The sequence below is a fragment of the Pseudomonas sp. 210_17 TE3656 genome (assembly GCF_054821965.1).
Genome location: NZ_JBTRBC010000001.1, coordinates 1,744,745 through 1,800,389 on the forward strand (window position 1 = coordinate 1,744,745; position 55,645 = coordinate 1,800,389).

Genomic DNA, 55,645 nt, shown 5'->3' on the forward strand with positions numbered 1-55,645 from the left:
ACTGACCCTGGAACTGGCGCGTGGTCTGTCGATTCCGCTGGAGGGGGTAAATTTTCCCGGACATTTTCTCTTGCGCGTCCCCGGCGCCGACCACCTGCTCGACCCCTGCGGCGGCCGCAGACTCTACCCTGCAGACTGTCGCGAACTGCTCGGCCGTCAGTTCGGCCCGCAACTGCAGCTCAACGCCGATCACCTGCTCACCGCCACTCCCAAGCAGATGCTCCAGCGCCTGTCACGCAACCTGCGCCAGCTTCATTCAACCCACGACGATGACCTGGCAGCGCTCAAGGACGCCGAACGGGTGCTGCTGCTGGGCCCGGCCACCGCCAGCGACTACCTGGCCCGTGCCACCCTTTACCAGCACCTGGACTGCCCCCAGGCCGAACGCTACGACCTGGAGTACGCGCTGCTGCTCAGTGACGATCCGATCCAGCGCCTGCGCCTGACCGAGCGTCTGGGGCAGTTGCATCAACCGCCCCCCTCGGTGCACTGACCCTGCGGGCAGGCTCAGGGTGTGTCGGGTTGTCTACCCGGGTCAGCCTGGATAAACGCCGGGTGCTCCTCGGCCAGTGCTGCGACGCGGCGGATGCGCGGGTAGTTGGCGAGGTTGATGTTGAAGCGCTGTGCGGCATACAGCTGCGGAATCAGATAGACATCTGCCAGCCCGGGTTCTTCACCAAAGCAAAAACCGTCATCACCGATCAGTTTCTCCACCGCCGCCAGCCCTTGGCTGATCCAGTGCGCGATCCACGCATTGACCTGCTCCTCGTCATGGCCCAACCCGCGCAACTGATTGAGCACGCTGACGTTGTGCAGCGGATGCACATCGCAACCGATCAGCGCCGCCACACCGCGTACCTGCGCGCGTAGCACAGGTTCCTCAGGCAGCAGCGCCGGCTGTGGATAAACCTCCTCCAGGTACTCGATGATCGCCGGTGACTGCACCAGCAGTTCACCCGAGTCGATCCTCAAGGCCGGCACCCGGCCCTGGGGATTGAGCGCGAGGAAATCTTCCTCACGCTGCTCGCCCTTGAGCAGATTGACCGGCACGTACTGGTACTCAAGCTGCTTGAGCGCCAGGGCAATCCTTACCCGATAGGACGAGGTTGAACGGAAGTAGTTGAACAGATCCATGGCCCTGCCCTCTTACCTGGCTGGAAGAACCTTACCGCGGCACTCACCGAAACCGATCGATGCCACACCCTCACGCACGCAACGGGCACGCAGAATGATCTCGTCACCGTCCTCAAGGAACTTGCGCACTTCACCCGACGCCAGTTGCACCGGTTCTTTGCCGCCCTGGGTAATTTCCAGCAGGCTGCCGAACTGGCCAGGCTGGGCGCCCGACAAGGTACCGGAACCAAACAGGTCACCCGGCTGCAGCTGACAACCGTTGACACTGTGGTGAGCGACCATCTGCGCGACGGTCCAGTACATGCTTAAAGTATTGCTCAAGGTCAGACGATGGGCCGGCAGGTTTTGCTCGCGCATGCGCTCGGTCAGCAGCAACACTTCCAGTTCGATATCAAAAGCACCGGCAGCCTGATCGCGTTTGTCCAGCAGGTACGACAGCGGCTGCGGATCACCTTCAGGACGCGCCGGCTGAGCGCAGCGGAAAGGCTCCAGCGCTTCGGCGGTCACCACCCAGGGGGAAACCGTCGAGATGAAGCTTTTCGACAGGAACGGGCCGAGCGGCTGGTATTCCCAGGCCTGGATGTCACGCGCAGACCAGTCGTTGAGCAGGCAGAAACCGGCAATGTGCTCGGCCGCTTCGGCGACCGGAATCGAATCGCCCATCTCGTTGCCCTGGCCAATCCAGATGCCCAGCTCCAGCTCGTAGTCCAGACGCGCGCAGGGGCCGAAGCTTGGCTCGCTCTGCCCGGCTGGCAGGGTCTGGCCTTTCGGTCGGCGCACGTCGGTGCCGGACGGGCGAATGGTCGAAGCACGGCCGTGATAACCGATCGGCACATATTTGTAGTTGGGCAGCAGCGGGTTGTCCGGGCGGAACAGCTTGCCAACGTTCTTGGCGTGCTCAATGCCTACATAGAAATCGGTGTAGTCGCCGATCTGGGCCGGCAGGTGCAGTTGGCACTCGGCGCTGGCCAGCAGCAGTGGCTTGAGTGCCGCCTGATGCTCGCTGTGCTCGCCGAGCAATTCCAGCAGACGCTCGCGCAGTGCCACGCGGGCCACACGGCCCAGCGCAAAGTAAGCATTCAGGGCACCACCACGGGTGGCCTCGACGGCGGCACGCGCCTGGCCCTCGAACAGACCGGCAGCCAGCGCGCCTTCAAGGTCGAGAATCGCATCGCCAATGGCCACGCCACAGCGCTTGGCCTGATCCTTGTGCGTGAAGATCCCCAGCGGCAGGTTCTGCAGCGCAAAATCGCGATGCCCGTTGGCGTGTTCGACCCAACTGCGGGCAATAGCGGACTGATTCATGGGTTATCTCCGATTCGGGGTGAAGGTGCTCGGCAACGAGGCCCAGCAACTATCGTAGTCGGCCTGCAGCTGCGGGCACTCAAGAGCATGGCGGCTCGGACGCAGCACCTGGCTGGTCTCGAACATGAACGCCATGGTGTTGTCGATCTTGTTTGGCGCAAGTTCGACGGCGATGGCCTTGGCGCAGGTTTCCGCATCCGGGCCATGGGCGCTCATGCAGCTGTGCAGGGACGCGCCGCCGGGCAGGAAGCCTTCGGCCTTGGCATCGTATTCGCCCTTGATAAGGCCCATGAACTCGTTCATCAGGTTGCGGTGGAACCAAGGCGGGCGGAAAGTGTTCTCGGCCACCATCCAGCGTGGCGGGAAGATCACGAAGTCGAGGTTGGCCATGCCCGGCACACTGGTCGGCGAGGTGAGCACGGTGAAAATCGACGGGTCCGGGTGGTCGAAGCTGACCGTGCCGATGGTGTTGAAACGGCGCAGGTCGTATTTGTACGGCACGTTGTTGCCATGCCAGGCAACCACGTCCAGCGGCGAATGATTGAGCTCGCAGCCCCACAGTTCACCGAGGAACTTCTGCACCAGCTGCACCGGGCCCTGATGATCCTCATAGTGCGCTACCGGCGTGAGGAAATCCCGAGGATTGGCCAAGCCGTTGCTGCCAATCGGTCCCAGGTCCGGAATACGCATGGGTGCGCCATGGTTCTCGGCGATGTAGCCGCGGGCCTGGCTGTCGAGCAACTCGACCCGGAACTTCAAACCGCGCGGCACCACGGCGATTTCCAGCGGTTCGACTTCCAGCATGCCCAGCTCGGTGACCAGGCGCAGGCGGCCCAGCTCCGGCACCAGCAGCAGTTCACCGTCGGCGTTGAAGAACACCCGCTGCATGGAGCGGTTCGCGCAGTAGTTGTAGATGCTGATTCCGGCAGGTTTCTCGCTGCCGGAATTGGCCGCCATGGCGACCCAGCCGTCAATGAAGTCGGTCGGCTCGCTCGGGATGGCCTGCGGGCTCCAGCGCAAGCGATTGGGCGTCACCGCGCCCAGCGGACCACCGGCCAGCTGCCGCTCCAGGCGCTCGAAGCGCGGATGCAGGGCAGACGGACGGATGCGATACAGCCAGGTGCGGCGCATCTCGCTGCGAGTCATGGTGAAGGCGGTGCCGGAGAACAATTCGGCGTACAGGCCGTAAGGTGCCTTTTGCGGCGAGTTCTGCCCAACCGGCAGGGCGCCGGGCAAGGCTTCGCTGGCGAATTCGTTGCCGAAGCCGCTCAGATAATCGAGGACGGGGGTGCTGTCGAGGTTCATCGAGCCTCCGGGCCCAGTGCAGGCCGGTTGATGGCAGTTGGCTGCGCGCCGTTCACGCTAGCAACACTTCTGCGTTATTTTTATCGTAATTGCATTACGCATAACGTAATTTGATTGGCGAAGACCGTCAAGCTATAAAGACGCCCACCTGGACTACCCGGATCGAATGCACCATGGCCAAAGCCAGCTCCCCCGCCGATAACACTGGCAAACAGAAGGTCCGCTCGGCCGAAGTCGGTACCGACATCCTCAAGGCCCTGGCCCAGCTGTCACCCTCGACTTCACTGTCGCGCCTGGCCGAACATGTCGACATGCCGGCAAGCAAGGTGCATCGCTATTTGCAGGCGCTGATTGCCAGCGGATTCGCAGAGCAGAACCCGGCCACCAACCACTATGGCCTGGGCCGTGAAGCCTTGCGCGTGGGCCTTGCTGCCCTGGGCGGGATGGACGTATTGAAAGTCGCGGCCTTGCCGTTGTCGCAATTGCGCGACGCGCTCAACGAAAGCTGCTTTGTTGCCGTGTGGGGTAACCAGGGGGCAACGGTGGTCAACATCGAGCCGGCAGTCCGCGCAGTGACCGTCGTTACCCAGATCGGCTCGGTACTGCCACTGCTCAGCTCCTCGACCGGACTGGTGTTCGGTGCCTACCTGCCGGAGCGCGAGACGGTCGAGCTGCGTGACCAGGAGCTGGCTGCCCTGGGACACAGCGCCAGCGAATACGAGGCGCTGTTTGCCACAATCCGTCAGCGTGGCCTGCACCATGTCCATGGCTTGCTGATGCCTGGCGTCGATGCACTCTCGGCTCCCGTGTTCAATGCCTTTGGCCAGATCGTTGCGGTATTGACCGTGGTCGGCCCGACGTCGATTTTCCATGCCGACGAACAGGGCCCGGCAGCGCAGCAATTGCTGGCAGCGGCGCAGATGATCAGCTGGCGCATGGGCTACGAACAAGCCCCTTGATTTGCTTACAAAGGCTCACACTCATTCACGAGATGCTGCGCTAGAGTGCGCAGGCTGCACTGTTGCCAGAGGCGCAACAGTGAATGTCACAATTGGCTATTTTTCCTTCCGGGTCAGCCGCTTATTCTATTTGCAGCTGGACCGCGCCATCACTGGCAGCCTCTCTGGCCCGGGCATTTCAGGCGTGTACACCCCGCCTCCCGGCAACGGGTTCACCGACGTTGATTTTGAAGCTCCTTGATCTACGTCTTACTTGGCCGCTGCACTGCAGCGGCCTTTTTTATGGCTGGAATATCTTGATTGGCTACACGGTGGGAGCGGGCTTGCCCCGCGATGCGATGTGCCTGACAAACCGCAATCGCGGGGCAAGCCCGCTCCTACCGGGTCACTCGTCCGCATCGTCAAAGTGAAACCGATGCAACAGCCGATGCGCGATGGGCGCCAGGATCAAGCCGATACTGGCGACGAACACCAACCCGACATATAAGCCATATGCGGCAAAGAACAGCTTGCCGCCAATGCTCTCGGGCAAGATCACCGGTCCTACGCCACCCAGCAACAAGGTGGCATTGAAGATCGCGTCGTGCAGGGGAATGTGCGGTTCGAAATACAGGTGCCCCAGCACACCGAAGAGGATCGAAGCGATCAGCAACAGGCAGGCCGCCAGGCCATGACGCATCAAGCGAAAGCGGAACTGGCGGGACGAAATGACCGCTTCGGTTCTGGACTCGTACATCCGGTGTGCTCCTGCATCGATCATGGCCGCCCAGCATAGGCATGAGCATCCGGCGACCACAACCTCAGGCAGTCCTCAGCGCGGCGGGAACTGCTGCAGATTGGCCATCATCTGTTGCAACGCCTCCAGGCTGTCACGCGGGTGTACGGCATCGGTAAAGTCGCCAATCGTCTGCCAGTTAGCTGCGACATCCTCAGGGCTGAAGCCCTGATGCGGGTCGAAACCCACGCCCAGGCTACGCTCCCAACGCACTTTACCGACCCAGCCGCCACCCACTTCGTACAGACCGCCGCTGTCCTGGCATTGCTCACTGCCCAGGTACACCACCAACGGGCTGACCAGTTCCGGCTTGAGCTGTTCGAATACCTGCGGTGGAATCAATCCTTCGGTCATACGGGTGCCACCGGTGGGGGCAATGGCGTTGACCAGAATGTTGTGTTTGCGTCCTTCAATGGCCAGGGTCCGGGTCAGGCCATAGAGCCCCAGTTTGGCCATGCCATAGTTGGCCTGGCCGAAATTGCCATAGATGCCTGAGGTCGAGGCGGTGAATATCACCCGCCCCCAGTTCTGCTCGCGCAGATGCGGCCAGGCCGCACGGGTCACTTTGTAGGCGCCTTCGACATGCACCTGGTAGACCTGCTCCCAGTCGCTGTCTTCCATTTTGTGGAAGGTCTTGTCGCGCAGGATCCCGGCATTGTTGATCAGCACATCGACCCGGCCAAAGCTATCCAGTGCCTGCTCGACAATACGCGCCCCGTCGGCCACCGAATCATGGTTGGCCAGCGCCGTGCCACCCGCTTCACGAATCTGCGCCACCACCCGGTCGGCCGCAGAGGCGCTGGCGCCTTCGCCATGGGTCGAGCCGCCCAGATCATTGACCACCACCCGCGCACCGTGGCGGGCAAACAGCAAGGCATGTGCCCGGCCCAGGCCGCCGCCAGCTCCGGTGACAATCACCACTTTATCGTCCAGGCGCACAGAATCGCTCATGCTCAACACTCCAGGGAAATCAGCAGGAATGCCCGAGTGTCGGCCAGCACCGGCCAGCGCACAATCAAGCGGGCACAGGGTGAATGGCAGGCGATAAGGCCGGAAGATGATGCAGCGGGCCTGGCCCCTCAGGACCAGGCCACCTTCTGCGCAACAGGCTCCAGAGCTTGCTGGCGAAAAGCCAGATAGTGGCGCAGCACCTGTACCGGCGCTTCGGTATGGGGGTAATGGCCGATGCCTGGCAGCAGCACGGTATCGGGATTCGGCACCAGCTCCCGATAGCGTTCGTGCATGTGGGCGCCGGAAACCGGATCGACCGCACCATTGATGAAACGCAGGCGCACACCCTCTTTTTGCAGGGCAGGGACCCAGCGTTCGCGATGGAGCGCACGCTCGGGCACATAGCAAGCCAACTTGTGCAGGATCCGCGTGCCGCGGTTCGACGCAACCAGGCTCCAGTAGTCATCCAGCGCGCTTTCGCTGGGATGCGTGCACGGTCCGTAGATCTGGGTGACATGCCGCACCAGGTCGTCGCGCCCGAACGAACGCGCCACCAGCCAGCCCAGACGACTGAGCAACAGCTTCTGGATCAGCAACGCTCGATGGCACTCAGGAAACAGCCCGCCATTGAGAAACACACAGCTGGCGATGTTCGCCTGCCCTTCATGGTGGCGCGCCAGCAGCTCCTGGGAGACGCTGTCACCATAATCATGAGCGAGCAGGTGCACCGGCTGATCGACCTTCAGGTGCTCAAGCAAGGCCTGTTGCAGATCGGCCTGTTCGATCAGGCTGTAAAGGTGATGCACAGGCTTGGCCGAATCGCCAAAACCGAGCATGTCACAGGCTATCACCCGGTATCGCTGGGCCAGTGGCGCCCACAGGTAATGCCAATCCCAGCTTGCCGTGGGAAATCCGTGGATAAGCAGCAGCGGCTCGCCTTGCCCTGCCGTCCAGTAGCGAATGGTCTGACCGCGGAAGGTAAAACTCAAGCCCCGGGTACGCCAGACACATAATGGAATCTCGGCCAGAGACATCAGCGTGGCCTCGCTGAATAGCAGACGGTCGTGTTGAGCAAGGCATCAGTTGCGATCATTGCAATCACCTCGGCACATTCGTGTGCTCTACTGTGGTGCAGTCTAGTCAGCACACAGGCAAAGGTAAGTTGCATTGGCAGCCAGCTTATTGACTCTGTGAGTCAGGCAGCAAAATAGCGAGCCGTGTCACACCATCAAGGTCAGCAGCGGCGCCGCACACAGGTTGAGCAGACCGGTGAGGACCATGACCAGGCCGGCCACAGAACCCTCCTCGCCGCCCACTTCATGGGCCCGGCTGACCCCGGCACCATGCGCCCCGACGCCGAACAGCGCGCCACGGGCCAAGGGTGTGCGCAACGGCAGGAATTTGAGCAGTACGCCGCCGAACATGGCGCCCAGCACTCCGGTAAACATCACGAAAACCGCGGTCAGTTCCGGTACCCCACCCAGGTCCCGGGCCAGTGGCATGGCAAAGGGCGTGGTGATCGAGCGCGGCAACAGCGACAGGCTCACCGCGTTATCCAGCGACAACAGATGCGCCAGGCCCCAGGAGCTGGCAATCGATACCGTGCTGCCCACCAGCATGCCCAGGCTCAATGCTGGCCAGTGACGCGCCAGCAACGCCCGCTGCTGCCAGATCGGCACGGCGAAGGCCACCGTCACCGGCCCCAGCACCGACATCAACCAGTGCGTGTCGCGCGCATACTCGGCATAGGCGGTGTTCAGCGGGACGGCAACCGCCAGCAGCACCAGCGGCACCAGGATCAGTGGCGACAACAGGTAACGACCGGTTCGCCGGTACAACCAGCGGCTGCCCAGATAGGCCAGCAGGGTCAGGGCCAGCCAGAACAGCGGCATGGGCTCAAGTGTCATGGCGCATGCTCCAGCGGCACACCCACTCCACGGTCAGCGCCGTCAGCACCATGACCAGCAAAGTGCTGACGCCAATCACCAGCAGAATCCGCCAACCCTCATCGCGCAGCAGGCTACCGTAGTCGAGCAGGCTCATCAGCGCAGGAATGAAGAACAGCAGCATTTCAGCCATCAGCAAGCCGGCGCCCAGCTGCAAGGCCGCCGGTTTCAGCCAGCCCAGGGCAAACGCCAGCAACAACAGCGCCAGGCCCATGACCCCTGCCGGAATGGGCCAATCCAGCCAGGCTGCCAACTGGCCACCGAGCATATAAAGCACGAGAAATACCGCCAGCTCGACGAGCAGGCGCAGGAGACGTTTGACGGGTGTGGGTTTCATCGCGGGGGACCTCTTCAGAACTGTATTCTAGAAGCCCCTTCTCCACGCTAAAAACGAATTGTTAGACTGACTTCCATTCCACAATGGAATTTCGATCATGGAACTCAAACAACTGCGCAGCTTCATTGAAGTGATCCACCGCGGTGGCTTCACCCAGGCCTCCCATACCTTGCACATCAGCCAGTCGGCGGTAAGCAAGCAGGTGGCCCAGCTGGAACAGGACCTGGGCGTGCCGCTGCTGGAACGTCAAGGCTCACAGCTGCACCTGACCGCCGCCGGCAAGATCGTCCTGGAACGCGGCGAAACCATGCTGCGCCTGCGCCAGGAGCTGCAGAACGAACTCGATGACCTGAGCCAGCTGGAGCGCGGTGAACTGCGCCTGGGCCTGCCGTTGCTGGGCAGCGACGCGCTGTTTGCCCGGCTGTTCGCCGAGTACCGTCGACGTTATCCGAACATCACCATTCACCTGCTTGAAGGTGGCAGCCGCAGCGTCGAGCAAGCGGTACTGAGTGGCGAACTGGAGCTGGGCGGCAGCCTGACCCCGAACGATCCGGCGTTCGCGTTCCAGCCGTTCTGCAATGAAGCGCTCGATGCCCTGCTGCCCATCGATCACCCCCTGGCCGGGGCCGCTCAGGTCAGCCTGGCGCAATTGGCCGATACGCCGTTTCTGCTCTATCAGCGCAGCTTCGTGCTCAATGACCGACTGCTCAGCGCATGTCAGCAATTGGGGTTTACCCCGAGGGAAGGCGGACGTAGCGGCCAGGCCGACTTTCTCGCCGCCCTGGTCGCCGCAGGCCAGGGCGTTGTCCTGTTGCCCAGCGTGGTGGCGCGGGGCCTGGAACGGCCCGGTGTGGTGCGCCTGACCCTGAGCGAACCGACCGACCTGCGTTGGGATATCGCCTTCATCTGGCGCCAGGGCGCCTACTTGTCACGGGCCGCCCAGGCCTGGCTGCAATTGCTGCGCGAGCAACCGCAGGCAGTGTGATCAGCCGCGCAGTTTGCCGATCAGCTCAGCCAGCCAGGGCTCGGCGTCGGTTTCCGGGGTGACGGTTTCGCTGGCATCCAGACGCAGCATCGGCTGCACTTCATTGATGCCCAGTTCGGCGAACAATTCACGCATCTGCTCACCGCCGCCACAGAAAGTGTCGCCGTAGCTGGAGTCGCCCAGACCGATCACGGCCCCGGGAAGACCACGCCAGGCGGCGGGCAGCACGTCACGAATTTCACTGAACAGCGGGATCAGGTTATCGGGCAGCTCGCCCATGCCGGTAGTCGAGGTCACTGCCAGGAAGGCTTCGGGGGCAAAGCCCTGGAGGTCTTGCAAAGTGGCACGGGCAGCGTGCCAGGCCTCGAACCCTGCGGCTTTGAGCAACGATTCGGCATGCCGTGCGACTTCTTCGGCGGTGCCGTAGACCGAACCGGAAAGGATGGCGACTTTCATAGTGGGTTCCGTAACTGAGTAAAAACGTAGGATACTAACATTGGACACTGGCAAAAGGCCTCATTCTCCCTGTGTGAGGTCCGAACCAATCATCTAGAATCAGCCTCCGTGCCCACTCAACTACCTTGCGGACCTCGCCGATGATCAACGCCACCCTGCTGCAACGCATGATTGATGCCTCCAACGACGGCATCGTGGTCGCCGAACAGGAAGGTGATGACGACACCATCCTGCTCTATGTGAACCCGGCATTCGAGCGCCTGACCGGCTATGACGCCAACGACATCCTCTACCGCGACTGCCGTTTCCTGCAGAACGACGACCGTAATCAAGAGGCGCGCGCACTGATCCGCCAAGCCCTCAAGGATGGCCTGCCGAGCCGGGAAATCCTGCGCAACTACCGCAAGGACGGCAGTGCGTTCTGGAACGAGCTGTCGATCACTCCGGTGCTCAACGAAGCCGACAAACGCAAGTATTTCATCGGTATCCAGAAAGATGTCAGCCGTCAGGTCGAGGCCGAACAGCGGGTACTCGAGCTGGAACGCGAACTAGCACAGGCGCGGGCACGCATTGCCGAACTGGAAGGCGACGAACGGTAAAAACAAAACCGCCGTTTGGCTGTCCATGACGGTGAAGAATTGCATTCACAACTGACTTTTCGAGTTCGACCATGCAAGCAAATGCCCTCCTGACCCAGGACGAGCTGGACTTCATCAGGTCCATGCAACATACGTCACAGCCCTCCGCGGCTGAGTCGGTGTCGCGCCTGATGGTCAATGGCGGCAGCGAAATCAAAGACCTGCTGACCCGGCTGATTGCCCAGGAGCAGGTCACCTTGCAGGCGCAATTCGACAACCATCAGATGACCTTTCCCCTGCACCTGGTCGAGGACGAGTTCCATTCCCTGCAGCTGCAGCTGGGCGCACCGCACATCTATGAAGAAGGCCCGATGGTACGTCCATGGCGCCTGACCCTCGAATCGCCGGTAGCGCTGGAAGACGAGCTGGGCCTGAGTACCGGCCTGTGGGTAAAGGAAATTTCGTTCAAGGGTGTGCTGCTGGAAGTTCGCGACCAGCCCAAACCACCGAGCTCTTTCGACCTCTGGTTCGCCCCCGACAATTGTGAGCCCATCGCCTTGCACGGTGTCTTGCAGCGGCGTACTGGCAAGAGCCTGGCCGCCTATAACCTGAGTGAGAGCAAGCACCCGGAGATCGAACGGCTACGCGAGTACATCCTCCAGGCCCACCGTCAGGCCCATCCGGAGTTGCATCCTCAGCTGTCCAGGTGACCGGCCAGGTACTGCTGCAAGCGCCGACGCATCAAACGCCCTTCACTGCCCAGACACGCGACCTGCGAGCCGATCAGGCTGCCCTGGGCCAGGTCCGCAGCCTCTCCAGCCAGCAGTAACGGACACTCCAGTGCCAGGGCCAGACGGGCCAGGCGCTTGGGCAGGTCTTGCGCCGGTGGATGATTGGAAAACAGCACCAGGGCATGCGGGTTCATGCGCTCACAGACCAGGCTGAGTTCCTCCACAGGCTGGCCCAGCCCCAATACCGTCACGCCGATTTCACTGGTGCCCAGCAACAGGGCCGTCACCAGCAGTTCCAGCTCGTGGCAATGCCCGGGAATCGCCGTGAGCACCACCCTGACCTCCTGCTGGTCAGCAGACAGTTGCAAACGCTGCAACACCCGTCCACGCAGGAACCCATCGAGAAACAGCCATTCGCTGAGGTGGCCGAAGGCGTCCTGGGTGCAGCGCAATTCCTGCCAGACCGGCAACAGGATGTCCTGGAATGCCACCACCAGTGGATAACTGCTGAACACCTGGCCGTAGACCTGCTCCAGGCGCCGCTCATCGAACGCTCTTACCACTTGGCGCAACTGCAGCTGCCATTGTTTGAAGTCGTCCTGGGACGCCTGGCTGTGCGCTGCTTCAGTCTGCGGTTTTACGCTCTGGCTGCGGGCAAGAATCTTGCCGACCTTGCTGACCGCCACCCCCCGTTCGATCCAGCCGAGGATGTTGCGGACTTCGTCGATATCGGCCTGGGAATACAGCCGGTGCCCACTTTCGGTGCGCGTGGGCTGAATGAGCCCATAACGACGCTCCCAAGCGCGCAAGGTGACCGGGTTGATACCTGTCAGACGGGACACTTCGCGAATGGGGAACAGCTCCTCATGAGCGAGATCACCGGGGTTCAACGAAGGCTGGGCAGGTTCAAGCATTGCCGGAAAACCACGATTCTTGGGGGATGACGGCCATTCTACTCCGGGCAGTAGGTAGCGACCATTGGCATTTGTCCGGGCTGGCAAGCGCTCAGCACTGACGAGTCAGGTTATTTCAGGAATAATCCGTGCCCGCTTTTTGCATGCAAGCAGATGCCGTCCACCACCCCGGACGCATTTCATGGGCCGGCCACCCGCCACGCCCAGTTGCCAGGAGATACACAATGTCTACCCCTCCCGTTACCTTGATGGTGACGCGCCGTGTCGCCGAAGGCCGCTATCAGGATCTGATGAGCTGGCTGCACGAAGGCGAACAACTGGCCACCGACTTTACCGGCTACCTGGGCTCCGGCGTCCTTGCGCCACCGCCGCAGGGTGACGAGTTTCAGATCATCTTCCGCTTCACCAGCGAGCAGACCATGCAGGCCTGGGAGCACTCGGCCTCGCGCAAGGCCTGGCTGGATCGCGGCAACGGCCTGTTCGAGCAACCGCAAGAGCTGCGCGCCAGCGGCCTGGACGGATGGTTTGGCAGCAATCCGGTGCAACGCCCACCGCGCTGGAAACAAGCCGTGGCAATCTGGCTGGCGTTCTTTCCGGTCTCGCTGTTGTTCAACCTGTTGTTCGGCCACTGGCTCAGTGCCCTCGACCTGCTGCCACGGATCCTCCTCAGTACGCTGGGGCTGACACCGTTGATGGTGTACTTCTTCATTCCGCTGTCGACCCGTTTGCTGGCCAACTGGCTCAATGCCCCGACGCGCGGCTGTGGGCCGCAGGGTGCGCGCAACCCGGCCTAGTTCGGGTATGCTGGGGGTTATCCAAGCGAACCTGTAAAAGTTGACCGCCCCCACCATGAACAGCCCAATTCTTGTCACCGGAGCCAGCCAGCGAGTCGGACTGGCGTTGGCCCTGAACCTGGCGCAGGCCGGCCATACTGTGGTCAGCGCCAGCCGTAGCAAAAGCCCTGAGGCTGCGCACCCGAATATCATCCAGTTCCAGGCCGACCTGTGCCGGGAAGAGGACCGCCAGGCCCTGATCGACCACCTGAAGAGCAACTATGACGGCCTGCGGGCAATCATTCACAACGCCTCGTTGTGGCTCGATGACGATCTGGCCAACCTCAACACCATGTTCAAGCTGCATGTCGAAGCGCCCTACCACCTGAACCTGGCGCTGGGCGAGCAACTGCTGAAGATGGCCAAGGCCGATATCATCCACATCTGCGACGAGACCTCCTCGCGCGGCAGCAAGAGCCATATCGGCTATGCCGCGACCAAGGCTGCGCTGCAGAATATGGTCCTGTCTTTTGCCGAAAAATACGCGCCGGTGGTCAGGGTCAACGCGATCCTGCCGGGGCTGCTGATCCTCAAGGAAGGCGGCGACGAAGCTTATCGGCAGCAAACCCTGAAAAAGGCCCTGCTGGAATTCGAGCCGGGCGCTCAACCGCTGATCGAGGCGGTGCAGTTTCTCCTCGACAGCCAGTACAGCACCGGCAGCAACGTGGTCATCAACGGTGGCCGCCACCTGAAAAACCGCATCGCGGTAGACTGAATTGTCCTTGTCACGAGAATGACCATGAACGACCAACAGAAACTTGAGCTCGAAGCCGCGGCCTTCCGCCGCCTGGTGGCTCACCTGGACAGCCGCAAGGATGTACAGAACATCGACCTGATGAACCTTTCCGGGTTCTGCCGCAACTGCCTGTCGAAGTGGTACAAGGCCGCGGCCGACGAGCGTCAGATCGAGCTAAGCATGGATGAGGCCCGCGAAGTGGTCTACGGCATGCCTTACGCCGAGTGGAAAGCCCAATACCAGAAAGAAGCCAGCGCCGAACAGCAAGCGGCGTTCGCCAAAGGAAAGCCCAATGACTGATCTGAACACCCTGCGCACCAGCCTGAAGTCCGGCGAACATCAGTTTGCCGACACCCTGGCCTTCATCGCCGCGAACTACGACTACCAGCCGCAGGCGTTCACCAACGGAGGCGTGGAAAACGCCGCCGGACAGAACGAAGGTTCGTGCAAGACCCTGGGCCTGGCCCTGCTCGAAGGCCTCAGCGATGAAGAAGCGCTGCTGGCATTCGGCGAACACTACCGCTCGGTACTGGCCACCCCGGAAGGCAGCGACCATGGCAACATTCGCGCGCTGATCGAGCACGGCCTGGCCGGGGTGAAGTTCTCCGCCCAGCCGCTCAAGGCTCGCTAAGCGTCAGCACGCGCCCTGGCACGTCGTCGGCCAGTTGTCCCTGTTGCAACCACTGCAGGGCAATTGGCCAGAGCCGGGCCTGAAAGCGGCTGTGGAAAAAGGCGAAATGGCCGATCTGCACTTCGTCGATATCACCAGGTGCAATGCGCAAATGGCTGCGCGGGCTAGACCTGAAGTAGCCCAGTAGCCGCTCGATCGCCGCGACCGTACCAAAGGGATCGTCGGTCAGACTGATCGCCAGCGTCTGTGCCGTCACCTGAGCAAACGGCAAATCAACCAGCGCCTTGCCGCTGGGGCGCAGCTCGTAAGCCGCCGTCAGCGTGCTCCAGTCCTTCACCACCCCTGCCGGGGTGTCTTCCAGCCAACCCAGGCGCTTGCCGGGGAAATAGCCGAACAGCCGGGTCAGCAACGGCATGAGCACATGCCACTTGCCAAACAGTTGCCAGCGACTGTCACTGGCATAGTCCCGCCAGTAGGCGAACTGCGCGCCGACCGTAACCAGCCTGCGCAACTGCGCGGACGATGGCGCCAGCCCTGCGGCACAACCGCCAAAACTGTGGCCGACGACATCAACGGGTTGCCCGGGAAACTCGCGAGCAGCGCGTTGCAGCATGGCCTCGAAATCCAGCGCCCCCCAGTCCGTCCAGGAAGCCTCGAAGTGGCGCATGACAGCCGGGCGCGACTCGCCGATGCCGCGATAGTCATAGGTCATGACATCGAAGCCGTGGCTGAACAGGTACTGGGCAAAACGCGCGTAATAGCTGCAGCGCACCGAAGTGGCCGCGTTGATGATCACCACCGCACGCGTGCTGTCCGGCAGTTGGTGGCGCCAACAAAAGCCGCCAAGGGGATAACCATCGCCTGCTCGCTCACAAAACGCGTGTGCCGTGTTGCTGGCGGCTGGCAGAGGTGGAAATGTTTCGAGGCTGCTCATAGGGGAACCTCAAACAGTCGCCACCCCTGAGCGAACACAGGGGCGGCGACGATGGTTTGGTTACAGCTCGATGCAGTCAAACTTCACGTCGGTGGCGACGTCGGCGTCATAGTCGACATCCGCACGCTCGAAGCCGAACAGGTTGAGGAACTGCTTCTTGTAACCGGCGTAGTCGGTCATTTCAAACAGGTTCTCGGTGGTGACCTGAGGCCACAGGGCCTTGCAGGCATCCTGCACGTCATCACGCAGTTCCCAGTCGTCCAGACGCAGACGGCCTTCTTCGTCCAGTGCTGCTGGCGCGCCATCTTCACGATACAGACGGTCACGGAACAGACGGTCGAGCTGGTCCTGAGTGCCTTCGTGAACGTTCTTTTCCTTCATGATCTTGAAGACCATCGACAGGTACAGCGGCATCACCGGAATGGCCGAGCTGGCCTGGGTGACAACCGACTTCAGCACGGCGACGTTGGCGCCACCTCCGACCTTGGCTTCCAGACGCTTGGCGGTTGCGTCCAGGTCCATCTTGGCCTTGCCCAGAGCACCGTGCCAGTAGATCGGCCAGGTGATTTCGGTGCCGATGTAGCTGAAGGCCACGGTGCGTGCTTGCGGCGCCAGTACACCCGCGGCATCCAGGGCATCAATCCACAGCTGCCAGTCCTGACCACCCATGACGGTCACGGTGTCGGCAATTTCTTGCTCGGTTGCCGGCTCGATGGACGCCTCGATGATGGTGTCTTTGTTGGTGTCGATAGCGGTCGACTTGTACGGCTGGCCAATTGGCTTGAGCGCCGAACGCACCAACTCGCCAGTCTGTGGCAGCTTGCGCACCGGCGAAGCCAGCGAGTAGACCACCAGATCGACCTGGCCGCCCATTTCGTTCTTGATCAGCTCGATGACCTTGGCCCGTGCTTCGTCGGAGAAGGCGTCACCGTTGATCGACTTGCTGTACAGGCCTTCGGCCTTGGCGAACTTGTCGAAGGCCGCGGCGTTGTACCAGCCGGCGGTGCCTGGCTTGGTCTCGGTGCCCGGCTTTTCGAAGAACACACCCAGGGTGTCGGCACCGAAGCCGAACGCTGCGGTGATGCGCGCCGCCAGGCCGTAGCCGCTGGAGGCACCGATCACCAGGACCTTCTTCGGACCATCCTTGCGCACGCCCTGCTTGCGGGTGGCTTCGATCTGATCACGTACGTTCAGCTCGCAACCGGTCGGATGCGTAGTGGTGCAGATAAAACCGCGAACTTTAGGGTGGATGATGGCCAATGTCTGTACCTCGTCAGTGAATGTGCTGAGGGAGCCGAATCGCGGGGACTCGAGGTTCCGTTGCTGTGAGGGTGAGACTACACCCGCGGCGTTGCCGACACATCCGGCTCCCTGGAATCCTTCAGGGCGCTACTTTGTCACAGCGTGGAAAAGTTCAGCAACCGCAGATCTCAGACCCTGAACGCGCCGATCAGGCGCTTGAGCTCCATTACCTGGGCTGACAGCTGGCGGCTGGCATCTTCAGTCTGGTGGGCACCCTGGGTGGTGTGTTCAGCGGCGCGGTTGATCTCGACAATATTCTGGTCGATGTCATGCGCGACAGCCGTCTGCTGCTCCACGGCAGCGGCAATCTGCTGGTTCTGGTCAACGATACCGCCGACCGCACCCAGAATGTTCTCCAGCGCCTGCTGCACCTGCTGCGACTGCCCGACCGTGCCGGCAGCCACCTGGTGACTGGCATCCATGGCCTTGACCGCCGCACCGACACCGCCCTGCAGGCGCGAAATCATCTGTTCGATTTCTTCGGTCGAATGCTGGGTGCGCTTGGCCAGGGTACGGACCTCGTCGGCCACCACGGCAAAGCCGCGTCCCTGCTCGCCGGCCCGTGCCGCCTCGATGGCCGCATTCAGGGCGAGCAGATTGGTCTGTTCAGCGATGCTTTTGATCACTTCCAGCACCCGGCTGATGGCCTGACTGTCGCTGGCCAACTGGTTGATCACCACCACCGACTGATCGATTTCGCCGGCCAGGCGCACGATGTTGCCTTGCTGGGATTCGACCAGGCCGCGGCCGCTGACGGTTTCCTGGTTGACGCTGTGGGCACTGTTTACAGCTGCTGCGGCACTGCGCGCCACTTCCTGGGCGGTGGCCGACATCTGGTTCATGGCGGTGGCGACCTGTTCGATCTGCCCGCGCTGGCCGCTGACCGCCTGATTGCTGCGTGCCGACACGGCATGCACCTGTTCGGCCTGGCGTTCGACTTCGACCACGGTGTGGCCCACCTGCTCGATCAGGTCATGAATGCGCCGCACGGTGCCGTTGAACACCTGGCCCAATTCACCCAGCTCATCACGGCTGCTGGCGCGGAAATTCACGGTCATGTCGCCAGCGGCAACCTTGTCCATGACCGCACCAAGGGTTTTCAGGGTATGCCGGGTCGAGGCGTAGAACCCGCTGTAGAGATAGACAATCAGCAAGAACACGCCCGCCAGGGCAGACACCAGCAGGATCATGTGCAAGCGGTGCTCGCCCAAGCGCTGTTGCAATTGCTGGTCGAGAAACTCGCCGGTAGCGGTGTTGAGCGCGTAAGTCTGCGCTATCAGGCTGCTGACCTGCTGATAAAACGCCGGCCACGGTGCATCGAGGCTTTCGGCCACCACCACCTGTTCTTCGAACAGCTCGCTGGCCTGTTTCAAGGAAGCCTGGCTACTGGCGGCCAGGCTGCCCAGACGCGCTTGCGCCCCAGGCTCAGTGGCCAAGGCATCCTGAACCCTGAGGGCATAATTGGCAGCAAGCTTGTCCAGGCGTTGCAGCAAATCCTCGAAGCGGGTGCTGACCGCGGAGTTGAGGAAGCCCTGGCCCAGGGAATAGGCGCCCATTGTCCGGCCTTCGCCAAGGGTCTGGGTGACTTCCGGGGTCACCGTGGTCATCAGTTCGGTGAGTTGGCGAATCGCCAGATCGCTGTCCTGGTTGAGTCCGGCCTGGCTGGCAATCATTTTGCTCAGCACCTGGGCCTGGCCCAGCAACTTGTCCAGGTAAGCCACCTTGCTCAGCAGCGACGACTCTGCCTGGGCAGCCTTGAGCTGGCTGAGCATTTCGTCGCGCTTGGCATGAAAATCCCTGGCCTGCTCTTCATCGGCAATGACTGCAGTCAGCCCCGCCAATCGCTTGAACACCTGCTGCTCAAGGTTGGCGATCTGCGCCTCGACATCCTGCGCTTTACCCGACTGGCCAAGCACGGCGTTGATCTGCACCAGGTTGCCCAGGGTTTCCAGGTCGCCACGCAAAGCCAGGCTGTCGGCCAGCAGCTCAAGGCTCTGCAGCTCGACCCGGGTAGCATGAAACTGTGCATAGGAATCGCGGACCAGATAAAAGTTGGTCACCAGCATGGGCAGGAAAAACAGGATACTAATCAGGCTGAATTTCATGCCGAAGCTCAACCGATTCATCAGCGCGATGGCCGGATACAACAGGCTCTTCACGGGTAGTCCCCTCCGATTCTTATTGTTCTGCGCGCACAATGGCACTAGGCCACTGATGATTATCACCAGTACCTGTATAACGCATATCGGAATGGGGTTTTGTAACTTAAGGTTAATCGATGGCAGGACAGACCAACGGCTGTCCTGCCCTCACCGTCAGCCCAGTACGGTCCACAAGGCAAAACAGGCATACCAGAGCACTGCCGAGCGCAGCAGCAGCTCCCACAGCGAGTCCAGCCCGACCAGCCCCTCAGGGCCCGCTGGCGCCCCCTTGGGCATCTCTCCGGCAACATGGCCGACGGCGGCGATCAGCCTCGGCGCACTGATGTTCCAGTGCAGCAGCTCATGCAGCATCACCCGGCTGACCGCAACAAAATTGCCGACCAGCGCAAAGCTCACCCCCAGCATCCGCACCGGTGCCCAGTCAAAGGCATGGCGCAATTGCCCGGCACGCTCACGCAGCGCTGGAGCATGGGCATGCTCGGCAGTCAGAGCGAGCAAGCGGTAGGCCAGCGCCGCGGCCGGTCCCAGCAGGACATACCAGAAAATCACCGCAAAGAAGCTTTGGTAGGCTTGCCACAGCAAGTGGCCCTGAACCCGTTCGAGCAGCGATGAGGCATCGTCTCCGCTAACGCCCAGGTCGCGCTCGGCGACATGCACTGCGGCCTGCTCGTCCCCCCGTCGCCAGGCATCGCGAAACGGTCCGAGGGAAGCTTTTACATCGCCTCGCCCCAGGCTGTAGATCAGCACCAACAGGTGCAGCGGCAGTGCCAACAAGCCATAGGCAACCGGTTCCAGCACCTGAAGCAGCAAAGCCAGCACGATCACCGGCAACAACACCAGGATCGACAACACCCACCACGGGTGGCCCTTGCCGTTGCGCTCCAGACGCGCAAGTTCGGTGCGAAAGAAACCATCGCGTTGCAGTCGCTGGCGCAGTGCCGAGAACTTCTCGACCCACAGCACCAGTAACAACACCAGAAAACTCATGATCTGTCCTCGTTGTCCTTGAGGGCCGCACGGTAGCGCGGCCAGTCGAAAGCCGGGCCCGGGTCGGTTTTGCGCCCCGGGGCGATATCGCTGTGGCCTTGAATCCGCTGTGCATCGATAGCCGGCCAGGCCGCCTGGATCTGCCGGGTCAGGCCCTGCAGCGCCTGATACTGAGCATCGGTGAAAGGCAGCTCGTCGGTGCCTTCCAGTTCGATACCGATGGAGAAGTCGTTGCACGCCTCGCGCCCGGCAAAGCAGGACACTCCGGCATGCCAGGCACGGTCCAGACAGGAGACAAACTGGGTGACCTTGCCGTCACGCTCGATCAGAAAATGCGCGGAGACGCGCAGATGCTTGATCCCTTCGAAGTAGGGGTGTTCGTTGGGGTCCAGGCGGTTCTGGAAAAATGCCTGGACCTTGCCGGTGGCAAACTGCGCCGGTGGCAGGCTGATGTTGTGAATCACCAGCAGGGAGATAACCTCACCTTCGGCACGGGCATTGAAATTCGGCGAAGGGCAATGGGTGATACCGGCGAACCAGCCTGTAGCGCGGTCCAGTTGCATAGAAGATCCTGAGGCACAAGAGCACGACCCCAGTATGCCCCGAGGCGTGACGGGATGCATCGTTAAAACGTGTGGTAATCCAGCGGGCCGGGCCCGACTGCAGATAAAGTACATATCGTATTATTTGCCAAATTCAAGACACTCGCCAACACCGGCTGCCCTATAATCGCGGGCACTTAGCTTGTGGAGCCTGCCATGCCGAATTTACGCCTCGCCGACCTGACCGCCGAAATCGAAGCCAACGTGCGCCGTGCGCTGCTTGAAGACATCGGCAGCGGCGACATCACCGCTCAACTGATCCCGGCCGAGCGCCTGGCCCAGGCCACCATCATTACCCGCGATGATTGCGTGATCGCCGGAACCGCCTGGGTCGACGCCGTGTTTCGCCAGCTCGATCCACGGGTGGCCGTGCACTGGCAGGTCAAGGATGGCGAGCGCGCGCAGGCCAACCAGGTGTTGTTTCACCTTGAAGGCCCGGCCCGCTCGCTGCTTACCGGCGAGCGTAGTGCGCTGAACTTCCTGCAGATGCTTTCGGGCGTGGCGACTCGCGCACAGTTCCTTGCCGACATGGTCGCCGACACCCAGGTCAAACTGCTCGACACCCGCAAGACCCTGCCGGGTCTGCGTCTGGCGCAGAAGTATGCGGTCACCTGCGGCGGTTGCCACAATCATCGCATCGGCCTGTTCGACGCCTTCCTGATCAAGGAAAACCACATTGCCGCCAGCGGCGGCATTGCCCAGGCCATCAACGCCGCGCACAAGATCGCCCCCGGCAAGCCGGTGGAGGTTGAAGTGGAAAGCCTCGACGAGCTCAAGCAAGCGCTGGATGCCGGCGCCGACATCGTCATGCTCGACGAGCTGAGCCTGGACGACATGCGCGAAGCCGTGCGCCTGAACGCCGGCAAGGCCAAGCTCGAAGCCAGTGGCGGGGTCAACGAAAGCACCCTGCGGGTGATTGCCGAGACCGGTGTGGACTACATCTCGATTGGTGCCATGACCAAGGATGTGAAGGCGGTGGATCTGTCCATGCGCCTCAGCCTCTGAGAGGAGCCATAAAAAAACCGGCCATCAGGCCGGTTTTTTTTACCCCGCGAGCGGGTCTATCAGAATCAGGCGTTCTGCAGACCATCCAGGTAACGCTCGACGTCCAGCGCCGCCATGCAGCCAGCACCGGCCGAGGTGATGGCCTGACGGTAAACGTGGTCAGCCACGTCGCCTGCGGCAAACACACCTTCGACGTTAGTGGCGGTGGCGTTGCCGTCACGGCCGCCGTTGACCACCAGGTAGCCGTCCTTGAGGGTCAGCTGGCCTTCGAACAGCGACGTGTTCGGGGTGTGGCCGATGGCGATGAACACACCGTCAACCTTGATTTCATCGAAACTGCCGTCGTTGTTCTTCAGGCGTGCACCGGTGACGCCCATGTTGTCGCCCAGTACTTCGTCCAGGGTGGCGTTGAGTTTCAGCTCGATCTTGCCTTCGGCCACACGGGCGTTGAGCTTGTCGATCAGGATCTTCTCGGCGCGGAAGGTCTCGCGGCGGTGCACCAGGGTGACCTTGCTGGCGATGTTGGCCAGGTACAGCGCCTCTTCGACGGCGGTGTTACCACCACCAACGACTGCAACCGGCTTATTGCGGTAGAAGAAGCCGTCGCAGGTGGCGCAAGCGGAAACGCCTTTGCCCATGAACGCTTCTTCCGACGGCAGGCCCAGGTAACGAGCGCTGGCACCGGTGGCGATGATCAGCGCATCGCAGGTGTAGGTGGCGCTGTCGCCTTTGAGGGTGTACGGCTTGCTCGCCAGGTCAACGGCGTTGATGTGGTCGAACACCACTTCGGTCTCGAAGCGCTCGGCGTGTTCCTGCATACGTTGCATCAGCGCCGGGCCGGTCAGGCCGTGGGCATCGCCCGGCCAGTTGTCGACTTCGGTGGTGGTGGTCAGCTGGCCGCCAGCCTGCATGCCGGTGATCAGCAGCGGCTTGAGGTTGGCACGCGCAGCGTAGACCGCAGCGCTGTAACCGGCAGGGCCGGAACCGAGGATAATCACTCGCGAATGACGTACTTCAGACATGTCACACTCCTCTCGGGCTGGCACTCACTGGCCAGTCCGGTAACGCCGGGATCGCCGGCTGGAATAAAAAAGAACCTGCGAAGCACTTGGGGAAGGCTTTTGGCCGCAGGTCCTGAAAATCGTTAAGCCTGAGCCTTACAGGCTGGCAGCGTTTTCCGCCAGGTAATCGGCAACGCCCTTGGCGTCAGCCTTCATGCCTTTCTGGCCTGGGCGCCAGCCGGCCGGGCAGACTTCACCGTGCTGTTCGGTGAACTGCAGGGCTTCGACGAGACGGATCATCTCGTCGACTTCACGACCCAGCGGCAGGTTGTTGACCACCTGATGCTGAACCACGCCTTGCTGGTCGATCAGGAACGAGGCACGCAGCGCCACGCCGTCATCGTGCTCGATACCGTAGGCACGGGTGATCTCGTGCTTGACGTCGGCAACCATGGTGAACTCGACAGCGCCGATCCCGCCCTTCTCAACCGGCGTGCTGCGCCAGGCGTGGTGGGTGAACTGCGAGTCGATCGAGACACCGACCACTTCCACACCCAGCTCACGGAATTTGTCCATGCGGTTGTTGTGGGCAATGATTTCAGACGGGCAGACAAAGGTGAAGTCCAGCGGCCAGAAGAACAGCACGACGTATTTGCCGCGCAGCGAAGAAAGCTTGAAGCTGTCGACGATCGAACCGTCGCCCAGTACCGCCGCCGCATCGAAATCAGGGGCTTGCTTGTTGACCAGAATGCTCATGAAAACTCCTTGAAGATTAGAATTCGAAGGCGTTGAAAAGATGTGCGCACTTTAGCGAGGCCGCAGAGATTAAGGAAATATCCTTAGACAATCCACCTTATAGGCCGCCTCTATTCATCTCCCGGGACGACGGTCGTTTGCCTATGAAGGTATGCCTCGCAGCCTGCCGAGCTTTTGTTACAGCCCGTGTCCCGGCTTGCGCCGCGCTTTCGTCAGCCGCTCAAACTCGGTAAGGTCAGCGCGTTTGCCTTTACCCGGAGTCCTCTATGCAAGCCCCTGTCCTCTCTGGCCCTCAGTACCTGCGCGAAGGACTGAAACTGGTCCTGAGCCCGAGCCTGCGCCTGTTCGTGTTGCTGCCGCTGGCAGTCAACCTGCTGCTGTTCGTCGGCCTGATCTATTTTGCCGGTCATCAGTTCAGCCTCTGGGTCGATTCGCTGATGCCCAGCCTGCCGAGCTGGCTGAGTTTTCTCAATTATGTGCTGTGGCCGCTGTTCGTGGCGCTGGTAGCGCTGATGGTGTTCTTCACCTTCACCATGCTCGCCAACATCATTGCCGCACCGTTCAATGGTTTTCTGGCGGAAAAGGTCGAAGTGGTGGTGCGTGGCACCGATGACTTCCCGGCGTTCAGCTGGGCCGAACTGATGGCCATGGTGCCGCGCACCCTGGGCCGCGAAATGCGCAAGCTGGGGTATTTCCTGCCCCGCGCGCTAGCGCTGTTCGTTCTCTCGCTGATCCCGGTGATCAACATTATCGCCGCCCCGTTGTGGCTGCTGTTCGGCATCTGGATGATGGCCATCCAGTACATCGACTACCCGGCGGACAACCACAAGATGAGCTGGCAGGACATGCTCGCCTGGCTGCGCGAAAAGCGCTGGCAGAGCCTGGGTTTTGGCGGCATCACCTACCTGGCGTTGATGATTCCCTTCGTCAACATCCTGATGATGCCGGCTGCGGTGGCGGGCGCCACGTTGTTCTGGGTGCGCGAGCGCTGACCTCACTGCGGCCGGTCGGCCGCCGCCTTGATCAGCTCGATGGCCTGCCGCGCAATCGGCGACAAGGTTCGTCCGGCGTGACAGACAATGGCACTGGCGATGCTGCAGCGGCCACCGGGAAAACCGGGCTGCAGCAACGCTCCCAGATCGTGGATCGCCCCCGTGCGCAGATCCTCTTCAAGCCAGGCTCGCCAGGTAAACAGCAACGCGTCGCTGCCCAGCGTCGTCCCGCGCAACAACTGCAGGTCATTGCAGCCCAGGTCCAGTGGCGCGACCGTGCCTTCGGCCAGCCCCAACAGTTCACGCAGGCGCGCTGGCGCTATCTCATCGAAAAGCACCGAGCTCCACGGATAGTCCAGAAGCTGCTGGCGACTGAGTGCTGACCTTTGCTGAATCAGTGGGTGATCGCCCCGGCAGAACACTGAAGCAGGCACCGCCGGCAACGGGGTGATATCGAATCGCGGATCGGACTGGCGGGCCGGGTCGCAGGTATAGGCAACGAAGAATTCGATTTGGTCCTGCTCCAGACGCTGCACCAGCTGATTCCAGTGATTGACCTCGACCTTCATCACCAGCTTGGGAAGGCGCTTGCGCAGCACGGTCAACGCATCCTGCAGGTACAGATTGGCCGCCATCATGCCGGCACCGAAATTCAACTCGCCGCCTTCTGCCTGGGCGATGTGATTCGCCTCGGCAAGCAGCCGCCCGGCACAACCGAGCAACTCCCGCCCGCTGGCCAACAGTTGCCGTCCGGCGGCGGTGAGCATCACCGAACGGGTGTCACGGTCGAACAGGCGTACCCCGAGATCGGTTTCCAGCGACTGAATGCTGCGGCTGAAGGCGGTCTGCGACAGGTTGGCTCGCTCGGCCGCACGGGAGAAGTGCAACTCCTCGCTGAGCAACACCAGATGGCGGATTCGCTTCAAATCTATTGATTCGGTCACTGCATCAATCCTTGATTATTTTTGCATTGGACGCACCAGGCATAGATACACAGACTTGATTGCCCATGCAACACAGCACCTTCAGAACAATAATTATCCGTACAAGGATTTACGCCATGCCTTTGCCTCTTCGCCCGAGCATTCTTGCCCTTGCCTATTTCAGTGCCCTCTCGGTACACGCTGCGCCAACCGACCTGAACACCCGCATCGACACCCTGGTAAAACAGGATGAAGGGCAGATGATCGAGCTGTTCAAACAGCTGCACCGCAACCCGGAGCTGGCCTTCCAGGAGAAGGAAACCGCCGCGCTGGTGGCCAAGGCCCTGCAAGCGCAGGGTTTTGAAGTGAAGACGGCGATAGGTACCACCGGCGTGGTGGGTATCCTGCGCAACGGCCCGGGGCCGGTGGTGATGTACCGCGCCGACATGGATGCCCTGCCGATCAAAGAGGCCACCGGCCTGCCCTATCAGAGCAGCAAGGTCACGCCCTGGCTCGGCAACCCCAGCCAGGCGGTGATGCATGCCTGTGGCCATGATGCGCATACCACCTGGTTGATCGAGGTGGCCAAGGTCATGAGCCAGCTCAAGGATCAGTGGTCAGGCACCCTGGTACTGGTCGCACAACCGGCGGAGGAGATCCTTGAAGGCGCCACCGCCATGGTCAATAACGGCCTCTACGACTTTGCCCCCAAGCCTGACGTACTGCTGGCCGCGCATGTGTCGCCGGTCTACCCGGCGGACAGCGTCGGCCTGCGCGAAGGGCCGCGCCTGGCCGGCACCGACCAGATCGACGTCGAGCTGCCCGGCATCGGCGGGCACGGATCGACCCCGCATGTGACCAAGGACCCGGTGGTGATGGGAGCCATGGCGGTCATGGGCTACCAGACCATCATCAGCCGCATGGTCGATCAGTCCAAACCTGCGGTACTCACCGTCGGCGCCTTTCAGGCCGGGGTCAATAACAACATCATCCCGGTCAGTGCCACGCTCAAACTCAACCTGCGCTGGTACGACGCACAGGTTCGCGAGCGGATGATAGACGGCATCAAATCGGTGACCAGCGGCGTGCTGGTGATGAACGACATGCCGGCCGATTACCAGGCCAAATACACCATGAAGGGCTATGCCACCCCGGTATTCAACGGCAAGGCGCAGACCGAGCTGGCCCAGGCGGCACTGGTGCAGCAGCTCGGTGCCGACAAGGTGCTGCCTGGCATGCCGCCGCTGATGGGCTCGGAGGACTTCCATATGCTGGCCAGCCCTTACCCGGATACCAAGGTGCTGTTCCTTGAGGTGGGCTCGGGCAAGCCTGACGTGTACAAGAACCTGGTCGAAAAGAAACAACTGCCGGCGGCGATGAACCATACACCCGGCTTTGTCGTTGAGCTGCCCGCTATCACCACCGGTGCGCGGGCAGTTACCGCGACATTGAGCGCATTCTTCAACAAACCGCTCTGAGGTCAGTCCCCCTTGTGGGAGCGGGCTTGCCCCGCGATTGCTTTCTGTCTGCCAGATCGCAATCGCGGGGCAAGCCCGCTCCCACCGAGAGTGTTTCCACCCTCTGCGGCTATCAGCTACCCAACTTGCTGGAGAACTGCCCCACGGCATTGACCACTTTCTTCGCCCCGTCCTGGATTTCGACGATCACCGTGCCAGTCTGTCCGGCCAGGGTCAGGCCCTGTTCGGCCTGACGCTTGCTGCTGTCGATAATATCCACAGCGGCCTTGGCCAGTTGTTCGTTCTGCTGCACCACGCGGGCGATTTCCTCGGTGGCGGTGCTGGTACGCGAGGCCAGCTGGCGAACTTCGTCGGCAACCACGGCAAACCCACGGCCCTGCTCACCGGCACGGGCCGCTTCAATAGCGGCGTTCAGGGCCAGCAGGTTGGTCTGGCCGGCAATGTCGCTGATGGTCTTGATGATCGAACCAATCACCTGCGACTGCTTGTCCAGCGCCTCGATGCCGTTGGCCGCCTCCTGCATGGAAGTCTCCAGGCCGCGCATCACCTCCACGGTCTGGGTAACCACTGCCGTGGCGCTGCGTGCGCTGCTGTCGGTTTCCAGCGAGGTGCTGTAGGCAATATCCGCAGCCTCGGCCACGGCCATTTCCTGATTGACCTGATCGGTAATCACGGTGGCGAACTTGACCACTTTGTAGAGCACGTCATGGGCGTCGATGATCGGGTTGTAGGAGGCCTCCAGCCACACCACACGACCATGGGCATCCACCCGTTTGAAGCGCGCAGCAACAAATTCCCCACGGCGCAGCTGGTCCCAGAACGCCTGGTAGGTCGGGGAGTTGTACTCCTCCGGATCGCAGAACAGACGGTGGTGCTTGCCGACGACCTGCTCCAGGCGATATCCCATGGTCTGCAGGAAGCGATCGTTGGCGGCCAGCACTTCACCCTGCAGGTTGAACTCGATCACTGCGGTGGAACGCATCAGCGCCTTGATCAGGCTTTCATGTTCACGCGAGGTTTCGATGGTGCGGGTCAGGTCGCTGGAGTGCAGGGTGAAGTATTTCAGGCGCCCTTCGCTGCTCTTGACCGGCTGCAGAATCGAGCGCAACCAAGCTTCTTCGCCATTGCCACGGAGCAGTCGAAACGCCCCGTTGAGATGCTCACCCCGGGTGATGGCAGTCTTCATGCGCTGGTAGAAATCCAGCTGTTTGACGTGGACCGGCACGATCTCTTCGATATTGCGCCCGATCAGTTGATGGCTGCTGTACAGCATCTCCTTTTCGAAGTTGCTGTTGACCGATTCGACCCGCCCCTGGGGGTCGAGCTGCAATACCAGCATCTCGCTGTCCAGGCTGCTCTTGACCTGCTCCATGGACAGCAGCTCTTCGCGCAGACGGAGGTTTTCTTGTTTCAGTTTGCTGTTGAACATCAACGCTCTCCTGGAGCGGAATCAATCATTCGAATGCTTCTGCATCGGCTGATTGTCAGACATTCTTGAGCGCATCCCTGGGAAATATTTTTCATCCAGAGACGCCGTAAATCGGGCGTCACAAATCAGTCACGAATGCGTCACAGCAGCGCAATCGCAGGCGCTGAAACTGCTGTTCATGAGCGCACCCACCCTGCATGTCACGCTGATCAGCGATACCTTCCCACCCGAGATCAATGGCGTGGCCAATACCCTTGGCCGCTTGAACGAAGGCTTGCTCCAGCGTGGCCATCGGGTAGAACTGGTGCGCCCGCGTCAGGCTGGCTATCCGCTGGGTGCCGGTAATCAATGGCAGCTGCTGTGCCGCGGCTGGCCGTTGCCCGGCTATCCGGGATTGCAGTGGGGGCAGGTGTCGATGCACAAGCTGATCCGCCGCTGGCGCCGGCAGCGCCCGGATGTGCTGTACATCGCCACCGAAGGGCCGTTGGGCTTGAGTGCGCTGCGGGCAGCACGCAGATTGGGCATTGCCGTGGTCAGCGGCTTTCACACCAACTTTCATCAGTACGCCAGCGACTACGGCTTCGGGCTGCTGGCACGGATGCTCACGCATTACCTGCGCTGGTTTCATCGACGTACGCACACTACGCTGGTGCCCAGCGTCAGCCAGCGCCTTGAACTGCAACGGCGCGGGTTCGACAACCTGACACTGCTGGGCCACGGCGTTGACAGTCAACTGTTCAACCCGGGTAGACGAAGCCAGACGCTACGGGAACAGTGGGGGCTGGAAAATGATGATATCGCCCTGCTGCATGTCGGACGCCTGGCGCCGGAAAAGAACCTCGGCGTGCTCCAGCAATGCCTGCAGGCTGCACGACAAAATTATCCACAGCGGCGGATCAAGTTGATCGTGGTCGGCGACGGCCCGCAGCGCAGCGCACTCCAGCAACAGTTACCTGACGCCCTGTTCTGCGGTGCGCAACGAGGTGAAGCGTTGGCCGAACACTACGCCTCGGGAGACATTTTCCTGTTCCCCAGCCTGACCGAAACCTTCGGCAGTGTAGTGCTCGAAGCACTGGCCTCAGGGCTGGGCGTGGTGGCCTACGATCAAGCCGCCGCAGCCCAGCACATCCGCCACGGTCACAGCGGGGCACTGGCCATGCCAGGCGACCAGGACGCGTTTATCGACGCCTGCAACTGGCTGGTGGAAGACGCCGAAGCGCTGCGGCGGGTACGCCTGAATGCTCGTCAACACGCCAGCCGCCAAGGCTGGCCAGCGATTGTCGAGCAGTTCGAAAGCCACCTGCTGGATGCCTGCCGCCAGGGCCAGAGCAACATCGCGCGCCTGCCCCCGGCAGCCCTGACGATCAAACCAGAGTCGTCAACGCCTCGCGGCTGAACGGCAGGATGTCCTGTTCCCGGCCATCGCGAACCTTGGCCGCCCAATCCGCATCGACCAACAGCGCGCGGCCCACAGCCACCAGATCGAACTCATCATTGTTCAGGCGCGTCAGCAGGTTCTCCAGGCTGGCCGGCTGCGCCACCTTGTCGGTGGCAACCATGAACTGCAGGAACTCCCCGTCCAGGCCGACGCTACCGACGGTGATGGTCGGCTTGCCGGTGAGCTGACGGGTCCAGCCGGCCAGGTTCAGTTCGGAGCCTTCGAACTCTGGCTCCCAGAAGCGTCGGGTGGAGCAGTGGAAGATATCCACACCCGCTTCGGCCAGCGGCTGCAGGAACGCGCCCAGCGCCTCGGCGCTTTCCACCAGGCGAGCGCTGTAATCCTGCTGCTTCCACTGTGAGAAGCGGAAGATGATCGGGAAATCCGGGCCGACGGCGGCGCGCACAGCCTGGATCAGCTCAATGGCAAAACGCGAGCGTCCGGCCAGATCGCCACCGTATTCGTCAGTACGCTGGTTGCTGGCCGCCCAGAAGAACTGATCGATCAGGTAACCGTGGGCACCGTGGATCTCCACCCCATCCATACCGATGGCCTGAGCATCGCGGGCTGCCTGGGCGAAGGCTTCGATCACCTCACGAATATCGTCGCGGCTCATGCCGTGGACCGCCACCTGGCCATCCTTGACCTTCTCGCTGGGACCATAGCCCGGCACGCTGGCGTCCGGCTCGGTGCCCAGGCGGCGCACGCTGCCGACATGCCAGAGTTGCGGAACGATGCGTCCGCCTTCGGCATGCACGGCATCGACGACCTTTTTCCAGCCGGCCAAGGCGTCTTCGCCATGGAAGCGCGGTACGTTCGGATAGCCGTTGGCGGCCTTGTGATCGACTGTGGTGCCTTCGGTGATGATCAGGCCGACACCTGCGGCGGCACGACGACGGTAGTACTCGACGACCTTGGCATGCGGTACGCCGCCAGGACAGAAGGTCCGGGTCATCGGTGCCATGACCACACGGCTTGGCAGCTCAAGGGTACCCAGTTGAAAAGGGGTGAACAGTGCGGTGGCGGACATGCGGCGCTCCAGGGAAGTAGGAATGCGCCTGAGGATAGGGTGAGCCGTTAGCGTGGCCCAGTACTATTGATTTGAGTGATTTAACAGCATCGCGGGGCAAGCCCACTCCCACCAGGGTCACCCTGTGGGAGCGGGCTTGCCCCGCGATAGATCCATCAAGCCAGTGCTTTTTCGATCGCCGTCACCACGGTCGAATCATCCGGCGCAGTACGTGGCGAGAAGCGCGCCAGCACCCGGCCATCCTTGCCGACCAGAAACTTCTCGAAGTTCCAGGTGATGTCGCCAGGAAACTCCGCGCCTTCCCCGGCCAGCAAGCGATACAGCTGATGACGCTCGGCGCCGTTGACCTCCAGCTTGCTACTGAGCGGGAAGCTCACACCGTAGTTCAGGCTGCAGAACTGCTGGATTTCATCTTCAGTGCCCGGCTCCTGCCCGGCAAACTGATTGCACGGCAGGCCCAGAACACTGAAACCTTTGCCTTTGTACTGCTGATACAGATTTTCCAGTGCCGCGTATTGCGGGGTCAGGCCACACTTGGAGGCGACATTGACCACCAGCACCACCTGGCCCTTGAACGGCGCCAGAGGCAACTCCTGGCCATTCAGCGCCTGCAACTTCAGGTCGTGAAATGCACTCATGACGTATTCCCTCTCCAGATCCCGGTTGCCGCTGCGGGCTGCAATCAGTTACACCAGCCCATTAAAAAGGCGCCCTGCCAAGCCGTCCTCCCCTACTGGAATGCGACGGTCTTGCCCGGGCGCCTTCGCGACTCTCTGAGCTTAGCGCAGAAAATCAGTGGTGATGGCCACCTTCGCCATGGACGTGGCCATGGGCTACTTCTTCTTCGCTGGCGTCACGGATGTTGACGACCTTGACCTTGAAGTTCAGGCGCTGACCGGCCAGCGGGTGGTTGCCGTCGACAGTCACGTCGTCGCCGTCCAGATCGCGGATGGTCACGATCTGCATCTGGCCATCAGGCGCGGAAGCGTGGAACTGCATGCCCACTTCCAGCTGATCGACGCCTTCGAACATGCTGCGGTTCAGGGTGCTGACCAGTTCGGCCAGGTATTCGCCGTAAGCGTCTTCCGGCTCGATGGCAACTTCCAGCTCGTCGCCGGCAGCTTTGCCTTCCAGGGCTTTTTCCAGGCCTGGAATGATGTTGCCTGCGCCATGCAGGTAGACCAGCGGAGCGCCGCCGGCGGAGCTGTCGATGACCTCACCAGCGTCGTTGGTCAGGGTATAGTCGATGGAGACAGCCTTGTTGGCGGCGATCAGCATGGGGCGAGACCTTTTGCATAAGAATGTAGAGCCCATAAGTGTAACCAACGCATCGCCTGAAAGCGAACGCAACCCGGACAAACGGGGCAGTTTGCCAGCCTGCCCGATACCGGCTTTTGCCTGTGGCGGATGCGCTCGGGGTGCCGATAGCGATACCCTTGGCAATTGATTCTTTTTGCACAGCTCATTTCGAGAAGCTCGCATGCAGACATTTTTCATCGCGCCGACCGACTTTGGTGTCGGCCTGACCTCCATCAGCCTCGGCCTGGTGCGCACCCTTGAGCGCGCCGGGCTGAAAGTCGGCTTCTTCAAGCCGATTGCCCAGCCGCACCCCGGCGATACCGGCCCCGAGCGCTCCACCGAGCTGATCGCCCGCACCCATGGCCTCAAGCCGCCCAAACCGTTGAGCCTGGCGCATGTCGAGCGCATGCTCGGCGATGGCCAGCTCGATGAGCTGCTCGAAGAAATCATCACCCTGTACCAGCAAGCGTGCATCGGCAAGGACGTGGTGGTTGTCGAAGGCATGGTCCCGACCCGTCACGCCAGCTATGCCGCCCGGGTCAACCTGCATCTGGCCAAGAGCCTGGATGCCGAGGTGATCCTGGTTTCGGCCCCGGAAAACGAAGTGCTCACCGAGCTCTCCGGCCGGGTCGAGTTGCAGGCCCAGCTGTTCGGCGGCCCGAAAGACCCGAAAGTGCTCGGGGTGATCCTCAACAAGGTGCGCACCGACGAGAGCATGAGCGTGTTCGCCGAACGCCTGAAAGAACACTCGCCATTGCTGCGCGGCGATGATTTCCGCCTGCTCGGCTGTATTCCCTATCAGGCCGACCTCAACGCCCCACGAACTCGCGATGTGGCCGAGCTGCTCGGTGCCCAGGTGCTCAACGCCGGTGATTACGAACAGCGGCGGATGAACAAGATCATCATCTGTGCCCGTACCGTGGCCAATACCGTGCCGCTGCTCAAGCCCGGCACCCTGGTGGTAACCCCGGGCGACCGCGACGACATCATCCTTGCCGTGAGTCTGGCGGCGATTAACGGCGTACCGTTGGCCGGGCTGTTGCTGACCAGCGACAGCAAGCCTGACCCGCGCATTCTCGAACTGTGCCAAGGCGCGCTGCTGGCCGGCTTGCCAATCCTGTCGGTGAGCACCGGTTCCTACGACACCGCCAACCAGTTGAACCAGCTGAACAAGGAAATTCCGGTGGATGACCGCGAACGCGCGGAAATCATCACCGACTTCGTCGCCAGCTACCTGGATGCCGACTGGCTGCACCAGCGCTGCGGCACACCGCGCGAGCTGCGCCTGTCGCCAGCCGTGTTCCGCTATCAGTTGATCCAGCGTGCCCAGCAAGCCAACAAGCGCATTGTCCTGCCTGAAGGCGCCGAGCCGATGACCGTGCAGGCCGCCGCCATCTGCCAGGCCCGCGGCATCGCCCGTTGTGTGCTGCTGGCCAAGCCCGACGACGTTCAGGCCGTCGCCCGCGCTCAGGGCATCACCTTGCCCGAAGGCCTGGAGATTCTTGATCCGGACCTGATCCGCGAACGTTATGTCGAGCCGATGGTCAGCCTGCGCAAGAGCAAGAGCCTCAACGCCCCCATGGCCGAACAGCAACTGGAAGACCCGGTGGTGATCGGCACCATGATGCTGGCCCTGGACGAGGTCGATGGCCTGGTCTCCGGTCTGGTTCACTCCACTGCCAACACCATCCGCCCGGCCCTGCAGCTGATCAAGACCGCGCCGGGCTGCAGCCTGGTGTCGTCGGTGTTCTTCATGCTGTTTCCCGAACAGGTACTGGTGTACGGCGACTGCGTGATGAACCCGCACCCTACCGCCAGCGAACTGGCGGAAATCGCGCTGCAAAGTGCCGACTCCGCCGAAGCCTTCGGCATTGCCCCACGGGTGGCGATGATCAGCTATTCCAGCGGCGACTCGGCCAGTGGCGAAGAGGTGGAGAAAGTCCGCGAAGCCACCCTGCTGGCCCAGGAAAGCCAACGCAGCCTGCAGATCGACGGCCCGTTGCAGTACGACACCGCCGCTAACCTGGAGATTGCCCGGGAACTGGCACCCAACAGCCAGGTGGCAGGGCGCGCAACCGTCTATGTCTTCCCCGACCTGAACACCGGCAACACCACCCACAAGGCAGTGCAACGCAGCGCTGATTGCGTGAGCCTCGGGCCAATGCTGCAAGGCCTGCGCAAACCGGTCAACGATCTGCCGCGCGGCGCCCAGGTCGACGACATCGTCTACACCATTGCCCTGACCGCGATTCAGGCCAACCGCTCACTGGATAGCTGAACATGCTCGGATTGCTACCCGCGCCACTGCGCGGGGTAATTGCCTCGCTGCTGCTGGGGCTCAACACCATTGTCTGCTGCACTCCGTTGTTCATCGTCAGCCTGCTCAAGCTGTGCCTGCCGTTCGCGGCGGCGCAGCGGGTCACCGATGAATGGATGCGCCATATCCACGAAGCCTGGATCAGCAACAACAACGCCTGGATCAACCTGCTGGGCAAGGCGCGCTGGCAGGTCGAAGGCCTGGCTGGGCTGGATTACCAGCACAGCTACCTGATCACCAGCAATCACCAGAGCTGGGTCGATATCCTGGTGTTGCAGTATGTGCTCAACCGCCGCATCCGCCCGTTGAAGTTCTTCCTCAAGCAGGTGCTGATCTGGGTACCGGTGATCGGCCTGGCCTGGTGGGCGCTGGGCTTTCCGTTCATGAAACGCTACTCCAAGGCGTACCTGGCCAAGCACCCGGAAAAAGCCGGTAAAGACCTGGAAACCACCCGTCGCACCTGTGCAAAGTTTCGCGGCAAGCCCACGGCCATCTTCAACTTCGCCGAAGGCACGCGCTTCACCCCGGCCAAGCATCGCCAGCAGCAGTCACCCTACAAGCACCTGCTTAAACCCAAAGCCGGGGGCATTGCCTTTGTACTGGATGCCATGGGCGAGCAATTGCAGTCGATCGTCAACGTCACCCTTCACTACCCGGCGGGGGCGCCAGGGTTCTGGGATTTGCTCTGCGGGCGGGTGAAGCACATCGTTGTGCACCTGGAAGAACTGGCGATTCCCGAAGAATTTCTGGGCAAGAACTACGACCAGGATGAAGCCTATCGCCTGGCTTTCCAGCAATGGATCAACCAGTTGTGGCGGGACAAGGATGCCCTGCTCGAGCATCTTGAACACAACACACCGGCCTGATCGATGCAAAAACTCTACCCAAGGGGAAACTTTCTTCTCCTTGGGACTGAGTCAGATCAACAGAAAATCACCTAGCGCCCCCCGAATCCCCCGCCAGCATCTATGCTCTTCCCCACGATGTTTCTCATCAGTCATCACACGGAATGAATGCCTATGAAACCGCTGCGCACCCTGACCCACGCCATCGCCCTTGCTTCGCTCATGACTGCAGCCAGTTTCTCGGTACAGGCGCAAGACATTCTGATCGGAGGCACCGCCATTGAAGACGATGTAGTCACCAAAGTCCTCGCCATTGATATGGAAAAGCGCTTGGTTACCGTCGCCGGCCCCAATGACAGCCAGGTACCGATCCAGCTTTCCGAACAGGCCAAGGCCCTTGGTAACCTGAAGGTCGGCGATCAGGTCAACGTACATGTCACCCGTTCGGTGGCGACCGTGCTCGATACCACCGTCGGCGGTGAACCCGGTGCCAGCAAGGAAGCCGGCGTGATCCGTGCCACCAAAGACAACCCAACCCCGGGTGGCGAAGCGTTCCGCCAGATCAAGATCACCTCGAAGATCACCAAGATTGACCTGAAAACACACGAAGTCACCCTGCTGCCGCCAGAAGGCCCGGTGAAGGTGGTGAAGGTTGAAGATCCAGAGCTGCAGAAGAAGATGGATAAACTAAAGGAAGGCCAGACGGTTGATTTGATCTACACCGATGTGCTGAAAATCACTACCAGCCACGAAGGCTGAGCCTACCGGTTGTAACCGACAAAAAAAGGGGAGCCAGCTGGCTCCCCTTTTTACATCGGTCTGTCGAAACTTACTGGTACTGCTGACCTGGAATCGGCTTGAGGTTGACCTCTACCCGACGGTTCTGCGCACGGCCGTTGGCATCGGCGTTGCTGGCAATCGGTTGATCCGGGCCCTGACCACGGGCGCTCACACGGCTGGCATCGACGCCCTGGGAGGTCAGGTAAGAGACCACCGACTGTGCACGACGCTGCGACAGGTCCATGTTGTGCTGACGGCTGCCGGTGCTGTCGGTGTAGCCGACCACTTCAATGGTGTTCTGGTTGTACTGTTTGAAAGAGTTGGCCAGGTTGTTCAGCGGCGAGTAGAAGCTTGGAGCGATGTTCGCCGAGTCGGTGGCGAAGGTGATGTTGCCCGGCATGATCAGCTTGATCTGGTCACCCTCACGCTGAACTTCGACACCGGTGTTGGCCATGCTCGCACGCAGGGCGGCTTCCTGTTTGTCGGCGTAGTAGCCGTAACCGGCAGCAGCGGCACCAACGGCGGCGGCACCGATCAGTGCGCCTTTGCCACGGTTGTCGTGATCGATGGCCGCACCGGCAATGGCACCGGCCAGCGCACCCAGACCGCCGTACTTGGCGGTTTTGCTCATCCCGGTGGAGCCTTGTTGCGCCTGGCCCTGGCTGTCGTACGGGCTCTGGCCCGCACAACCGGTCATCAGGGCGGCAACGGTAGCGACGATAGTCAAACGACGCATGGTGAACATGGACAAGCTCCTACTGTAATTCGAAAGTGCAGGCAGACCGATTGCGGTTCTGTGCCAGCCTTGGATTGTAAAAAAGCAAAATAATTCCCTGAAATCTCAGGCACGCACAAAGGGGTTCTGGCGCATCTCATCGCCCAGACGGGTATCCGGGCCATGCCCGGTGACCACGGTGGCGTCCTCATCCAGGCTGTACAGGCGCTGTTTGATCGAACGCACGATGGTCGCTTGATCACCGCCCCACAAATCAGTGCGACCAATGCCACGACGGAACAGGGTATCACCGGCGATCAGCAGCTTGGCATCGGCAAACCAGAAGCTCATCGAGCCCGGCGTGTGCCCCGGCGTGTGCAACGCCACCCCGCAGCCACAGGCCAGTTCTTCGTCATCGGCCAGCCAGCGGTCTGGCGAGGGCACAGGCGTGTAAGGCACGCCGAACATCTGGCATTGCATTTCCAGGTTGTCCCAGAGGAACTGATCGTCCTTGTGCAGGTGCAACGTGGCACCGGTCTTTTCCTTCAGTTGCCCGGAGGCCAGGAAATGATCCAGGTGTGCATGAGTGTGGATGATGCTCACCACCTTCAGGCCATGCGCGTCCAGGCGGGCGAGGATCTGCTCATGGTTACCACCCGGATCGACAACGATGGCCTTTTTGCTGATCGGGTCGCCGATGATGGTGCAATTGCACTGCAACGGACCGACGGGGAAGGTTTCGCGGATGAGCGAGGATTTTCCGGGTTCCATGGAGGTTCCTTGACGATTGATGGCCCATTCTGGCGCAACAGGTAAACGTGGGCGAGCATAGTACGACGAGCGAACTGACGCAGATCAATGTGGATCCTTACTTTGCATTCGATCAAAACGAGTGAAAGACCATCAGCCCACCCTCGGCATCCGGGCTGGCGTCGGAAAAGCCCTTGACCGCGTACAGCTGGACCTTCCATTGCTGGTTGAGCTTATGGGTGACAAACAGCGTGAGCTCCTGGATTTGCGATCCCGTGGAGACAACTTTCTGCCGCCAATCGTAGGACGCACCTGCCGTGGTACGCACTGCCACAGGGGTAGCAAAGCCAAGGCTGGCAAATATCGGGTCATCGAAATCGCTATCGGGCGGATCGCCGAACTTTTTCCAGCCCAGGGTAGCGAAACCGGTCACCGGGCCAAACGTCCTGGCGACGTCGACCTGGGCGGAATAGTCGGTTTCGCCGGTGCCCAAGCACTGATCTTCGTCCGCGGTGGGAAATTTGACCTTACCGATCAGGTCCACCAATACGCCGCCCTCACTGCCGTCTAGCAACGCATAACCTGCGCTGGCGACCGTATCGCCCAGGCCGCTTTCCACATCCCGGCAGCCACCGGGTAATGGATCGCCATCCGGCCCGACTTCAGGGTTGGTGATGCGCAGCCAGGGCACGGTGACCTTGTAGGTCATGGGGCCGGTTTCGTACTTGCCTACCACTGGCACATACCAGATTTCCGAGGTGGTCTCGGTGCCATAGTCGCCGCTTGAGTAATCGAGGCCAATGGCCGTGCTAAAAGTGTCGGCCACGGCCGGTACGCAGATGCTGGCAAGCAGGCCGGTAAACAGAGTAAGCGTGGGTCTCATCTTCACCTCAAGGTCTCGGAGGCAAACGCTGTCGGACTTTCCCAGCCTAGTTGTTTATTCGCGGGATGCAGGTTGGCCTCACGGCTTGAGGCTAACGACCGGATCGTTCCGGGCGTTCTACCTTCTCGGTCTTCTCAACCTTCTCAGGCTTTTCCACTTTCTCGGCCTTCTCCACTTTTTCAGGCCTTTCGACTTTTTCGACCTTCTCTACTTTTTCAGGCCGTTCGACTTTCTCGACCTTCTCCACTTTTTCAGGCCGTTCGACTTTCTCGACCTTCTCTACTTTTTCAGGCCGTTCGACTTTCTCGACCTTCTCTACTTTTTCAGGTCGTTCGACTTTCTCGACCTTCTCCACTTTTTCAGGCCGTTCGACTTTTTCGGCCTTCTCCACCTTTTCAGGCTTTTCGACTTTCTCGGCCTTTTCTACTTTCTCTGGCCGTTCGTCTTTCTCTACTTTCTCGACCTTGTCGGGCCGCCCGCTGTTGTCCTCTTTCTCGGGTTGCTCGACTTTCTCAACGTGTGCCGATTTGCCTGAGTTATCCACAGCCTCAGACTTCCCGCTATCTTCACGACCGCCACCGTGGCTCTCGTCGCTGCGCACCTCACCACCGTGACCGCTGTTGTCGTCGCTGGAGCTACCTGAGGTGTGCTCACGCGGTTCACTGTCATTGTGCGAGCCACTCTTGCGTCCTGAATGGTCCCTGCCAGAGGTATCGACGCGCTCGCTGTGGAGTTCGACCCGGGTCGCCCGCACCTCTCGTGCCCCACTGAGCACCCCGCTTACCCGTACGCGTTGATCCAGTGCCAGCCTGGAAGGCTGCTCGCCGACAACCACCGTGTCGCGCGCCACCGTCACATTGAAGCCGCCGACCACCAGGCGCTGATCTTGCCGGCCTTGCACCAGGCCCTCGATCACCACCTCGCGTACCCGGCCGGCGAATGGCAGGCTCGGGTCAGGCCGGCTCTGGGCGACTTCCAACTGGCGACCGGACCACTGACCACGGACAAGCACCTCCTGCGCAGGCGCCACCCGGCTCCCCAGTTTCAAGCCCTGCAGACTACCACTGCGATCGATCGCGCCGATGGCACTGGCCTGCTTGAGGTCCGGTGCCCGCTCGATGCGGCTGGCCACCACCTCACCACTGGCGTTGCGTAGCCCGCTGACCCTGACCGGTTCGCCCGGGCGTAGCCCCGTGGCAACCCGCGCATCCTTGGCCAGATGCACCGGTTGGCCCATGACCCGCAGTGGCGACGCAGCATTCGCCAGCGCTGTCAGTGGCCCTTCATAGACGTTCAGGATCGCGATACGCCCAGCCTCCAGGCCTCGCTTGCTAGGGTAAGACTCCACGGCAACCACTTGCCCGATTGCCAGATGGTCGCTGCTGGCGGCGACGCCGTTCTCGCTCACGGGGACGTCTTTGCCGAAATGCACTTCCATGCCATTGACGCAGATCGAGGCAAACCCGGTGATGGTGCCGACGATACCGGTGCCACCGGTACCGCCCGGCGCCCTGATCGGCGCTCCCGTACCGCCGGTTCCACCGGGCCGCTGCTGGATCGGCGCACCACTACCACCAACCCCGCCATTGTCGCTCTGGATACCGGTGCCACCCATGCCGCCCGGCCGCGCCCCGGTACCACCGATACCACCCGGAAACTGCAGGCCCGCAGCGTCGGTCATGCCGATTTCATCGCGACTGACACACACCGGTGCTGCGTTCCCCCATGAGGGAACCCCCAGGTTCAACACAAAACCCAGGACCAGGGCGACAGCATGAAAGCGGCGCAGTGGCGAGATCATGGAGGAGGCGCCGTCGGCGAATTAGGCTCAGTGTAGAAATACAGCCCGATGGTGATGCGCTGGCGTGGATCGAGGCTCGATAGATCGCCGTTTTCCAGGTCGGCGGCCAGCCGACTGAAACCGAGCAAGGTCTGCATCCCCTCACTGGCTACCGTTTCACGCAGCACTTCGACGCTGGCTGGGCTCAGTGCGTCGTAGTGCACGCTGCGTTCGAAGAAAGGCTGCCCTTGCGCGGTCAGGTTGTGCACCGCCGCGCTGGCATGGTCGTGCAGGTTATGGGCAAGGTAGGCGGCTTTTTCGTCAAAGCCCTTCTGCGGCACAAATGCCTGGGCCTCGAGGTGCACACAATCCTGTTCATCAAGCCGCACCACACCAAGGCGCAACCATTCGTCGAGCACTACCCGGGCGCGGATGTCCGTGCTGACCTGCGCCACCAGCGCGTCAAAGGAGACATCACCGCCAACACTTGCCAGTCGCGGCAGCGGTAGCGCTTGGCCAGCCGCCTTGCAGAACGGCTGGTTGCTGGTCCAGGCATTAACCAGCTGCGCGCCCAGGGTGATGTTCTCCGGCAATGCCATGCTCGCCGTGTCGTCCTCCGTGCGCAGGCGCCTGACGTCCTTGCGATGGACCCCGGTAAGCAGGCTGATGCGGCTGTCGCTCGGCGCTTTGTCGGCCAGACGAAACTCTCGATCAGCAACATCGACGAATACCTCCTTGAGCAAATCGGCGAACACCGTATAGGTGACGCCTTTGCGAAGCATCAGGCGTACCAGGGGACGCATGACCCGTCGCAAAGCGCTCAACAACGCAGGAGGGAGTGTGGGCGAGTGCATTGCAGTCAATCAGCTCCTGCTGTTGTCGTCACCTGGTTCGCCGCCGACGTGATTGCCGCGGTCATCACCCGGTTCGCCCCCCACATGATTACCACGGTCATCACCAGGCTCACCGCCAACATGATTGCCATGGTCGTCGCCAGGTTCGCCGCCAACATGATGACCATGGTCATCGCCGGGCTCACCGCCCACATGATTGCCATGGTCATCGCCGGGCTCACCACCGACATGATTGCCATGATCATCGCCAGGCTCTGAATGGTTACTGCTGCGCCCGGAGTTCGAGTTGCCGGCCTGGCCCGTGCCGGCGTCGCCATCGCTGCTGCCGCTATGACCGCTGCCACTGCTGCTGCCACTGCCGTTGCCAGCATGGCCACCACCATTGCCGCTTCCACCATGGCCGCCTGAACCTCCGCTTCCACCGCCGTGACCGCCACCGTTGCCGCCGCCATGACCACCGCCACCGCCTCCGTGACCGCCGCCACCGCCACCGCCGTGGCCACCGCCACCTCCACCATGGCCTCCGCCACCGCCGCCACCGCCGTGACCACCTCCGCCTCCACCGTGGCCGCCACCGCCACCGCCACCGCCGCCGTGACCACCGCCACCACCACCGCCACCATCTTTGGCGTAGGCACTGGAACTCTGGGTAATCGAATCGGGGATCACAACGAGGGAGGCCGACAGCACGCCTCCGATGGCCAGCGCCAGTAGAGCCTTCTTGAACAGCCGATGAGTCTGCATCTTCCGTCTCCTGGTCATTACCGTGAGAAACGCAATATCAAGCCGGAAATCGTTGGGTATTCTTGTACTTTTTATCTTGTGGGAAATTTTCCCACATGAAAAAACTAGACCCCTTCACCCAGGGATTCAAGCGACACAGTGGAAAGCCGACCAGTGGAAGATATTTCGCGGGGCAAGCCCGCTCCCACCGGTTCGGTGTATCCCCGGTGGGAGCGGGCTTGCCCCGCGATCAATTGCTCACGGCAAATAAAGCTTGAACAAGCCCCCGCCCAACGCCCCGCCATTGGCGATCTCGATCCGCCCCTTTACCCCGTTGCGCTCATGCAAGGCCGCAATCCGCGCGGCAAAGTACAGCCCCAGTCCCGTGCTGCCACTCTGCGCCTCAATGCCCTGCACGTAGTCGTGCTGGCGCTCGAGCATACGCGCCGGAAAACCCGGGCCATCGTCGTTGATGCTCAGCAACAGTTGCTCGTCTTCGTCACTCACCGTGATCAGCAAGGTGTGACCGGCATAGCGCATGGCATTGTTGAGGACGTTGGCGACCACCGAGCTGACCAGTTCGCGATCAAAGAAGCCCAGCGGACTGGCCGTTTCGATCCGCCAGCTGGCGAGGATATCGCGGTGCTGCAGCAGGTTCTGCTGGGCTGCCAGCTGCGCCTCGATGAAGTCGTCCAGTTCGTGATAATCCGGACACATCGGCAACTGATTGACGCCCAGTTTGTACAGCCCCAGCAATTGCACGAGCATGCCATTTAGATGGGTGACTTCGTACTCCAACACCCCCTGCTCGCTACTGCCACGCAGATCCTGCGGGAGACGTGCCAACCACTGGCCATGGGCCTGGGTAAGCGCCGACAGGGAATTTTTCATGTCATGTACGGTGGAGGCGATCACCGTGGAGAAATCCAGCCCCTGATTGTCCTGGTTCATGCGCCAAAAGCCCGGATGTGCAGTTTGCGGTAACGGTCGTAGCGACTGTCGCTTTCGGGAATACCGGCCACACAGGTCAGACAGGCGCGGCATTCGTCCATGATTGCTGGCGGCGGTGTTTCACCACCGATGCGCAGCAAGGCCTGGGCGGTGTTGAGGGCGATGCTGATGTTCTTCGGCTGCAATGTCAGGGCACGACGGAACTGTCCCAGGGCTTCGCTGAGCTGCCCAGCCTGATAGCTGCGCACCCCTTGGCGGTTGAGGTCGACGGCTTCGGTCACCGCCCCCAGAACCGCCGGATCGTCGGTCAGGCGCGCCACGCTCTGCATCACCTTGGGGTCATCACCGTAGGTCTCCACACAGTTTTTCAGTATCGAGGTGCCGGCCGATTCCTGGCCGAGCTGCTGCAACTGGGTCGCCACCACCAATGCCGCTTCGACGGAGAAGAACTGCTCCATCTTGTCCAGACGGGCCATGGCCTGTTCGGTCAGCTTGGCCGCGGTTTCGGCGTCGCCGGCCTGTTGCAGGCTGGCCGCTTTCATCAATCGTGCGCGGACCTGCAAGCCCTGGTCCTCGACGTTTTCCTTGGCCACCTCACTGAGCACAGTGTTGATCTCGACCCGGGTACGCGCATCCAGGCCGTTGCCGGCATTCTTGTTCATCAGCGCCTGAACCAGACCCAGGTTGCTCTCCGGGTCTTTGTAACGCGAGCTCTGGCCCTGGTTGACCGCATGCCGGTAAGCCTTCGAGGAGGTGTCGAAGTCATCGTTGTTCAGCGCCAGCTTGCCCAGCATCATCTGCCGGCGTACCGCCAGCGGCGACAGACGTACCGCTTCTTCCAGCACGCCCTGGGCACGTTTGCTTTCCCCTTGAGCGACCAGCACCTCAGCCAGCCCGTCATACAGGCCGGGCATCATCGGGAAAGCCTTGAGTGCCTGTTCATACACACCCTGGGCCTGGGAAATCTGATTGCGCTTGTACAGCAGGCTGCCCAAAGCGGCGTAGGCCCACGGCGTGGCCCGGCTGGAAATAATCGTGGAGAGGAACTTTTCCAGCTCGTCATAACGATTCAGATCACGCAACGCATCGGCGCGGTAGCGCAAGCACAAGGGCGCAAAACGCGGGTCCTTCTTGCACAGTTCAGCGCAGGCCGCCAGCACCTCGGCCGGGCGGCCACGGTCCAGGGCCTGGAGGATCGGCTTGAGCAAGGTCTTGCGCTGTACCAGCTTTTCCAGGCGTTGAGCCAGGCCGATACGGTTGAACGGTTTGGTCAGGTAGGCATCCGGCTCATGCTCCAGGGCACTGAGAACAATCGCCTGGCTGGTCTCGGCGGTAACCATGAGAAACACACATTCATGGCTGATCAACTTGTCGAGGATCAGGTCTTCGAGCACCTGTTGGCCGTTCTTCTTGCCGTCGCCCAGGTGAAAGTCCTGGAGGATGAAGTCATAACGCTTCTGCGCGCACATACGCAGGGCCTGCTCACCGCTATCGGCAGTATCGACATCACGCACGCCCAGCTCGCGCAGCATGGAGCGCGCCGAACTGCGAAAGTCCGAGAAATCATCGACGATCAGAAAACTTTTATGGCTGTAGACCTGCATCCACGAAACCTGACATGGCAAATAAAAAAAAGGATGCACAGACCTCAACAACCACAGGCTGGCTTCGCGGGTAAATCCGGCGCGACATCAGGGTCGGCACTCATGGGCTGACAATCGGGGTTATGCACAAGCTCCTGCAGCAGCGAGGCGCAACTGGTTTTCACCACTGCGCTTGGCTTCATACATGGCCAGGTCCGCAAGGTGGATCAAGGTGTCCATGCTCGCGGCATGATCCGGATAGATCGCTACCCCCAAGCTGGTACCCACCTGCAATAGCTCACCGGAAACGATCATGGGAAAAGCCAGCGACTCGATCACGTTGGCGCAAAGCAGGCGCACTTCCTCTTCCACCCCGGCACCGGGCGAGAACCCTTCAAGAATCAGGACGAACTCATCGCCACCAATCCTGGCCACGGTATCGGCCGAACGCAGCATTTGCTTGAGCCGCTTGGCAGTAAACTTCAACACCTGGTCACCGATGGCATGGCCACTGCGGTCGTTGATCGTCTTGAAGTCGTTAAGGTCTATAAACGCCAGGGCCACCCGCGTGTTGCTATTGCGGGCCTTTTCCAGGGCCAGCGCCAGGCGTTGCTCAAATGCCAGGCGATTGGGCAAGCCGGTCAAGGCATCGTTGTGCGCCAGGTTCTGTAGCTGGCTGGCCCAGGCCTTTTCTTCGGTGATATCGCGTACCACCCCGATCATTTTTACGGCCCTGCCCTGACTGTTGCACACCACGTTACCGGTCTCGCGCAGCCAGCGGACGCTGCCGTCAGGCCAGACCACGCGGTACTCCTCATCATGGTTTTCCCCCGTTGCAATGCAGCGCAGTTCTCCGGCGCGGACCTGATCACGGTCATCCGGATGCACGCTGGCGCAGAAACGCTCATAGCTGGGGACGATTTCCCCGACCTGAAAGCCGAACATGGGATAGATGGCGTCAGACCAATAGAGCTGTTCGGTGTCGATCTCCCAGTCCCAGGTGCCAATGCGGGCAAAGTACTGGCTGCGTTGGTAGCGCTCGATGTCTTCCGGCAGCACCGCACCGCCCGGGGCCTGTCTGCCGCTCGGAGCATCAAGGGAGCGGCGGCATTCACGCAATTGCCGTTCAAGCTCACGCCCGCGCAACAACGCACGTATCCACAGGATCGACAGGACGCCCAAGCCGATCCATGGCGCGAGGATGTACAGCATCTGCGTCATGGTGAAGCACTCAATGATGATAGCAAGCGGCCATCATCTTCGATCCTCTGCCCCTCGTAAAGTCTGGCATAGGCGCTTGCTCAGCGCACCGCCTGGCAGGTCAGCTCGGTGCCATACCATTTCACTTTGGCTTCGCCCTGATGCTCCCAGAACTCGACGCCCTCGGCACTGTACTTGCTGCCGCTGCCTGAAGGCTGGGCTATGGCGATGGTTTGATCATCGCCATAGGTAAGCACCGCCGCTTGCGGTTCAAGCTGGTTGTAGAACACTGCGGTAAAGGGTTTGCTGTCGTCATTGCAGTCAAATTCGACGGCTGCCGGTACCTGAACCGCACCGGACTGGATCTGCAGTTTGACCAGGCGAACCTGATACTGCTCAAGTACACAGGCATCAACATCGCTGGCTTTCCAGCATTCATCACGGCCCTTGATCCAGCCGCGCTGGGTCGCCTTGAGCTGCTTTTGCGAATCGCTGTCGGCTTGTACGAGCACGCGTTTATAGAGGGCGGCGAGGTCACGGTCGAGTTTGCTCAGTTGCGGGCTCTGGCACACTTTCAGTGCCACGCCTTCGGCCTTGTCGCAGGAAAACGACGGCCCTTCTGCCGCCAGTGCCGTACCCATGGGTAACAAGCAGGTCAGCAGCACCAGGGTGCGTGCACGGAACATGGGCGAAGCCTCCAACAGGAAAGAACCTGCCAGACAGTACAGCAGATATTCCTCCCTGGCCGCACATTCAGTCGTCAGGCCAGCAGGCCCAGGGCCTTGGCCCGGGCGACAGCCTGAGTCCTGCGCTCGACGCCCAGCTTGCTGTTGATGTGACTGGCGTGGGTCTTGACCGTATGCAAGGAGATGAACAGCCGGTCGCTGATTTCCTGGTTGGAACAGCCCTGGGCAATCAACTCCAGCACCGCCTTCTCCCGTGTGCTCAAGGTCTCACAGCTGGTGCCGGTGGCTTGAGCCGTATCGAGGGCCGGCAACAGCGCCAGAAGGCTGGCCTGCGTCGGACTCGCAGGCTGCATCAGCAACTGCTCGCGCAGCCACTGCGGGTGGTCCTGCAATAGCCGCTGGAACGCCTGCAAGGCGCCGCCACGGCCAGCTTCCAGGCTCAGTGCCAACAAATCACGGGCCTGCATCTCGTTGTTGCTGGCCAGTAACAAGCCTATCCATTGGCACAGCGCAGTGACACACAACAACTGACCACCGCTGGCCTGACCGCGCTCGACCAGCGCCTGCAGACGTTGTCCGGCTTGCTCCAGGCGCCCTTGGGTACGTTCGAGCAAGGCCTGTTGCAGTTCGATATGCAGCGGCAGCAAGGGATGGAACTCCGGTGCCGCAGCCGCCTTTTTGCCGCCGTAGGTCTGGCCCAGACGCAACAACCAGGACTCGGCAAGATCCGTGCGCCCCTGGGCCAGCCAGAGTTCGCATTTGATCAGGGTAATCATCGCCAGATAGAAAATCGGCGGTACGTCCCAGATGTGCATCAGCCGTTCGGCCTCGGCCAGTTCGGCGAAGGCTTCGGTAAAGCGCCCTTCGCGGCCATCCTGCGAAGCGATCACGCAATGGCCGATCAGCACGCTGATGTCGCGGCAGGCCCGTGCCTCGACCAGCCCCGCACGCAGGCGGCTGCGCCCGGCTTCCGGTTGCAGACGTGCGACCAGCAGATAGCCTTCATACAAGGTCAGGCGCGCCCGCGCTGCGTACAAGCGCTGCGCCGACAACCCCTGCAGACGCTGCAAACCCTGGCGCACTTCATCGAGTGCCCGCAGCACTTCGCCGCGAGCATGCAGCACCCGCGCGCGATCGTAATGTGCCAGGGCTTCGAACAACGGGTTGCCGACCCGCTGAGCCAGCTCCAGCGCCTCGCGGTTCCAGCTGCGGGCCCGCGAGAAGTCAGCGTCGGCAATGGCCAGGTTGGAAACCGTCGACAAGCACACCAGGCGCTGGCCATAGCGCTTCTGCGGCAGGCTGCGCAGGGCTTCGACGCAATAGGAGCGGGTGCGCTCGCGATCGCCACGGCCGCGGGCGATGACCCCACTCAAGGCCAGCCATTGCGCCAGCATGGAACGCTGTGCCGTCGCCGAAGGCGCTGGCAGGAAGCGACTCAGGTGACTGGCCAGCTCTTCGGCGGCGTCCAGCTGCCCGGCCAGGCCCAAGGCCCAGCTGTACAGCACAATCAGCCGTGGTGTGCTGATCAGCAGGCTATCGGGCAGGTCCATCTTCCAGCGCAACAACATACCGACGTTCTGCTCGGCCAGCAGTTGCTCTTCGGAAAGGTTCTGCACCAGGTTGGCGGCGACATCCAGGTGCCCTGCCCGCAAGGCTTGCTCCACCGCCTCGTCGAGTAACCCCTGGCCCTGGAACCAGCGGCAGGCGCGCAAGTGCAGGCTCGCCAGCGGCAGGCTGGGTTGGCGGCTGCGCAGCAGGTCGGAAAACAGATGGTGATAGCGGTACCAGCGCCCATGTTCGTCCAGCGGCACCAGAAATACCTGATGCGCCTGCAGGTACGCGATGATTTCGGCGCTGTCGTGACTCTCACGCAGGGCATCGCACAACTCGCTACAGAAGCGCTCCTGGCACGCGGTATCGTTGAGGAAGCCCTGAACTTCGGCCGGCAGAATATCGATCACTTCTTCGAGCAGGTAATCGCGGATCAACCCCTCGCCGCCATGCAGGGCCTGGGGCAACGCACTGTCGGCGCCAGACTCGCTGGCCGCCAGTTGCCAGAAACGCAGCCCGGCAATCCAGCCGTCACTGCGCTGGATCAGATTATCCAGGGCCTGACCGCGCAAACCCGTGGTCTGCTGGCCCAGCACCGCCAGCGACTCGTCGGGGGTCAGGCGCAGGTCCTGTTCGTTGAGTTCAAGCAGCTGGCGCGACAGACGCAGGCGCGCCAGGTGCCAGTCCGGGCGCAAGCGACTGGTGACCAGCAGCACCAACCCCGGCGGCAAGTGGTTCAGGAAGAACTGCAGGCAGCGATCAAGTACCGGGCCCTGGGCCAGATGGTAGTCATCGAGCACCAGCAACAAGGGGTTGTGTGGCTGCAGATGGAAAGCCAACTCATCGAGCAGGCCATCGAGCCATTCTTCGAAAGCAAACGGTTGGTGGCGCTGGCGCATTTTCAGCAGGCCCAGGGCCTGGTTGCCCAGCACCGGGCAATACTGCTGCAGGCCTTCAAGCAAACGCTCGAGGAAACGTCCCGGATCGTTGTCGCGACGGCTCAATCCCAGCCACAGACTGCTCCAGTGATTGGGCAAGCCCTGACAGAATTCCACGGCCAGGGAGCTCTTGCCGAAACCTGCTGGCGCGGTGACCAGCAACAAGCGGCCGCCCAGCCCGGATTGCAGGCGCTGGCACAGCCGCGCCCGCGGCACGTGCCCTTCAGGCAGTGGCGGACGATAGAAGCGTCCTTCCAGGACACTCATGGCCTGGCCGGCGAACCCTTGCGTACGGGACAGATCAGTCATGGCCGGCTCGTTTTAGTTAGAGAATCTTCGGCAGTACGGGTCAGCGCAGACTAGCGGTTAAAAACGCACATTTGAAGATGATTGCCGCGCATTGCGGAAAAAAGACTACAACAAAAAGCGACAATCCCGGATCTGGCAGGCCGCGCAAACAGAAACGCCCCGGCAAGCCGGGGCGTTCTGGGAGATCACACGGAGGTTTGAAGCTTAGCGCACACCTTCCTGGCGAAGCGCTGCGGGCTGGAAGTCGCTAATGCTAGCCGAGAATCCGAAGTCGTAAGCCTTCTTCTCCTCGTTCTTCATGCCCAGTGCCAAATAGCGACCCGACTGCAGGTCGTAGATGGCTTCCAGGGTGTACCACGGCACCTGGACGTTGTAATAGTCCTGGGAGTGGGCCTCGGAAACGCGCCACAGTTGATCGCGACCGTCGTACTGGTCGATCACTGCAGCCTGCCAGGTGTCTTCGTCGATGTAGAAGTCACGCTTGGCGTAGATATGACGCTGGCCTGGCTTGAGGGTGGCAACCACGTGCCAGACGCGGCGCAGCTCATAGCGGCTCAAGTCCTGGTTGATGTGCCCGGCCTTGATGATGTCGCTGTACTTGAGCTTTGGATCGTCGAGTTTGTAGCTGTTGGAGGCGATGTACATCTCTTTCTTGCCTTCCAGCTTCCAGTCGTAGCGATCCGGTGCACCGTTGAACATGTCCAGGTTGTCGGAGGTACGCAGGCCATCGGCTGCAGTACCCGGACCGTCATAGGACACCTGTGGTGCCTGACGCACACGACGCTGACCGGCGTTGTAGACCCACGCTTTGCGCGGCTCCTTGACCTGGTCAAGGGTCTCGTGAACCAGCAGTACGGTACCGGCCAGACGCGCCGGCGCCGTCACCTTCTGCTTGAAGTAGAACAGCACGTTGCCCGGGTTGGCCGGATCGTAGCCCTTGATCTTGTCACGGAAGACGAACTGGTCCTGGAAGTACACCAGGCTGTAGGAGCCATTGGTTTGCGGCGTGGCCTGGGTTACCAGGCGGGTCACGCTGCCACCGCGATAGCGGGTGATGTGGTTCCAGATTACCTCGACACCACTTTTCGGAATCGGAAACGGTACGGCAGTGGTGAAGTTCTCCAGACCGTTGCCGCCAGCGACCAGGTTGGTCTTGGTGGCGTTTTCCTTGATCGCGGCAAACACATCAGCCGGCACGGTCGCGCCACGGTGGGTCGGATAGACCGGCAGCTTGTAGCTGTCCGGATAGCGCTTGAGCATCGCGATCTGACCCGGGGACAGTTTGTCCTTGTACTGGTCGACGTTCTGCGCGGTGATGGTGTACAGCGGCTTTTCGCTAGCGTACGGGTCGGCAAGGAAACCTTTGGCATCAACGGCGCCGGCATTGGTGGCCAGCGGCTTCCAGGCGCTGATCGAACCGTCGGCGTTACCGGCCTTTTCCGCGCCCATCGGGGTCAGCGTGGTGCCGAGCTTGGCGGCCTCGTCGGCGGACACCGCCGCCATGACGCCGGTTGCCAGCAGCGACAGGCCCAACACACCGGCTTGCAGCAGATTCTTGGTCATTTTCATGTTCATGCTCGTCCTGAATCCGTGTTCTTAGAAGTTCACACCGAAGCTGAGGGCGATGAAATCGCGGTCATCCACGGTGGTGTACTTGCCGTCGAAGAAGTTGGTGTACGACAGGCTGGTGGTGTAGGTGTTCTGGTATTCGGCATCCAGGCCCAGGCTGATCGCCTTGCGCCCTTCCTCGAAGTTGCCGCCAGGGCCCGGGGAGTAACCGGAGACGTCATGCGACCAGGCCACGTTAGGCTTGAGGTTGACCCCGGCGAATACGTCGTTGTAGTCCCAGATCGCCCGAGCGCGGTAGCCCCAGGAGGTGCTGGTGGTGAAGCCGTCGTTCTCACATTTGCGCGAGAGGTTGGCCGAAGAGGCATTGTTGCCAGCGCCGCTGATGGTCCGGCTGTTGAGGAACTCACAGGTATTCGCCGGGCCAGTCGGTTCCAGCGGCCCTGGACCGTAGACCGGGTCACGTCCGTAACGCATCTTGTGCGCGCTTTCCAGGCCGCCGACATGAGTCACGCCAACTTCACCTACCACGGTCAGGCGGCTGGCCCCCATCACCTGGTCGAAGAAGTGGGTGAGTGTCGTCTGGAACTGGGTAATTTCCTTACGGGTGTAGCCGTGCTGGTCCTGGCCTGGAACGCCCTTGAGCAGCGACGCGTTACCAAACCCTGGAATTGGCGTAACACCGGAGTAGAGGATATCGGTGGTGTTGAGCTGGACCGGCGCGTTAGGCCGGTAGCTCAGTTCACCGCTCCACGCGGTGCCGGTAGGCAGGGTGGTGGAGAAGCTCAGGCCATACAGGCGGATGTCTTCAGGGTACTCGACGAAGTACTGCGAGTTGCCCGCCACGATCAACGGCGCCAGCGGCCGCAGTGACGCCGGCAGGCGCGACAGGCTGGCATAGACTGACGGAGAAGCGCCAGTTGCGCTGAAAATCGGCGCACGGCTGTGGTAGTTCATGAAGTAGGCGCCGAACTCGGTATCCAGCGGCTCGAACATGTAGCGCATGGCCACACCGAACTGGCCACTGTCACGCGCATCGCGATCCGGGCCACGGTCGACCTTCACACCCTCGGTGTTGATGTCGACGCCCTGGCTGGCGAGGAAGCCCAGTGCCTGTGGCGGCAGGCTACGGCTGCTGTTGAGCAGGCGCAGGTTGTCGGTACAGCCGTCGGCGATGACGTCGGGCTGGGAGAAGAAGGTGCCGCAGTTGTCGACGACAGTCTGGTCCCATTCGATCTGGTAGAAGGCTTCGGCCGAGAGGTTGTCGGTCAGGCTCTGCGACACATAGAACATGTTGACCGGGATCAGACCTTCCTTGACCTCGGCGCCAGGACGGCGGAAGGCGGCCACGTCGATCGGGTTGATCGAGTTGATACCGCCACCGATGAAGGTACTTTCACCCCAGCTGACCACCTGCTTGCCGAGACGCACGGAACCTGGCTGATCGGCAATGGAGTAGTTGTGATAGACGAAGGCGTCGAGAAGCTCGCTACCGGCGGACTTGGCGCCCTCTTTGCGGTTGGAGTCGCTGATGTCCTTGAACTCGCGGTGTTCATCCTTGAGCTCGAAGTCGTACCAGTACTTGCCGCGGACGAACACACCGGTATCGCCGTACTTGAGCTCCAGGTCGTGGATGCCCTTGAAGATCTTCGAGAAGGTCTCACCGCGCTTGAAGTTCAGGTGGCCGTCGTCGGAGGTTTGCGACAGGCCTTTGCCGCCGTTGTTGACGCCAATCAGGTTCTTGTTCGGGTTGGCCGTCGACCAGCTGGCCCCTACGGACAGCGACGAGTCGAACGACCCTTCGATTTCACCGATGTTGAAACTGACGCCGAATGCAGGACCGGCGAGCGTAGAAGCGAGGCTGACGGCCAAAGGCAGTTTCGCCCGGCGCCAGAACAGATTTACTGATGTCATCGACGCTACTCCATGTACTTTCTTTATTTTTATGGCAGTGAGTCCTTTGCAGAAACGCTTTGTTCGACGGGTGTCAGTGCACCCTGATCGTCGAGCAAGTGGCCAGGCACATTCGTGTGCAGCCCCCCATTCCTGAAAATCCCCTGACCCGACTATAGCCAGCACGTAGTGGTGCTTGATCCCTCTAAAGTGTGATTTGCATATCTACCCCTGTGGCGCGGTGCTGTGAACCGGCCACGCTGCTGGCTGGGGAAGAATGGCTGAAAAATGGCATATGACAAGTTGGAAATGTGTCTAGCCTGCGGGTCGCACCCGATCGGGCACGACCCGCGAACCATCACAGGGTCGAGAGAAACGTGCTGTTACTGGCCTGCCACTGGGTGATGTCCAGGCGGATGCGCTTCTTGTCGAGCTTGCCGACGCTGGTCTTGGGAATTTCAGTAACAAGGGCAATCTGACTGGGAATCGCCCACTTGTTGATGTGCCCAAGCTCCACGAAAGGCTTGAGGTGCTCCTTGAGCGCCCTGGCATCGATCACCTGGTTTTCATGGACGACCAGCAGGGCAAAAGGTCGCTCACCCCACTGTGGGTCGGCGACCCCGACCACCGCCACCTCGCGAATCGCCGGATGACGGCTGATCAGGTCTTCAAGCTCCAGCGAGGAGATCCACTCGCCACCGGTCTTGATCACATCCTTGATGCGGTCACGAATGTCGATCACGCCCATGCTGTCGAGGGTGGCCACGTCACCGGTGTGCAACCAGCCACCCTGCCAGAGTTCGGCGCCCTTCTCCGGTTCGCGGAAATACCCCATGGTCAGCCAGGGCGCGCGCAGTACCAGCTCGCCTTGCGTTTCGCCATCGTTGGGGAGGAAGTTACCCTCACCATCGACAATCGCCGTCTCCACCAACGGCACCGGCACGCCGGCCTTGATCCGGTAGGTGATGCACTCATCCTCGCTGCCGGCCAGCAGCTCGTCGTTGAGGTGAGCGGCAGAGACCAGCGGGCAGGTCTCGGACATCCCGTAGGCGGCGGTCAACTGAATGCCACGGGCCTTGGCGGCTTCGTACAGGGCGCGGTTCAGCGCACTGCCGCCAATGATGATTTTCCAGCCGCCGAAATCCTGGCCTTGCGCACCTTTGGCATTGAGCAGCATCTGCAGGATCGTGGGCACGCAATGGGAGAAGGTGACCTTCTCATTGCGCCACAGCTGGCACATCATCTCCGGCTCGTAACGCCCAGGGTAGACCTGCTTGATCCCCAGCATCGTTGCCACATAGGGAATGCCCCAGGCATGGACGTGGAACATCGGGGTGATCGGCATGTACACATCGTTACTACCCAGCAGGCGCACACTGTCGATGCTGCCGGTGACCGAAGCAGCAGCCAGGGTGTGCAGCACCAGTTGCCGGTGGGTGAAATACACGCCTTTGGGGTTACCGGTGGTACCGGTGGTGTAGAACGTCGTGGCGACCGAGTTCTCGTCGAAATCAGGGAAGTCATACACCGGGCTGGCGGCGGCCAGCAATTGCTCGTACTCGCCCACCAGGTTCGGCAGATCGGCGGTCTTGGGCTCGGCGTCAGTCAGCAACAGGGTTTTCTCTACCGTGGTCAGCTGCCCGGCGATGGCCTGGTACAGGCCGACGAAATCGCTGTTGACCAGCACGAAGCGGTCTTCGGCGTGATTCATGGTGTAGAGGATCTGCTCCGGTGACAGGCGCACGTTGATGGTGTGCACCACCGCGCCGATCATCGGAATCGCGAACATGCATTCCAGGTAACGATGGCTGTCCCAGTCCATCACCGCGACGGTGTCACCGGCCTTGACCCCGGCCGCGGTCAACACGTTGGCCAGGCGCGCAATGCGCTCATTGAGCGTCAGGTAGCTGAAGCGCAACTGATCGCGATAGACGATTTCGCGGGTTTTCTCGTAGCGGCTGCCGGACAACAGCAAGCGCTTGATCAACAGTGGAAACTGATAAGCGCCCTCGGCAGGCGCAATGACACGAGTCTGCAACATAGGAGTCCCTTTTCTAGAGTGCACGAGCTGGGCAAGACATGACCCACTCTAGAACGCCACAACGCCGGCCAAATCAGCCGAAGGAATGATTTGACCGGGCAAATGGCTAGAGGCAAATCGCCATTAGTGCATTTCGGTGAAGGCGATTTTCACACCCAGGGCAATCAGTACCGCGCCCATGGTGCGATCGAACCAGTGGCCCATACGGGCAAAGCCTGCGCGTACGCGCTGCTGGCTGAACAGCATCGCCACCAGGCAGAACCACAGACCGGTGGCGGCTGCCAGGTACACGCCGTAACCGGCCTGGATCGCCAGCGGCGTGTGCGGGTTGATCACTACGGTAAACAGCGACAGGAAGAACAGCGTGGCCTTGGGGTTCAGGCCGTTGGTCATGAAGCCGGCGACAAACGCCGCTCGCGGCGTGCGCTCCACCGTCGAGGCCTGCACGGCATCGCTGCCGGGTGCGGCGGGACCTGCGCGCAATGCCTTGAAGCCGATGTACAGCAGGTAAGCTGCCGCCAGCCACTTGAGGGCGTTGAACAGCACAATCGACTGCGACACGATCAGGCCGATGCCCAGCAGCGAATAGCCTACATGCAGGAAAATCGCCATACCCACGCCAAAGGCAGTCCAGGTACCGGCGCGGCGCCCGTGGGTGACGCTCTCGCGGACCACCACGGCAAAATCGGGACCGGGGCTGGCCACGGCCAGCAGGTGAATCAAGGCAACAGTGAGAAATTCAGCCCAGTACATGGGGGCTCCTTGCGGCAGTGGGTGAAATCGGAAGATCGTACATTACGCCCTGGACATACCCCGTAACAACCTGTGGGATAGAATGGAATCAGGCCGCAAAAGACGATAATTTGCCTATTCGTCCTGAGCCCGACCGTCTCTCACTGGAGCTTCCATGTCCGCCCTGCGCCGCGCCGTATTCCTCGACCATCATTCCCTGGACCTGGGCGACCTCAGCCTGGATCGCCTGCGCGGTTGCTTCGACGAGCTGCAACTGTACTCGGCCACCACCCCCGATCAGGTGATGGAACGCTTGCTCGGCGCAACCGTGGCGATCAGCAACAAAGTGATGATCGACGCCAGCACCCTGGCTGCCTGTCCCAACCTGAAGCTGATCCTGGTGGCCGCCACCGGCACCAACAATGTCGATCTGCAGGCCGCACAGGCCCGGGGCATTGTGGTCAGCAACTGCCAGGGTTACGGCACACCGTCGGTCGCCCAGCACACCCTGGCCCTGCTGCTGGCGCTGGCTACACGCCTGCCGGACTATCAACACGCCGTGGCCGAGGGGCAATGGGCGCGGGCCAAGCAGTTCTGCCTGCTGGACTTCCCGATCGTCGAGCTGGAGGGCAAG

54 protein-coding genes and 3 pseudogenes (2 of these 57 cut by a window edge) are annotated in these 55,645 nt (G+C 61.4%); 18 read left to right on the forward strand and 39 right to left on the reverse strand.

The genetic code is table 11. The annotated features are described in order from the left end of the window. Window positions 1–493, forward strand: partial view of a SirB1 family protein gene (locus ACVI9W_RS08275; protein WP_038614625.1) — the 3' portion only. 314 nt of this gene lie to the left of the window's left edge; 493 of the gene's 807 nt are visible here — the last part of the coding sequence; the start codon falls outside the window, past its left edge; its stop codon occupies window positions 491–493. A 14-nt stretch (window positions 494–507) separates the two neighbouring features. Here ACVI9W_RS08275 and maiA read toward each other — a convergent pair whose 3' ends face one another. The 3 genes from maiA to hmgA are packed head-to-tail and all read right to left on the reverse strand — an operon-like array spanning window position 508 to window position 3,744. Continuing rightward, complete coding sequence (gene maiA / locus ACVI9W_RS08280) at window positions 508–1,134, reverse strand: maleylacetoacetate isomerase (protein WP_461529720.1); 627 nt, start codon at window positions 1,132–1,134, stop codon at window positions 508–510. A gap of 12 nt (window positions 1,135–1,146) precedes the next feature. Further along, window positions 1,147–2,439: a fumarylacetoacetase gene (fahA, locus tag ACVI9W_RS08285; protein WP_461529721.1), complete on the reverse strand. Its 1,293-nt coding sequence runs from the start codon at window positions 2,437–2,439 to the stop codon at window positions 1,147–1,149. Between the two features lie 3 nt (window positions 2,440–2,442). Continuing rightward, window positions 2,443–3,744: a homogentisate 1,2-dioxygenase gene (gene hmgA, locus ACVI9W_RS08290; protein WP_461529722.1), complete on the reverse strand. Its 1,302-nt coding sequence runs from the start codon at window positions 3,742–3,744 to the stop codon at window positions 2,443–2,445. A gap of 173 nt (window positions 3,745–3,917) precedes the next feature. Between hmgA and ACVI9W_RS08295 the strand changes: the two genes are divergently transcribed. Next, window positions 3,918–4,703, forward strand: a complete 786-nt coding sequence (locus tag ACVI9W_RS08295; protein ID WP_038614630.1) for an IclR family transcriptional regulator — start codon at window positions 3,918–3,920, stop codon at window positions 4,701–4,703. A gap of 385 nt (window positions 4,704–5,088) precedes the next feature. Here the strand turns inward: ACVI9W_RS08295 and ACVI9W_RS08300 are convergent, their stop codons facing one another. From ACVI9W_RS08300 to ACVI9W_RS08320, 5 genes are all read right to left on the reverse strand, one after another. Further along, complete coding sequence (locus tag ACVI9W_RS08300) at window positions 5,089–5,439, reverse strand: hypothetical protein (protein WP_038614631.1); 351 nt, start codon at window positions 5,437–5,439, stop codon at window positions 5,089–5,091. Window positions 5,440–5,514: 75 nt separating this feature from the next. Next, on the reverse strand, window positions 5,515–6,429 hold the full coding sequence (locus ACVI9W_RS08305) for an SDR family oxidoreductase (RefSeq protein ID WP_461529723.1): 915 nt from the start codon (window positions 6,427–6,429) through the stop codon (window positions 5,515–5,517). A 128-nt stretch (window positions 6,430–6,557) separates the two neighbouring features. Next, window positions 6,558–7,463, reverse strand: coding sequence for an alpha/beta fold hydrolase (locus ACVI9W_RS08310; RefSeq protein WP_461529724.1), 906 nt, complete (start codon window positions 7,461–7,463; stop codon window positions 6,558–6,560). A 186-nt stretch (window positions 7,464–7,649) separates the two neighbouring features. After that, on the reverse strand, window positions 7,650–8,336 hold the full coding sequence (locus ACVI9W_RS08315) for an LrgB family protein (RefSeq protein WP_157194143.1): 687 nt from the start codon (window positions 8,334–8,336) through the stop codon (window positions 7,650–7,652). Further along, window positions 8,326–8,712: a CidA/LrgA family protein gene (locus ACVI9W_RS08320; protein ID WP_157194145.1), complete on the reverse strand. Its 387-nt coding sequence runs from the start codon at window positions 8,710–8,712 to the stop codon at window positions 8,326–8,328. The genes ACVI9W_RS08315 and ACVI9W_RS08320 overlap by 11 nt, the downstream gene beginning before the upstream one ends. Window positions 8,713–8,809: 97 nt before the next feature. Here ACVI9W_RS08320 and ACVI9W_RS08325 point away from each other — a divergent pair, with 97 nt between their 5' ends. Beyond that, window positions 8,810–9,697, forward strand: coding sequence for a LysR substrate-binding domain-containing protein (locus ACVI9W_RS08325; RefSeq protein ID WP_461529725.1), 888 nt, complete (start codon window positions 8,810–8,812; stop codon window positions 9,695–9,697). Here ACVI9W_RS08325 and ACVI9W_RS08330 read toward each other — a convergent pair whose 3' ends face one another. Further along, the gene (locus tag ACVI9W_RS08330; protein WP_038614638.1) at window positions 9,698–10,153 is read right to left on the reverse strand and encodes a flavodoxin; all 456 of its coding nucleotides are present in this window, start codon (window positions 10,151–10,153) and stop codon (window positions 9,698–9,700) included. A 140-nt stretch (window positions 10,154–10,293) separates the two neighbouring features. Here ACVI9W_RS08330 and ACVI9W_RS08335 point away from each other — a divergent pair, with 140 nt between their 5' ends. Together ACVI9W_RS08335 and ACVI9W_RS08340 are read left to right on the forward strand one after the other, a co-directional pair. After that, window positions 10,294–10,752 (forward strand): PAS domain S-box protein, encoded by a 459-nt coding sequence (locus ACVI9W_RS08335; RefSeq protein ID WP_191833625.1) that lies wholly within the window; start codon window positions 10,294–10,296, stop codon window positions 10,750–10,752. Between the two features lie 71 nt (window positions 10,753–10,823). Further along, entirely contained in the window at window positions 10,824–11,441 is a 618-nt protein-coding gene (locus tag ACVI9W_RS08340; protein ID WP_461529726.1) for a hypothetical protein, read from the forward strand. Here ACVI9W_RS08340 and ACVI9W_RS08345 read toward each other — a convergent pair. Next, window positions 11,426–12,376 (reverse strand): MerR family transcriptional regulator, encoded by a 951-nt coding sequence (locus ACVI9W_RS08345; protein ID WP_461529727.1) that lies wholly within the window; start codon window positions 12,374–12,376, stop codon window positions 11,426–11,428. The two genes, ACVI9W_RS08340 and ACVI9W_RS08345, sit on opposite strands and share 16 nt — an antisense overlap. 224 nt (window positions 12,377–12,600) lie before the next feature. Here ACVI9W_RS08345 and ACVI9W_RS08350 point away from each other — a divergent pair, with 224 nt between their 5' ends. The 4 genes from ACVI9W_RS08350 to ACVI9W_RS08365 are packed head-to-tail and all read left to right on the forward strand — an operon-like array spanning window position 12,601 to window position 14,576. Further along, complete coding sequence (locus tag ACVI9W_RS08350; protein ID WP_422416519.1) at window positions 12,601–13,170, forward strand: antibiotic biosynthesis monooxygenase; 570 nt, start codon at window positions 12,601–12,603, stop codon at window positions 13,168–13,170. A gap of 55 nt (window positions 13,171–13,225) precedes the next feature. Beyond that, window positions 13,226–13,924: a dihydromonapterin reductase gene (gene folM, locus ACVI9W_RS08355; protein WP_157194159.1), complete on the forward strand. Its 699-nt coding sequence runs from the start codon at window positions 13,226–13,228 to the stop codon at window positions 13,922–13,924. Between the two features lie 24 nt (window positions 13,925–13,948). Next, window positions 13,949–14,245: a DUF1244 domain-containing protein gene (locus ACVI9W_RS08360; RefSeq protein ID WP_133216756.1), complete on the forward strand. Its 297-nt coding sequence runs from the start codon at window positions 13,949–13,951 to the stop codon at window positions 14,243–14,245. After that, the gene (locus ACVI9W_RS08365) at window positions 14,238–14,576 is read left to right on the forward strand and encodes a HopJ type III effector protein (protein WP_461529728.1); all 339 of its coding nucleotides are present in this window, start codon (window positions 14,238–14,240) and stop codon (window positions 14,574–14,576) included. Before ACVI9W_RS08360 ends, ACVI9W_RS08365 begins: the two co-directional genes overlap by 8 nt. Here ACVI9W_RS08365 and ACVI9W_RS08370 read toward each other — a convergent pair. The 6 genes and pseudogenes from ACVI9W_RS08370 to ampD all read right to left on the reverse strand — a co-directional run bounded on the left by ACVI9W_RS08370 (window position 14,563) and on the right by ampD (window position 20,524). After that, window positions 14,563–15,510 (reverse strand): alpha/beta hydrolase family protein, encoded by a 948-nt coding sequence (locus ACVI9W_RS08370; RefSeq protein ID WP_461529729.1) that lies wholly within the window; start codon window positions 15,508–15,510, stop codon window positions 14,563–14,565. The genes ACVI9W_RS08365 and ACVI9W_RS08370 overlap by 14 nt on opposite strands. Before the next feature lie 60 nt (window positions 15,511–15,570). Further along, window positions 15,571–16,770 (reverse strand): enoyl-ACP reductase FabV, encoded by a 1,200-nt coding sequence (fabV, locus tag ACVI9W_RS08375; RefSeq protein ID WP_461529730.1) that lies wholly within the window; start codon window positions 16,768–16,770, stop codon window positions 15,571–15,573. Window positions 16,771–16,940: 170 nt separating this feature from the next. Further along, window positions 16,941–17,654 (reverse strand): methyl-accepting chemotaxis protein, encoded by a 714-nt coding sequence (locus ACVI9W_RS08380; protein ID WP_461531805.1) that lies wholly within the window; start codon window positions 17,652–17,654, stop codon window positions 16,941–16,943. Between the two features lie 141 nt (window positions 17,655–17,795). Continuing rightward, a pseudogene (locus ACVI9W_RS08385) lies at window positions 17,796–18,938 on the reverse strand (HAMP domain-containing protein); the annotation flags it as partial. A 189-nt stretch (window positions 18,939–19,127) separates the two neighbouring features. After that, the gene (ampE, locus tag ACVI9W_RS08390) at window positions 19,128–19,961 is read right to left on the reverse strand and encodes a regulatory signaling modulator protein AmpE (RefSeq protein WP_157194167.1); all 834 of its coding nucleotides are present in this window, start codon (window positions 19,959–19,961) and stop codon (window positions 19,128–19,130) included. Further along, entirely contained in the window at window positions 19,958–20,524 is a 567-nt protein-coding gene (gene ampD, locus ACVI9W_RS08395) for a 1,6-anhydro-N-acetylmuramyl-L-alanine amidase AmpD (protein WP_191833635.1), read from the reverse strand. Before ampD ends, ampE begins: the two co-directional genes overlap by 4 nt. A gap of 195 nt (window positions 20,525–20,719) precedes the next feature. Here ampD and nadC point away from each other — a divergent pair, with 195 nt between their 5' ends. Next, complete coding sequence (gene nadC, locus ACVI9W_RS08400; RefSeq protein ID WP_107023688.1) at window positions 20,720–21,568, forward strand: carboxylating nicotinate-nucleotide diphosphorylase; 849 nt, start codon at window positions 20,720–20,722, stop codon at window positions 21,566–21,568. Between the two features lie 65 nt (window positions 21,569–21,633). Here the strand turns inward: nadC and trxB are convergent, their stop codons facing one another. Together trxB and ACVI9W_RS08410 are read right to left on the reverse strand one after the other, a co-directional pair. Next, window positions 21,634–22,590 (reverse strand): thioredoxin-disulfide reductase, encoded by a 957-nt coding sequence (trxB, locus tag ACVI9W_RS08405; protein ID WP_461529731.1) that lies wholly within the window; start codon window positions 22,588–22,590, stop codon window positions 21,634–21,636. A 135-nt stretch (window positions 22,591–22,725) separates the two neighbouring features. Further along, window positions 22,726–23,325: a peroxiredoxin gene (locus tag ACVI9W_RS08410; RefSeq protein ID WP_010223549.1), complete on the reverse strand. Its 600-nt coding sequence runs from the start codon at window positions 23,323–23,325 to the stop codon at window positions 22,726–22,728. Between the two features lie 266 nt (window positions 23,326–23,591). Here ACVI9W_RS08410 and cysZ point away from each other — a divergent pair, with 266 nt between their 5' ends. After that, window positions 23,592–24,317: a sulfate transporter CysZ gene (gene cysZ / locus ACVI9W_RS08415; protein WP_342623255.1), complete on the forward strand. Its 726-nt coding sequence runs from the start codon at window positions 23,592–23,594 to the stop codon at window positions 24,315–24,317. A gap of 2 nt (window positions 24,318–24,319) precedes the next feature. Here the strand turns inward: cysZ and ACVI9W_RS08420 are convergent, their stop codons facing one another. Continuing rightward, entirely contained in the window at window positions 24,320–25,261 is a 942-nt protein-coding gene (locus tag ACVI9W_RS08420; RefSeq protein WP_461529732.1) for a LysR family transcriptional regulator, read from the reverse strand. A gap of 116 nt (window positions 25,262–25,377) precedes the next feature. On the opposite strand from ACVI9W_RS08420, the gene ACVI9W_RS08425 reads away from it, so the two are divergent. Then, window positions 25,378–26,718, forward strand: a complete 1,341-nt coding sequence (locus tag ACVI9W_RS08425) for an amidohydrolase (protein ID WP_461529733.1) — start codon at window positions 25,378–25,380, stop codon at window positions 26,716–26,718. Window positions 26,719–26,830: 112 nt separating this feature from the next. Here the strand turns inward: ACVI9W_RS08425 and ACVI9W_RS08430 are convergent, their stop codons facing one another. Further along, window positions 26,831–27,364: a methyl-accepting chemotaxis protein gene (locus ACVI9W_RS08430; RefSeq protein ID WP_371262010.1), complete on the reverse strand. Its 534-nt coding sequence runs from the start codon at window positions 27,362–27,364 to the stop codon at window positions 26,831–26,833. 12 nt (window positions 27,365–27,376) lie between these two features. After that, window positions 27,377–28,147: pseudogene (locus tag ACVI9W_RS08435) on the reverse strand (PAS domain-containing protein); the annotation flags it as partial. Window positions 28,148–28,325: 178 nt separating this feature from the next. On the opposite strand from ACVI9W_RS08435, the gene ACVI9W_RS08440 reads away from it, so the two are divergent. Then, a complete protein-coding gene (locus ACVI9W_RS08440; protein ID WP_461529734.1) occupies window positions 28,326–29,543 on the forward strand; it encodes a glycosyltransferase family 4 protein in 1,218 nt (405 codons plus the stop codon). On the opposite strand, the gene ACVI9W_RS08445 is transcribed toward ACVI9W_RS08440, so the two are convergent. From ACVI9W_RS08445 to ACVI9W_RS08455, 3 genes are all read right to left on the reverse strand, one after another. Beyond that, a complete protein-coding gene (locus ACVI9W_RS08445; RefSeq protein ID WP_461529735.1) occupies window positions 29,512–30,615 on the reverse strand; it encodes an NADH:flavin oxidoreductase in 1,104 nt (367 codons plus the stop codon). The genes ACVI9W_RS08440 and ACVI9W_RS08445 overlap by 32 nt on opposite strands. A 155-nt stretch (window positions 30,616–30,770) precedes the next feature. Next, window positions 30,771–31,253, reverse strand: a complete 483-nt coding sequence (locus ACVI9W_RS08450) for a glutathione peroxidase (protein WP_038614663.1) — start codon at window positions 31,251–31,253, stop codon at window positions 30,771–30,773. Between the two features lie 154 nt (window positions 31,254–31,407). Next, window positions 31,408–31,893, reverse strand: coding sequence for an FKBP-type peptidyl-prolyl cis-trans isomerase (locus ACVI9W_RS08455; protein WP_128322723.1), 486 nt, complete (start codon window positions 31,891–31,893; stop codon window positions 31,408–31,410). On the opposite strand from ACVI9W_RS08455, the pseudogene ACVI9W_RS08460 reads away from it, so the two are divergent. The 4 genes and pseudogenes from ACVI9W_RS08460 to ACVI9W_RS08475 all read left to right on the forward strand — a co-directional run. Further along, window positions 31,862–31,981, forward strand: a pseudogene (locus ACVI9W_RS08460) (DUF3565 domain-containing protein); the annotation flags it as partial. The gene ACVI9W_RS08455 and the pseudogene ACVI9W_RS08460 sit on opposite strands and share 32 nt — an antisense overlap. A 114-nt stretch (window positions 31,982–32,095) precedes the next feature. Continuing rightward, entirely contained in the window at window positions 32,096–34,192 is a 2,097-nt protein-coding gene (gene pta, locus ACVI9W_RS08465) for a phosphate acetyltransferase (RefSeq protein ID WP_422421839.1), read from the forward strand. 2 nt (window positions 34,193–34,194) lie between these two features. Beyond that, a complete protein-coding gene (locus ACVI9W_RS08470; protein ID WP_461529736.1) occupies window positions 34,195–35,097 on the forward strand; it encodes an acyltransferase in 903 nt (300 codons plus the stop codon). A 153-nt stretch (window positions 35,098–35,250) separates the two neighbouring features. Further along, window positions 35,251–35,835 (forward strand): hypothetical protein, encoded by a 585-nt coding sequence (locus tag ACVI9W_RS08475; RefSeq protein WP_461529737.1) that lies wholly within the window; start codon window positions 35,251–35,253, stop codon window positions 35,833–35,835. Window positions 35,836–35,905: 70 nt separating this feature from the next. Here the strand turns inward: ACVI9W_RS08475 and ACVI9W_RS08480 are convergent, their stop codons facing one another. The 15 genes from ACVI9W_RS08480 to ACVI9W_RS08550 form a co-directional block, all read right to left on the reverse strand. Beyond that, complete coding sequence (locus tag ACVI9W_RS08480) at window positions 35,906–36,601, reverse strand: OmpA family protein (protein ID WP_038614670.1); 696 nt, start codon at window positions 36,599–36,601, stop codon at window positions 35,906–35,908. A 96-nt stretch (window positions 36,602–36,697) separates the two neighbouring features. Further along, window positions 36,698–37,342 carry an MBL fold metallo-hydrolase gene (locus ACVI9W_RS08485; protein ID WP_461529738.1) on the reverse strand — a complete coding sequence of 215 codons (645 nt, stop codon included), beginning with the start codon at window positions 37,340–37,342 and terminating at the stop codon, window positions 36,698–36,700. Window positions 37,343–37,454: 112 nt separating this feature from the next. Beyond that, a complete protein-coding gene (locus tag ACVI9W_RS08490) occupies window positions 37,455–38,204 on the reverse strand; it encodes a hypothetical protein (protein ID WP_461529739.1) in 750 nt (249 codons plus the stop codon). A gap of 91 nt (window positions 38,205–38,295) precedes the next feature. After that, complete coding sequence (locus ACVI9W_RS08495; protein ID WP_461529740.1) at window positions 38,296–40,005, reverse strand: DUF5666 domain-containing protein; 1,710 nt, start codon at window positions 40,003–40,005, stop codon at window positions 38,296–38,298. Further along, window positions 40,002–40,838, reverse strand: coding sequence for a DUF6502 family protein (locus ACVI9W_RS08500; protein ID WP_461529741.1), 837 nt, complete (start codon window positions 40,836–40,838; stop codon window positions 40,002–40,004). Before ACVI9W_RS08500 ends, ACVI9W_RS08495 begins: the two co-directional genes overlap by 4 nt. A 9-nt stretch (window positions 40,839–40,847) precedes the next feature. After that, a complete protein-coding gene (locus tag ACVI9W_RS08505) occupies window positions 40,848–41,582 on the reverse strand; it encodes a hypothetical protein (RefSeq protein ID WP_461529742.1) in 735 nt (244 codons plus the stop codon). 237 nt (window positions 41,583–41,819) lie between these two features. After that, window positions 41,820–42,512 carry a sensor histidine kinase gene (locus ACVI9W_RS08510; RefSeq protein WP_461529743.1) on the reverse strand — a complete coding sequence of 231 codons (693 nt, stop codon included), beginning with the start codon at window positions 42,510–42,512 and terminating at the stop codon, window positions 41,820–41,822. Continuing rightward, the gene (locus ACVI9W_RS08515) at window positions 42,509–44,116 is read right to left on the reverse strand and encodes a tetratricopeptide repeat-containing response regulator (RefSeq protein WP_157194200.1); all 1,608 of its coding nucleotides are present in this window, start codon (window positions 44,114–44,116) and stop codon (window positions 42,509–42,511) included. Before ACVI9W_RS08515 ends, ACVI9W_RS08510 begins: the two co-directional genes overlap by 4 nt. 120 nt (window positions 44,117–44,236) lie before the next feature. Then, window positions 44,237–45,316 carry a diguanylate cyclase domain-containing protein gene (locus tag ACVI9W_RS08520; protein ID WP_461529744.1) on the reverse strand — a complete coding sequence of 360 codons (1,080 nt, stop codon included), beginning with the start codon at window positions 45,314–45,316 and terminating at the stop codon, window positions 44,237–44,239. 80 nt (window positions 45,317–45,396) lie between these two features. Next, complete coding sequence (locus ACVI9W_RS08525) at window positions 45,397–45,981, reverse strand: MliC family protein (RefSeq protein WP_461529745.1); 585 nt, start codon at window positions 45,979–45,981, stop codon at window positions 45,397–45,399. 74 nt (window positions 45,982–46,055) lie between these two features. Continuing rightward, a complete protein-coding gene (locus ACVI9W_RS08530; RefSeq protein ID WP_461529746.1) occupies window positions 46,056–48,779 on the reverse strand; it encodes a LuxR C-terminal-related transcriptional regulator in 2,724 nt (907 codons plus the stop codon). Between the two features lie 204 nt (window positions 48,780–48,983). Beyond that, window positions 48,984–50,348, reverse strand: coding sequence for a DUF1329 domain-containing protein (locus ACVI9W_RS08535; RefSeq protein WP_461529747.1), 1,365 nt, complete (start codon window positions 50,346–50,348; stop codon window positions 48,984–48,986). Window positions 50,349–50,375: 27 nt separating this feature from the next. Further along, entirely contained in the window at window positions 50,376–52,259 is a 1,884-nt protein-coding gene (locus ACVI9W_RS08540) for a DUF1302 domain-containing protein (protein ID WP_461529748.1), read from the reverse strand. A 337-nt stretch (window positions 52,260–52,596) separates the two neighbouring features. Then, window positions 52,597–54,279 (reverse strand): fatty acid--CoA ligase, encoded by a 1,683-nt coding sequence (locus ACVI9W_RS08545; RefSeq protein WP_461529749.1) that lies wholly within the window; start codon window positions 54,277–54,279, stop codon window positions 52,597–52,599. Between the two features lie 123 nt (window positions 54,280–54,402). Continuing rightward, on the reverse strand, window positions 54,403–55,032 hold the full coding sequence (locus tag ACVI9W_RS08550) for a LysE family translocator (protein ID WP_422419381.1): 630 nt from the start codon (window positions 55,030–55,032) through the stop codon (window positions 54,403–54,405). 154 nt (window positions 55,033–55,186) lie between these two features. Between ACVI9W_RS08550 and ACVI9W_RS08555 the strand changes: the two genes are divergently transcribed. Next, a protein-coding gene (locus tag ACVI9W_RS08555; RefSeq protein WP_461529750.1) for a 2-hydroxyacid dehydrogenase crosses the window boundary here: on the forward strand, window positions 55,187–55,645 show its 5' end (the start). Its footprint extends 507 nt past the window's final position; 459 of the gene's 966 nt are visible here — the first part of the coding sequence; the start codon lies at window positions 55,187–55,189; its stop codon lies off the right edge, out of view.

Bases quoted from the DNA above. Each gene is read 5' to 3' on its own strand.
- ACVI9W_RS08480 (WP_038614670.1), bottom strand. From the start codon at position 36,601: ATGTTCACCATGCGTCGTTTGACTATCGTCGCTACCGTTGCCGCCCTG.
- ACVI9W_RS08330 (WP_038614638.1), bottom strand. From the start codon at position 10,153: ATGAAAGTCGCCATCCTTTCCGGTTCGGTCTACGGCACCGCCGAAGAA.
- maiA (WP_461529720.1), bottom strand. From the start codon at position 1,134: ATGGATCTGTTCAACTACTTCCGTTCAACCTCGTCCTATCGGGTAAGG.
- ACVI9W_RS08485 (WP_461529738.1), bottom strand. From the start codon at position 37,342: ATGGAACCCGGAAAATCCTCGCTCATCCGCGAAACCTTCCCCGTCGGT.
- ACVI9W_RS08340 (WP_461529726.1), top strand. From the start codon at position 10,824: ATGCAAGCAAATGCCCTCCTGACCCAGGACGAGCTGGACTTCATCAGG.
- pta (WP_422421839.1), top strand. From the start codon at position 32,096: ATGCAGACATTTTTCATCGCGCCGACCGACTTTGGTGTCGGCCTGACC.
- ACVI9W_RS08525 (WP_461529745.1), bottom strand. From the start codon at position 45,981: ATGTTCCGTGCACGCACCCTGGTGCTGCTGACCTGCTTGTTACCCATG.
- ACVI9W_RS08320 (WP_157194145.1), bottom strand. From the start codon at position 8,712: ATGAAACCCACACCCGTCAAACGTCTCCTGCGCCTGCTCGTCGAGCTG.
- ACVI9W_RS08315 (WP_157194143.1), bottom strand. From the start codon at position 8,336: ATGACACTTGAGCCCATGCCGCTGTTCTGGCTGGCCCTGACCCTGCTG.
- ACVI9W_RS08505 (WP_461529742.1), bottom strand. From the start codon at position 41,582: ATGCAGACTCATCGGCTGTTCAAGAAGGCTCTACTGGCGCTGGCCATC.
- ACVI9W_RS08530 (WP_461529746.1), bottom strand. From the start codon at position 48,779: ATGACTGATCTGTCCCGTACGCAAGGGTTCGCCGGCCAGGCCATGAGT.
- ACVI9W_RS08305 (WP_461529723.1), bottom strand. From the start codon at position 6,429: ATGAGCGATTCTGTGCGCCTGGACGATAAAGTGGTGATTGTCACCGGA.
- ACVI9W_RS08345 (WP_461529727.1), bottom strand. From the start codon at position 12,376: ATGCTTGAACCTGCCCAGCCTTCGTTGAACCCCGGTGATCTCGCTCAT.
- folM (WP_157194159.1), top strand. From the start codon at position 13,226: ATGAACAGCCCAATTCTTGTCACCGGAGCCAGCCAGCGAGTCGGACTG.
- cysZ (WP_342623255.1), top strand. From the start codon at position 23,592: ATGCAAGCCCCTGTCCTCTCTGGCCCTCAGTACCTGCGCGAAGGACTG.
- ACVI9W_RS08360 (WP_133216756.1), top strand. From the start codon at position 13,949: ATGAACGACCAACAGAAACTTGAGCTCGAAGCCGCGGCCTTCCGCCGC.
- ACVI9W_RS08300 (WP_038614631.1), bottom strand. From the start codon at position 5,439: ATGTACGAGTCCAGAACCGAAGCGGTCATTTCGTCCCGCCAGTTCCGC.
- fahA (WP_461529721.1), bottom strand. From the start codon at position 2,439: ATGAATCAGTCCGCTATTGCCCGCAGTTGGGTCGAACACGCCAACGGG.
- ACVI9W_RS08430 (WP_371262010.1), bottom strand. From the start codon at position 27,364: ATGGCCGTGGCCGAGGCTGCGGATATTGCCTACAGCACCTCGCTGGAA.
- hmgA (WP_461529722.1), bottom strand. From the start codon at position 3,744: ATGAACCTCGACAGCACCCCCGTCCTCGATTATCTGAGCGGCTTCGGC.
- ACVI9W_RS08515 (WP_157194200.1), bottom strand. From the start codon at position 44,116: ATGCAGGTCTACAGCCATAAAAGTTTTCTGATCGTCGATGATTTCTCG.
- ACVI9W_RS08455 (WP_128322723.1), bottom strand. From the start codon at position 31,893: ATGCTGATCGCCGCCAACAAGGCTGTCTCCATCGACTATACCCTGACC.
- ACVI9W_RS08510 (WP_461529743.1), bottom strand. From the start codon at position 42,512: ATGAACCAGGACAATCAGGGGCTGGATTTCTCCACGGTGATCGCCTCC.
- ACVI9W_RS08325 (WP_461529725.1), top strand. From the start codon at position 8,810: ATGGAACTCAAACAACTGCGCAGCTTCATTGAAGTGATCCACCGCGGT.
- ACVI9W_RS08535 (WP_461529747.1), bottom strand. From the start codon at position 50,348: ATGAAAATGACCAAGAATCTGCTGCAAGCCGGTGTGTTGGGCCTGTCG.
- ACVI9W_RS08475 (WP_461529737.1), top strand. From the start codon at position 35,251: ATGAAACCGCTGCGCACCCTGACCCACGCCATCGCCCTTGCTTCGCTC.
- ampD (WP_191833635.1), bottom strand. From the start codon at position 20,524: ATGCAACTGGACCGCGCTACAGGCTGGTTCGCCGGTATCACCCATTGC.
- ACVI9W_RS08365 (WP_461529728.1), top strand. From the start codon at position 14,238: ATGACTGATCTGAACACCCTGCGCACCAGCCTGAAGTCCGGCGAACAT.
- ACVI9W_RS08445 (WP_461529735.1), bottom strand. From the start codon at position 30,615: ATGTCCGCCACCGCACTGTTCACCCCTTTTCAACTGGGTACCCTTGAG.
- ACVI9W_RS08425 (WP_461529733.1), top strand. From the start codon at position 25,378: ATGCCTTTGCCTCTTCGCCCGAGCATTCTTGCCCTTGCCTATTTCAGT.
- ACVI9W_RS08490 (WP_461529739.1), bottom strand. From the start codon at position 38,204: ATGAGACCCACGCTTACTCTGTTTACCGGCCTGCTTGCCAGCATCTGC.
- ACVI9W_RS08380 (WP_461531805.1), bottom strand. From the start codon at position 17,654: ATGAACCAGATGTCGGCCACCGCCCAGGAAGTGGCGCGCAGTGCCGCA.
- ACVI9W_RS08335 (WP_191833625.1), top strand. From the start codon at position 10,294: ATGATCAACGCCACCCTGCTGCAACGCATGATTGATGCCTCCAACGAC.
- ACVI9W_RS08550 (WP_422419381.1), bottom strand. From the start codon at position 55,032: ATGTACTGGGCTGAATTTCTCACTGTTGCCTTGATTCACCTGCTGGCC.
- ACVI9W_RS08500 (WP_461529741.1), bottom strand. From the start codon at position 40,838: ATGCACTCGCCCACACTCCCTCCTGCGTTGTTGAGCGCTTTGCGACGG.
- ACVI9W_RS08310 (WP_461529724.1), bottom strand. From the start codon at position 7,463: ATGTCTCTGGCCGAGATTCCATTATGTGTCTGGCGTACCCGGGGCTTG.
- ACVI9W_RS08440 (WP_461529734.1), top strand. From the start codon at position 28,326: ATGAGCGCACCCACCCTGCATGTCACGCTGATCAGCGATACCTTCCCA.
- ACVI9W_RS08410 (WP_010223549.1), bottom strand. From the start codon at position 23,325: ATGAGCATTCTGGTCAACAAGCAAGCCCCTGATTTCGATGCGGCGGCG.
- ACVI9W_RS08470 (WP_461529736.1), top strand. From the start codon at position 34,195: ATGCTCGGATTGCTACCCGCGCCACTGCGCGGGGTAATTGCCTCGCTG.
- ACVI9W_RS08450 (WP_038614663.1), bottom strand. From the start codon at position 31,253: ATGAGTGCATTTCACGACCTGAAGTTGCAGGCGCTGAATGGCCAGGAG.
- ACVI9W_RS08495 (WP_461529740.1), bottom strand. From the start codon at position 40,005: ATGATCTCGCCACTGCGCCGCTTTCATGCTGTCGCCCTGGTCCTGGGT.
- ACVI9W_RS08520 (WP_461529744.1), bottom strand. From the start codon at position 45,316: ATGACGCAGATGCTGTACATCCTCGCGCCATGGATCGGCTTGGGCGTC.
- ACVI9W_RS08370 (WP_461529729.1), bottom strand. From the start codon at position 15,510: ATGAGCAGCCTCGAAACATTTCCACCTCTGCCAGCCGCCAGCAACACG.
- nadC (WP_107023688.1), top strand. From the start codon at position 20,720: ATGCCGAATTTACGCCTCGCCGACCTGACCGCCGAAATCGAAGCCAAC.
- ACVI9W_RS08545 (WP_461529749.1), bottom strand. From the start codon at position 54,279: ATGTTGCAGACTCGTGTCATTGCGCCTGCCGAGGGCGCTTATCAGTTT.
- trxB (WP_461529731.1), bottom strand. From the start codon at position 22,590: ATGTCTGAAGTACGTCATTCGCGAGTGATTATCCTCGGTTCCGGCCCT.
- ACVI9W_RS08540 (WP_461529748.1), bottom strand. From the start codon at position 52,259: ATGACATCAGTAAATCTGTTCTGGCGCCGGGCGAAACTGCCTTTGGCC.
- ACVI9W_RS08350 (WP_422416519.1), top strand. From the start codon at position 12,601: ATGTCTACCCCTCCCGTTACCTTGATGGTGACGCGCCGTGTCGCCGAA.
- ampE (WP_157194167.1), bottom strand. From the start codon at position 19,961: ATGAGTTTTCTGGTGTTGTTACTGGTGCTGTGGGTCGAGAAGTTCTCG.
- ACVI9W_RS08295 (WP_038614630.1), top strand. From the start codon at position 3,918: ATGGCCAAAGCCAGCTCCCCCGCCGATAACACTGGCAAACAGAAGGTC.